Here is a 57,237-nt window from a genome sequence, read left to right on the forward strand (position 1 = left end):
CAGCCCGTAAACGTGGTCGCGCAGGCTTTTCAGAAAAACCGGCGCCACTGGCAGAAGCGCGTTGTCGCTTCCCATCCGCGTCCTCCACCTTAATTCCTTTCGCCGATCTAGCAGCTGAAATTTGATATATCAATTTAAAACGAGCGTGTTTAAGTTGGCGTCGGGCGGGAGGAGCTCCGTCCCTGGGATCGCAATAGAATCGATCCCGGAACGATGGCAGGATTTCTGGAAGAGCAAGCATGACTAAGGAAGCAGCCGATCTCCGTAGCGCCCGTTGGTTCGCGCCGGATGATCTCCGTTCGTCGGGACACCGCTCCCGCATGATGCAGATGGGTTATGACGAGAAGGATTGGGGCAAGAGGCCGATCATCGCCATCCTCAATACCTGGTCCGACCTCAACGCCTGCCACGCCCATTTTAAGGATCGCGTCGAACACGTGAAGCGCGGCGTGCTTCAGGCCGGTGGCTTCCCGGTCGAACTGCCGGTCCAGTCGCTATCCGAAAGCGCGCTGAAACCGACATCGATGCTCTATCGCAACTTCCTCGCCATGGAGGCCGAGGAACTCTTGCGCGCCCACCCGGTCGACGGGGCAGTGCTGATGGGTGGCTGCGACAAGACCACGCCTGCCCTCGTCATGGGCGCCATCAGCGCCGGTTTCCCGATGATCTTCCTGCCCGCCGGCCCGATGCTGCGCGGCAACTACAAGGGCGAATGGCTGGGCTCCGGCTCGGATGCCTGGAAATACTGGGACGAGCGCCGCGCCGGCACGATTTCCGAAGAACAATGGACCGGCGTCGAGGAAGGCATTGCCCGCTCCTACGGCCATTGCATGACTTTCGGCACCGCAAGCACCATGACCGCCATCGCCGAAGCGCTCGGCCTCACCCTCCCCGGTGCCAGTTCCATTCCCGCAGCCGACGTCAACCACATACGGATGAGCACGCGCTGCGGCCGGCGGATCGTCGAAATGGTCTGGGACGAGTTGACGCCTGACAAGATCATCACCCCGGATGCTGTCCACAATGCGACGACTGTCGCCATGGCGACCGGCTGTTCCACCAACGCGGTCGTGCATCTGCTGTCGATAGCCCGCCGCGCCGGTGTGCCGCTGACGCTGGACGACCTCGACAAGGCGGGACGCACGACGCCTGTTGTCGCCAACATCCGTCCATCCGGCGACAAATATCTGATGGAAGACTTCTATTACGCCGGGGGCCTGCGCGCCCTGATGTCGGAGATCAAGGATCTCCTGAAGCTCGACGCCATGACCGTCAGCGGTTTCCCGCTTGGCGAGACGCTGAAAGGCGCCGAAGTCTACAACAGCGACGTCATCCGCCCCTTGTCGAACCCGATCTATCATGAGGGTTCGCTGGCGGTCCTCAAGGGCAACCTCGCGCCGGACGGCTGCGTCATGAAGCCTTCCGCCTGCGAGCCGCGGCTGCGGGTCCACGAAGGCCCCGCCCTCGTCTTCGACAGTTATCCGGAAATGAAGGCGATGATCGACCGCGAGGACCTCGACGTCACCGCCGACCACGTGCTCATTCTGCGCAACGCCGGCCCCAAAGGCGGTCCCGGCATGCCGGAATGGGGCATGCTGCCGATCCCGAAGAAGATCCTGAAACAAGGTTTTCGCGACATGCTGCGCATTTCCGATGCCCGCATGTCCGGCACGAGCTACGGCGCCTGTATCCTGCACGTGGCGCCTGAAGCCCATATCGGCGGCCCGCTGTCGCTGGTGCGCACCGGCGACATCATCCGCGTCGACCTGCCGAACCGCTCGATCGACATGCTGGTGGACGAAGCCACGCTCGCCAGGCGCCGCGCCGAATGGGTGGCGCCTGCCGACAAGTACGGACGCGGCTACGGCTGGATGTTTACCAAGCACATCAAGCAGGCCAACGAAGGCTGCGATTTCGACTTCCTCGAACGGGAATTCGGCGCCACCGCCGGCGAGCCCGAGATCTTCTGACCCGACATTTCTTTGAGTGGAGCACCATGACCGACTACGTTCTTTCCGACGCCACACGCCAGAAATACGAGGGCGTCAGCTGCGCGACGATCTGCACTGCGCTCTTCAAGCGTGGCCTGCGCAACCAGTTCATCCAGGATGTCCGGCCGCTTTCCCAAAAGCCTAAAAACATGGTCGGCCAGGCCTTCACGTTGCGCTACATCCCGGCGCGCGAAGACCTGAACCCGCTCTCTGTGTTTCAGAACCCGGAGCATCCGCAGCGCGCCGCCGTCGAGCAGTGCCCACCCGGCCATGTCATGGTCATGGACAGCCGCAAGGATCCCCGCGCGGCCTCCGCCGGCTCTATCCTCGTATCGCGCCTGATGGTGCGCGGTGTCGCCGGCGTCGTCACCGATGGCGGTTTTCGCGATAGTCCGGAGATCGCCGAACTCGGCATCCGTGCCTACCACAACCGCCCCTCCGCCCCGACCAATCTCACTCTACACCAGGCACTCGACATCAACGTGCCCATCGGCTGCGGCGACGTCGCCGTCTGGCCGGGCGACGTGGTGGTCGGCGACAACGAGGGAGTGGTCATCATCCCGGCGCATATCGCCGACGAAATCGCCGATGAGGTGATCGAAATGACTGCGTTTGAGGATTTCGTGACCGAGGAAGTCCTGAACGGCCGCTCGATCATCGGCCTCTACCCGGCGACGAAGGAAGAGAGCAAAGCCGACTTCGCCCGCTGGCGTCAGGCCAAGGGCCGCTGAGGCGACGCCTGGCCGATATCCAACCGCTTATGAACCTGCCGCCGTTTCGCGCAGGTCTTTGAAAAGCACGTTCTGGTCGGACAGGTACTTGGCAAAGATCGGCAGGCTGGCCCCGCCGATCGCCCGCGCCTGGGAGCCGACCATTCCCTCGATGATATCGGGAATGATGACGCCCTGAAGGTCGAGCCGCGTCACCGCTTCGATGGTGGAGGCGACGATCCGCTGCCTGACCCAGGCCGGAAAACCGCCGTCGATCACGGCCGCGCCGAAATCGATGATCGAGGCTGCCGCGACGATCGCCTGGGCAAGCGCATCCGCGGTTTGCCGGATCCACAGATCGAGCGGCTCTCCGAAATCGATCCAGTCGTCGGCGGAATACCAGAGCGGCTGTGGATCGACGTTCCGCTCCTTCAAGAGGTTCTCCAGAACGAAGATCGAGGCGATGTCGAGCAACTGGCGTGTCTCGCCATCGCCGCTTCGCACGGGAAGCGGCCCGACAGCGCCCGCGGTCCCGGTCCGTCCGGAAAAGATCGCAGAATTCAGAACGATCCCGCCGCCGATGAACGATCCGATGAAGAAATATACGAAATCCGGATAGGAGGGGCCAACGCCGAACACCAGTTCTGCACCGCAGGCGCTTGTCGCGTCGTTCTGCAGGTAGACCGCGTGCGGGACCTTGGCTGCGATTTCCGCCTGCAGATCGAACCCGCGCCAGACCTCCATCGCCCCTTGCGGCGCGCCCACCTCCTCGGCCCAGTTCCAGAGTTCGAATGGCGCAGCGATGCCGATCCCGGCGATGCGGCCGCGCTGCACCTCGTTCAGCTGGCCTTCGAGCCGCGCAATGCCGGATGTGATGATCTCGATGATCTTTCCGGGAAGCGGATAGGCGTAGGATTCGTGATATTGCAGCCGAATGCGGCCGACGAAATCCATCAGCACCAAGTCGGCGCTACGCCGGCCGATCTTCACGCCGAACGAATAGACCGCATCCGGATTGAGGCGCATCGGCACCGAAGGCTGCCCCACCCGGCCACGCACCGGTTCACCGCGCAACAGAAGGCCGTCCTTTTCGAGCGCCCGCATGATGACCGAGACGGTCTGGGCCGAAAGCCCGCTGCGCCGGGTGATGTCCGCCTTCGACATGGAGCCGTTCAGCCGCACCAGCGAAAGCACGAGCCGCTCGTTATAAGCCCTCACCCGCACCTGATTTGAGCCGCCGGTGAAATTGCCCAGCAGCGCATGGCCTTGCGCCACGCTATCTGAAACTGACATGGCTCTTCCTCCCAGAAGCGTGGAATCGACGGAAGCACCTCATTCGGAAATGAAGGGTATCCCCTTGATATCCCGAGTTAAACCCCAAGGTACGCCGCACACAGATCGCCAGATTCTGAACCTCCACTTCGGCAAACTATGGCACGAGAAATAAATAATTCAATCGGAATTAATTATTGACAGGCTATTTCAACTCGTTCTTAATTAGGGTGTAAGGGCACAGGACGGCTTGGAGGAGACGCCTGTCGAACTCGGTGGCACCGGTGTCCGAACGTTGGTCCGCATGGCGGACAAGTCTTAACTCTGGGAGGAGACCATGAAGAAATCCGTATTGTCCGCCGCATTCGGCGCCCTTGTCCTGGGCGTTGCGTTTTCCGCTCCTGCGGAGGCCGCAGGCGTATCCGCCTGCCTGATCACCAAGACCGACACCAACCCCTTCTTCGTCAAGATGAAGGAAGGTGCGACGGCCAAGGCCAAGGAACTCGGCGTGACGCTGAAATCCTATGCCGGCAAGATCGACGGTGACAGCGAAAGCCAGGTTGCCGCTATCGAAAGCTGCGTCGCCGACGGCGCCAAGGGCATTCTGATCACCGCATCCGACACCAAGGGCATCGTGCCGACCGTCAAGAAGGCCCGCGACGCCGGCGTTCTGGTCATCGCGCTCGATACCCCGCTCGATCCGATCAGTGCCGCCGATGCCACGTTCGCGACCGACAACCTTCTCGCCGGCAAGCTGATCGGCCAGTGGGCAAAGGAAACCATGGGCGACAAGGCCAAGGATGCCAAGGTCGGCTTCCTTGACCTGACCCCGGATCAGCCGACGGTCGACGTGCTGCGCGACCAGGGCTTCATGATCGGCTTTGGCATCGATCCCAAGAACCCGGACAAGATCGGCGACGAAACCGACAAGCGCATCGTCGGCCACGACGTGACCAACGGCAACGAGGAAGGCGGCCGCAAGGCCATGGAAAACCTTCTCCAGAAGAATTCCGGCATCAACGTCATCCACACGATCAACGAGCCCTCCGCCGTCGGCGCCTATCAGGCCCTGAAGGCCGTCGGCATGGAAAAGAACGTGTTGATCGTCTCGGTGGACGGCGGTTGCCCGGGCGTCAAGTCGGTCAAGGAAGGCGTGATCGGCGCCACCTCGCAGCAATATCCGCTGCTGATGGCATCGCTCGGCATCGAGGCGATCAAGAAGTTCGCCGACACCAAGGAAAAGCCGAAGCCGACCGAAGGCAAGTCCTTCTTCGACACCGGCGTTGCGCTCGTCACCGACAAGCCGGTCCCCGGCGTCAAGTCGATCGACGTCAAGGAAGGTACGGCCAAGTGCTGGGGTTGATCCTCACCATTTAGCCCCATCCCGGCCGGGGTTGATATCCCCGGCCATTTTCGACCAGTGATACGCCGCTGGGAAGCAACCGGCGAAGACCGGTCAAACTCAACGGACGGTTCCTGCGCATTCGGCGCGCGGAGGAGGAAACCATGAGCGAAACCCAGGAATTCGAGCGTGTTCTCGACGGCAGCGACAAGAGCGTTGCCTCGTTCGAGAGCCAGGACGTCTCTCTCTTAAAACGCGCGCAGCATTTTCTGCACTCGACACCCGCTGCCGTGCCGCTGATCGTGCTGATCCTGTCCATCATCATCTTCGGCGTCGCCATCGGCGGGCGGTTCTTCTCGTCCTACACGCTGACGCTGATCCTCCAGCAGATCGCGGTGGTCGGCATTCTCGGCGCTGCCCAGACGCTGATCATCCTCACCGCCGGTATCGATCTCTCGATCGGGGTGGTGATGGTGATATCGGCTGTCATCATGGGCAATTTCGCCGTGACCTATGGCATGCCCACCGGCATCGCGATCCTCGTCGGTTTGATCACCGGCGGCGCCTGCGGCTTTTTCAACGGGTTCCTCGTTGCGGTCATGCGGCTGCCGCCGTTCATCGTGACGCTCGGCTCCTGGAACATCATCATGGCGACGAATTTCATCTATTCCGCCAACGAGACGATCCGCGACACCGACGTGGACGAAAAGGCCCCGCTCCTCCATCTCTTCGCGCTCAATTTCAGGATCGGCAGCGCCATCCTGACGCTTGGCGTCATCGCCATGGTCCTGCTCGTGGCGGTGCTCTGGTACATCCTCAACCATACGGCCTGGGGAAGGCATGTCTACGCCGTCGGTGACGACCCGGAAGCTGCAAAACTCTCGGGCATCCAGACCCGCAAGGTTCTGCTCAGCGTCTATACGATCGCGGGGGTCATCGCCGCCTTCGCCGCCTGGGTATCGATCGGCCGCAACGGCTCGATCTCGCCTTCCTCGGCAGTGACCGACTTCAACCTTCAAGCGATCACCGCGACGGTGATCGGCGGAATCTCGCTGTTCGGCGGCCGCGGTTCCATCCTCGGCACGCTGTTCGGCGCCATGCTCGTCGGCGTCATGTCGATGGGTCTCAACATGCTCGGCGCCGATCCCCAATGGAAAGTCATGCTGACCGGCTGGCTCATCATCGCCGCCGTCGCAATCGATCAGTGGATCAGAAAGGTCTCGGTGTAATCATGAGCGTCGAACCCATTCTCACAGCCCGCGGCCTGGTCAAGCGTTACGGACGCGTCACTGCTCTCGACAACGCTGACTTCGATCTCTACCCCGGCGAGATCCTCGCCGTCATCGGCGACAACGGCGCCGGCAAGTCCTCGCTGATCAAGGCGATCTCCGGCGCGGTACGGCCCGACGAGGGCGAAATCACGCTCGAAGGCCGGCCGGTGCATTTCAAGTCGCCGCTGGAAGCCCGCGACGCGGGCATCGAAACCGTCTACCAGAACCTCGCGCTCTCCCCCGCCCTGTCGATCGCCGACAACATGTTTCTCGGTCGCGAAATCCGCAAGCGAGGCGTGCTCGGACAGTGGTTCCGCATGCTCGACCGGCCGACGATGGAAAAGCAGGCGCGAGACAAGCTCACGGAACTCGGGCTGATGACGATCCAGAACATCAACCAGGCCGTCGAGACCCTTTCGGGCGGCCAGCGCCAGGGCGTCGCCGTGGCACGTGCCGCAGCGTTTGGCTCCAAGGTCATCATTCTCGATGAACCAACCGCCGCACTCGGCGTCAAGGAAAGCCGGAAAGTTCTGGAGCTCATCCTCGACGTGCGCTCGCGCGGCATCCCGATCGTGCTCATCTCGCACAACATGCCGCATGTGTTCGAAGTGGCCGACCGCATCCATATTCATCGGCTTGGACGACGGCTGACCGTGATCGATCCGAAGGAATACACGATGTCCGACGCGGTCGCCTTCATGACCGGCGCCAAGGCCCCCGCCCAGCCCGTCGCGGCGTAACGACCGCCCCGACCAAGCTGCTGTCGGAGCCGTCCTCCGGTCGCCTGGTCCAAGAGATACAGGCGATCGGGTATCTCACGATAATATCCCGTCGCCCTCTCCCACCGCGGCCCGCTCGCGGGAGAGGACGACTGCGTTGATGCTGCGGACCTTGAGAAGCAGCCGGTCCCCCCTGCCGGCTCGACTGCACTGGTCCGGGCATGGCTACGGCCATTCTCAACCACGACGTCTGCCACGAACACCATAGACGACCGTCCTGCCGGTAATATCCGAGCGGCCGCGCTTCCCCAACACAATCAACCGCCTGCCATTCTTGAATTATGATGCCGATCACCCAAACGATATCGGTCTTCCCGCCGATCGTTCGATCGGCGGTACTTGTGACCAAAATGATTACGATGGAAAATTCCTATCAGGAAAAACATAAAGAATTTTATATTCCATTCCGCTACGCGGCATTGCCGTCGCAAGATGACCGACCCACCCGCAAATCAGGCGTATTTCTAAGGCCTTATCGCCTGTAGCTCATTACATCCCGCACCAATGCCCATAGTAGATCCGCCATCGAAATGAAGTGAAGGCGGCACCAGCCTGTTGAAAACATTCGATACGAATAAAAAATTCCATACTTAATTGACAGGACGGAATTATCTAATAGGTTGTTAACACTTAAGGGATGGGGAGTGGTGCTGGGACCGGCTTATGAAGAAACGCGAAAAACTCTTCATTTTTGATATTGGCGGAGTATTCGTGAAGCTCGATCCGGCTTCCCGCGACCGCGCGGTATCGAAGGCCGGCGGTGCAGGCCCGTCCCTGCGGTACGGCGACGTTCCGGAAGCGATCTTCCGCGATTTCCGCCTCGGGCGGTCCACGGAAAGCGACTACGTCCAGGCGCTGACTAGGGTATTCGATGTGCCGCACGAAAGCATCTACGAAGCCGAACATGCCTATGTCGCCGAAGGTTTTCATGAGTTCATCGAGTTTGTCCGCAGGCTCCGGGAAAACCATCGCGTCGTTTGCCTCAGCAACAATCAGGCGATCCATTGGCGCCATATCAGCGAGAACCTTCTGGGCGCCGGTTATTTCGACCGCGAATACCTTTCCCATGAAATGGGCCTTGAGAAACCTGACCGCGTGATTTTTGAGGCAGTATCGCAGGCGGAGGGATGTTCGGAAAAGGACGTCTTCTTCATCGACGACATAGAAGAAAATGTTCTGTCGGCCCGCGAAGTCGGATGGCAGCATTGCATCGTCCATCGCGATTCGGTTGAAACGGCTAAATTGCTCACGGCGCTTGCCGTCGAGCAGACTTTGAATTGACGAGTACGGAGTTTCGGCATGGCTCGAATGACCCTCAGCGGCATCAAGAAAAGCTTCAAATCCGTCGACGTGCTGCACGGGATCGACCTCGAGATTTCCGACAGGGAGTTCGTCGTCTTCGTCGGCCCGTCGGGATGCGGAAAATCCACGCTGCTGCGATTGATCGCCGGCCTCGACACGATCAGCTCGGGTGAGTTTCACGTCGACGACCGCCGGATGAACGACGTCGCCCCCTCACGCCGCGGCATCGCCATGGTCTTCCAGTCCTATGCGCTCTATCCGCATATGGATGTCTACGAGAACATGGCTTTTGGCGCACGACTGATGGGCCTCGAAAAAGACGAGGTCGAAAAGCGCATCGACGAAGCCTCCAAGATGCTGCGGCTCGACCCGCTGTTGAAGCGCAAGCCGCGAGAGCTTTCCGGCGGCCAGCGCCAGCGCGTCGCGATCGGCCGCGCGCTGGTCAGAAAGCCTAAAGTCCTGCTTCTCGACGAGCCGCTTTCCAACCTGGATGCAGCGCTTCGTTCCGACGTGCGCCTGGAAATCGCAAGGCTTCACCGGGAAATCGGCGGCACCACCATCTACGTCACCCACGACCAGGTCGAAGCCATGACGCTTGCCGACCGCATCGTCGTCATGAACAATGGCAACGTGGAGCAGTTCGGCAGCCCGCGAGAACTCTACGAGAGGCCGGCGAACACGTTCGTCGCGACCTTCATCGGCTCGCCGCGCATGTCGCTTCTCGATGTCGAGCGAAACGGCAATCATCTCGCGCTCGCCGGATCAGGTGCGGTCGTCGCCTCCCGCCTCCCCCATTCCGACGAGCGGGATCTGGTCATCGGCGTCCGGCCGGATGCGATGACGATCTCCACGGACGTGAATACCGAGGGCTTCAAGGGCAGCGTCGTCTACACCGAATATCTGGGCGAGAACACGTATGTATATGTCCGCCTCGGCGACGGCACGCTGGTCGGCGTCCGGTCCTTGGCCTCGGTCGACCTGCCTCCGGACACGCCGGTCGTCATCACGGTCGCTTCCGAGCAAATCCACTATTTCAGCCGCGCAACGAGGGAGAGGTTGGCGGCCTGAGAGCACTTTTCGTCTCCTATAAATACCAAGAGGATGGAACCAGATGAAAAAGCTAGTTAGCAGCACGATAATAGCCCTGGGGGCCCTGGCGACGGCTTTGCCGGCAATGGCGCAGGAATTGACCTTCTGGAGCTGGCGCCAGGAAGATAAGGCTCAGTACCAGAAATTTATCTCCGCTTTCGAGACGAAGAACCCGGGCATCACCGTCAAGTTCGAGACGTTCGAAGCGACGAACTACAACACCATCCTGTCGACCGCCCTTGCCGGCGGTTCGGGACCGGACCTGATGTTTGCCCGTGCCTATGGCGGCCTGGAAAACGTCGCGAACGCCGGCTATCTGCTGCCGCTCGATAAGACCAACGTTCCCGCGCTCGAGAAATTCGCACCGGCCGCCGTCGCCGCTGAAACCGCCCGCTCGAGCAAGATCACCTACGCGGTGCCCTTCGCCAGCCAGACGATGCTAGTGATCTATAACAAGGACATCTTCGACAAGAACGGTCTGAAGGAGCCGGAAACCTTTGACGAACTCGTCAAGGCTTCCGAAAAGCTGAAGGCGGCCGGCATTATGCCGTTCGGCAACGGCACGGCGACGGCCTGGCAGAACGAGGTCATGGTCGGCGGCATCGCCTCCACCGTGATGGGCCGGGGCTTCTATGACGACCTGATGGCCGGCAAAGCCGATTTCACAGACAAGCGTTACATCGAGGCGCTGACCAAGCTCAAGGAAATCACCAAATATTTCCCTGACGGCTTTATCGGTCTCGACTACGCTTCGTCGCAGCAGCTCTTCGCATCCGGCATGGCCGGCATGTTCGTCGGTGGCTCCTACGAGCTTTCGAACTTCAAGAAGCAGAACCCCGCGATCAAAATGGGCATCTTTGCGATGCCGGGCCTGAAGGCCGGTGACGAAAAGCTGGTCGCCCAATATTTCGATGGTGGTTATGCGGTCAACGCCAAGACCACCAAGAAGGAAGCGGCGCTGAAGTTCGTCAACTTCCTCGCCAGCCAGGAGTTCGGCCAGATGTTCGCCGACGACCTGAACAATATCTCGGCTGTGCCGGGCGTAAACTTCAAGGAACCGCTGCTGGGTGAAGTCGCCGAACTCAACAAGCACTCCATCCCCTACATCATGCTGGTGCATTTCCGGTACGGTGAACCGTCCGGTTCCGTCCTGCTGCAGGGCGAAATCCAGAAGCTGTTCGGCGGTAAGGCGACCCCGGAAGAGGTCGGCAAGAACCTGACGACCGGCCTCGCCGCCTGGTACGCACCGTTCAAGAAATAATCGAAAGGGGGAGCGGCCGGACAGCGGCCGTTCCCCATATTTTCCAACCAAAGAGAATTGTGATGCCCGGATCGCCTCTCGTGGCGCGACGTCTATGGATCACGGCGCTGATCGTGCCGCCGCTCGCCTTCGTCGCCCTGTTCGTCGTCTATCCCATCATCTCCGCATTTGCTTATGCCTTCTTCCAATGGCACGGGTTGGCGCGGGGCGAGTTCGTCGGCTTCGCAAATTTCTACAGGGTCCTGTTTACGCAGCCCTATGCGGACTGGACGTTGAATGCATTCACGCACAACGTGCTGGTTTTCTTCGCGCTGATGGTGTTGCAGAACGGCGTCGGTTTCGTGCTCGCCTACTGCCTGTGGCGCGAACTCCCGGGCGCCGCCTTCCATCGGATCGCAGTTTTCCTTCCGGTCGTACTGTCGACCATCATCGTCGGCTTCCTCTGGAAACTCTTTCTCCACCCGCTTTTCGGGGTCGTGAACATCTCGCTGCGCGGCACCGGCCTCGGTGGACTTGCCCAGCCCTGGCTCGGCCAGGGTGCGACGGCGCTCTGGGCACTGATCATCGCCAATGCCTGGCACATGGTCGGCTTCCCGACCCTCGTTTTCCTCGCCGGAATGCAGCGAATCCCCAGCGAAATCCTGGATGCGGTGCGCATGGAGACCGAGAGCGAATGGGTGAAGATCCGCAAGGTCGTCTGGCCGCTGGTGGCGCCCAGCGCAACCGTCGTCTTCACGCTGCTTTTCGTCGGCTCGTTCAACTGGTTCGAACTGCCTTATATCATGGTCGGTGTCGACGGCTCGCCACATAAGGCGACGGACGTCCTCGGCCTCTATTTCTATCGCACCGCCTTCGGTGACCAATCCGGCTCGGGCCAGGATTTCGGCGCCGGCAGCGCGCTTGCCGTACTGATCTTCGTCTTCATCGCCCTTGTCGCCGGCGTCATCACCTTCAAGCTGCGAGCCAGGGAAATTCAGTTATGAGCACCGCTTCGCAAAGCTACTACGATCGGCGCGGCATGCTCGCCACACTCGGCAAGGATGGGCTGATCCAGATCATCCTGATCCTGAACACGGTGGTGATGCTCGCTCCCATCGTCATCATGCTGTTTGCGGCGTTCAAGACGAATGCGCAGATCTTCCAGTCGCCGTTCTCAATCCCGGATTTTTCCAACTTCGCCAACATCACCAAGATCTGGAGCCAGACCAACTTCCTGCGCTATCTCCTGAATTCGGTGATCGTCACCGGTGCGTCGATGGTCGTAATCCTGACGCTCGGGACGATGGCGGCCTATGCCGTCGGTCGCTACAAGTTCCGGGGCTCGAGCTTCGTGCTGATGTTCTTCCTGGCCGGGCTGACACTTCCCCTGAAGCTCGCGATCATCCCGCTCTTCATCCTGATGCGCGATCTCGGCATCCTCAATACCCAGCTGTCGCTGATCGTCATCTATGTGGCGATGGGCCTGCCGACCACCGTCTTCATCATGACCGGCTTCATCGCCACGCTTCCGAACGAACTCGAGGACGCGGCCCGCATGGACGGTGCCAGCGAACCGCGGATCATGTGGTCTATCATGCTGCCGCTGGTCAGGCCCGCCATGGTGATCGCCGGCATCCAGAACGTCGTGCCGATCTGGAACGATTTCTTCTTCCCGCTGATCTTCATCCAGAAGGACAACCTGAAGACCCTGCCGCAGGGCCTGACGACCTTCATGGGCGAATATACGACGGATTGGGGCGTGCTGTTTGCGGGACTCCTGCTGTCCTCAGCTCCGATCATTATCGTCTACATCATCCTGTCGCGCCAGTTCATCAACGGCATGACGGCGGGCGCGGTGAAGTAGGCCGACAAAGGACCGCGCCGGAATGGCCTGTGAACGAAAGGATTGCCGAGAGTATGGTAAGTTGATGCGGATCGACGTGCTGTTATGCCCGTCTCGGACGCTGATCGCACCCGCAACACCACAAAACAATCGCCACCCCATAGCGGTTCAGGACGTTCAGCGGTAAAAGCAGATCCATGAACGACAACATCATCAAATTCCGACGCCCGGAACCACCGCCGCGAGAACCGAACCCGCTGTTGCGCAAGTTGGCGGTCGTTGCAGCCGTGATCGTGTGCCTTGTTCTCGCCTGGGCGTATTTCCAATTCCTTGGAAACCCGACGTAATACCGGTTTCCTGGCTGAACCGGCGCCTGCATCCTGGACACCCTGTTTGCGGTATTGCTTTCGGCTCACCGCCTTCAACCGGAAGAGGGAAAACAGGAACGCGATTCGACCATGGCGATAAAAGCCGCTTTGACGAAGCTCGCGATAGCTGTATCCTACTGGTCCAACAGTCTCAAGAAATGCATGTACATATAGTTCCCTTAACGATACACATTTCTGACAACAACTCGTAGTTCCGAACAACAACATAATGCTCGAAAATACGACGCTCAAAATCCGGTTGCTCGGTCGCCCCTCGCTTGAGTTGGACGGCGCGAGCATCGCGTTGCCGGAAAAAGCGTATTTTCTCTTTGCCGTCGTTGCGATGGCGCCCAGATTGACGGTCGACCGCGAAACGATACGGCGGCTTCTCTGGCCTTCCCACGACGCGGAGAAGCGCGCAAACAGCCTGCGTCAGCTTTTGGCACGCATCGCCAAGGCTGTCGGTCCCGATGCCCCGGCCATCCTTGTCACCGACGAAGAAGCGCTGAGGCTTGATTGCGATCGGTCCAACATCGATCTCCTCGCCCTGATGGAGCCCGGCCCCCTAAGGGAAGAGGACTGGGACCTTGTTCGAGGCGAACTGCTCGAAGCCGTGGAGGCTCCGACCGGCGGCGCGGAAGACTGGTTGTTGGACGCACGGCGCAAGGTCGGTGACTGGCGATCGAGCCACATCGAAAGCCTGCTGGCGATATCGTCCCATCAGCAGTCCCCGTCATTGCCCCTGCTTGCCAACCGCCTGATCGAACTGGATGCCTCCCATGAGGGCGCCGCGCGAGCATTGATGAAGTATCACGTCGGCCATGGTGACTTCGCCGCCGCACGCCAGGCCTATAGCCGATGCCGGGACCAGCTCAGGGCCGATTACGGTACGCCCCCCACACCCGAGACGGTTGGACTTGCCCACGAGCTCGGCATCCTCAGCCGGCCCGGCTCGGACCGCACGCCCGAACCGGAGGAACGCCCAAAGGGTGTCATGCCGGCACAGCCGCGCGTGGTGATCCTTCCGCCCGAGACGATCGTCCAGGATGCGCTGGTCCAGCGCCTCGGCAGGGCTCTTTTGGAAGACGTCACGATCGGCCTCAGCCACCAGCGTGTCTTCAAGATCATCGCCGCCCATACGAGCTTTGAACTGCTCAATCGATCCGCCAATCCAAATCAGGGCCAATCGGCCCTCAGTGATCTTCAGTTCGACTATTCCGTGTTCGTGACGATCCAGGGCGAAGGCGACGAGATTTTTGCGACCTGCAGGCTGACGAGGGTCGGCACCGGCGAGGTGCTCTGGGCTATCAACCTGCCGCTCGACGTCCAGCAGATGAGAGCGTCGTTCAGCCAGCTGGCGCGGCGTATTTCGATGTCGCTGACCGATGTCATCGAACGGCATGAAATCGCCAGGTCCCTCGATGACGTCGACCCCTCCGCCTACCGCCTTTATCTCGAGGGAAAGCGCTATCTGTCCGGCACCGACCTGCAGCATCTGCGCCAGGCGCGCAAATGGTTCAAATCGGCGGTCAAGCGGTGTGACAGTTTTTCGCCGGCGCATGCCGGAATTTCACGGTCGCTCGGCATGGAATGGCTGGTTCGCGGCATGAAGGACAATGAGCTGCTGGATGTGGCCAATCAATCCGCCCGCGCATCCCGCGATCTCGATCCCGGCAGCGGCCGCGCCTTCCGCGAACTGGGCTTCATCTCGCTTTATCGTCGGCGTTTCGATGAAAGCCTGGATCTTTTTCAGGAGGCTCAGAACCTCAATCCGAGCGATGCGGACGTGTTGGTCGATTATTCGGACGCGCTGTCGCATGCGGGCGACCTGGACAAGGCTCTCGATCTCGGGCTCGCGGCTTTCAAGCTGAACCCGCTGCCGCCGGATCATTACTACTGGATCCTCGGCTCCACCTATTACGTGCGTCAGGAATACTCGAAGGCGATCGACACAATCGACCCGGTCCGCAGCAAGCACGCCACCGCGCGGCTGCTTGCCGCCAGTCACGCGATGGCTGGAGACATGCCCGCCGCGCGTAAATATGCCGCGATCGTCAGGGAAAATTTTCCGGACTTCCGCAGCGAGGACATCCGTTACTTCGTGCCGGACCGCAACCCGGCCCATGCCGAGCTTCTCATTCATGGCCTCCGGCTCGCCGGGCTGCCGTAAACAGGCGTGAAAATGCCTGTCACGCTGGAATAACACCCGATGTGGTCCTTTCTCGATGCACGCAGCACACGCTGCCTATTAGCGGAGAGAAAGCATGGAAACGAAGTTCAAGAACTCCAAGCCGGTTGAAACCACTGCCTCTGCCCCGACGCTGCGGTTTTCCGCCGCTGCCGAAGCCGTACTCGGCGGCCGGACCGAAATTGCGCCGAACGCGCTCTCTCAGGTCACGCATGCCATGAGATATCAGTAATGAGCCTGGAAGCCCAAGGGGCCGACGGCTGCCTTGGGCTTGACCACCAGCCGCCAAGCAAAAGATCGTTCAAGTAGCCACGCAAGCCCCCTAAACAAGCCTGTCACGCCCAAGTCACGGTGCCTTTGGTTTCTTCTGCACTAGAGACCCTTGGAGAGGACGATTCGACAGGATGAGTTCGGCACCGCAACCGCTTTTGCAGACCCGGCAGTCGCCCGCCCAATCTCGCTCGAGGTCAGGGTCCTTCGAAATTCGGCCGCCGGAAATGATGATGCAGATCCAGTCATCGACACAGACGATCCAGACATTCGCAGCCTCCCTGACGCGGCGGGAGCAGGGTTTCAGCACGTATCATGACCGGCGCGTTTCGCCGGCAGAAACCTTCGACGCGATCAGCCCGTTTTTCCGGGATCTCGGGATTACCCGAGTCGGCTTCCTGACCGGCCTCGACCGGGTCGGCATTCCCGTCGCCTTCGCGACGCGGCCGAACAGCCACACTCTTTCCGTCTTCCAGGGCAAAGGTGTCGATGCCGATGCCGCGCGCACCTCGGCCGCCATGGAGGCTTTGGAGACGCGGGTCGCGGAAATCGAACCGGCATCGCTCACCTGGGCGACCGTCAACGACGTTGCAGGCTCCGCAGCGGGGATGATCGATCTTCATTCGACCGCACGATGCGTGCCCTCCGAAATCGGCGATGGCCAGATACCCTGGGTCACCGGTCTCGACATCCTCTCCGGCAATCAGGTCATGGTGCCCTGGTGGCTCGCCGGGATGGACCACCGGGGCGAGCGGCCAACCGGGTTCGAGCAGTCCAGCGATGGCCTTGCTTCCGGAAACACCCATGCCGAGGCGCTCCTGCACGGGCTGTGCGAACTCGTCGAGCGAGACGCCTGGACCCTTGTCCAGCTCAAATCCGAACAGGAATTGAATGCCTGCCTCGTCGATCCGGCCACGGTCGAGGATGCCTTGATCGACTTGATGGTCGGTCGCCTCCGCGATGCAGGCATGCAGCTCCTCCTCCTAGACATGACGACGGATCTCCAGGTTCCGGCATTCTTGGCCGTGCTCATCCCGGATTCGACATCCAAGCGATCAGACCCGCGCTGGAGCCAGATTTGCGGCGGCTGTGGCTGCCACCCAGATCCGGTACGCGCAATGCTGCGCGCCATCACCGAGGCCGCTCAGAGCCGCCTGACTGCGATTGCCGGCAGCCGCGACGACTTTTCGCCACGGATCTATCAGCATATGCGGGGGGACAACGCTCTCAGCCGTCTGGTTGCCCTGTCGTCGCTGGACAGGCGCCCGGTCCAGTATCGCGAGCTTGACGCAACCCGCCACTCCATCAACGGCACGATCGATCACATACTCGCCCGTCTCAGGCTGGCCGGCATCAGGCAGGTCGTTGCGGTTCCCATGCAGGATGCCGGGCTCCCTGTTTCGGTCGTCCGCGTCGTCGTTCCCGGCTTGGAAGTTGAACTTTCAGGCCAATATTTGCAGCTCGGTATCCGCGCTGCAAACGCCATAAGGAGGTCACGGCATTGAAAGTCGTTTTTGTCGGACCAAGCCTCGGGTCTTCGACCCGCCAGATGAAGCAACGATTTCCCTCGTTGACCTTCCGCGGGCCTGCGGCGCGCGGCGACATTCTGAAGGCGGTCGAGGACGGCGCCAAGGCGATCGCGCTGATCGACGGTTATTTCGGCGAGTCCGCCTCCGTATGGCACAAGGAGATTCTCTATGCGCTGAGCTGCGACGTCTCCGTTGGCGGCGGCTCGAGCATGGGAGCGTTGCGCGCTGCCGAATGCGAGGCATTCGGAATGGTCGGCATCGGCAGGATATATTCCGATTATGCCGCCGGCCGGTTGATCGACGACGAAGCTGTCGCACTGATCCATGGCCCCGAGGAGCTCGGCTGGATGCCTCTCTCGGTGCCGCGCGTCGACTACGAGGCGACGATCCGCAAGCTTGGGCGGATGGGGCTCATCTCAGCTGCCGAGCGGGAGAGATTTTTCCTCGCCGCCAATTTCATGCACTACACCGAGCGGACCTATCAGGCCATTCTTGAACGATGCGATTTCAACGATCCTCAGCGCAGTGCAGTGATCCTTCACGACATCAAACGCCACCAGGTGGAATTGAAGCGTGAGGATGCGAGAGCCGTCCTCGTCTGGCTAAACGGCATCAGCAGTACCAACAAACACTCCAAATGGACGTTCGCACAGACCGCCCATTGGGAAAAACTGCGCGACGAGGTCGACTCGGCGCAAGGATCCATGAAATGATTGATCTCGCAAACGACGTCGCCAGCGACGAATACGCCCGCCTGTTCCGCATGCTTTCTGCGGTCAACAGGGAAGCGGAATCCCTTCAGCTCTCCACGGTCGTCCACCTGACGAACATGGCACTCCTTCAACTCTCGCTCGATTGGGAGGGCGTCAGCCCCGAAAACGAGAGGAGCGTGAAACTGAATGCGATATTCCGCCACAAGACCAAGCTGGCCCTCGACGACGATGGTCCCAGGCCTTAAACCGTCAGGGACCGATCACTGGGCCGGTTGTCTTTCGATCTCGGCGAAAAGCGCTTCCGCCTCGAATTCCTTCGTGGCAACCGCTTGAACCAGTTCCAGGATGCGTTTGCGCAGAACTGGCTTCGTAATGCTCATGAATGCCATGCTCATCAGCAGCGCTTCATGCGTGAAATCGAATTGCGGGTCTTCGAGCTGGTTGTCGTTCGACGGTTCGACTGTCGGGATGCGGTCGAAGAACGCCACCATCTCGACCTTCAGCGCAGTTGCGATCTCCACCAGCTTGCCAACTGCAATCCGGTTGATGCCGTTTTCATATTTCTGAAGCTGCTGAGACGTGATGCCCACGTGGTGGGCGAGTTGCGGCTGGGTAAGCTTTTTCTCTCGCCTGTAGAGGCGGATCCGCTTTCCAACCTCTCTGTCGGCGGCATTCGGTGCTTTGCTCACTGCAGGACCATCTCTCCGGCGCTAGGATACATAGGTGTTATTTGTATCCTATCATCGATAGGTTGCCGAGTACCTTTCAAGAATTTTCTATCTTGAGTGGATAATTAAATAAACTTCCGCCAGGAATCAGGCCTTCGCGAAGTCTTCGGCCCTATATCGAGGCTTCGGCTCGGGCGATATACTTGACGATTGCCAATTCGATGGAATCGCCACGAGTCTGGCGTTGCCTTTTCGGCAACCAAATATGCGAATTATTGTTCTTTATTAGAACGCCACATTGCGCCATCCTCTCCACAATCCGGCAGCTGAGACCGGCGACGTCAAGCGAAAATGTATCAGGCCAAAAGGCCAACAGGGGAACGCTATGTCTCATTTCACACTGAATCGCCGCCGCTTTATCTCCAATGCCGCGGCCTTGGGCGGCCTTGCCGCCACCTCCAGCTTCCTCGGCATTCGGGCCGGCAACGCCAAGGACGTGGCCAAAGTGCGCATGCAGCTCGGCTGGCTTGCCTCGAACGGCGTGCTCGGCGAAGTCGCCGCCATGAAGAAGGGTTTTTTCCAGGAACAGGGCATCGAGCTTGAAATCGTCCCCGGCGGACCGAGCGTCGACGGCGTCGCGGGCGTCGCATCGGGCCAGTCCGCGACCGGCCAGATTTCCTCCAGCCCATCCGTCATGCTGGCGCGTTCGGCAGGCCTGCCGGTCAAGGCCTTCCTGTCCGGCTACCAGAAGCACCCGTTCACCTATTTCTCGCTGAAGAACAAGGCGATCAAGACCCCGAAGGACATGATCGGCAAGACGATCGCCACCCAGCCGACCGCCTTCATCCTGCTGCGCGCGCTGCTCGCCCAGAACGGCATCGCCGAGGACCAGGTGAAGATGGTCAATATGGGTTCGGACATGAACCAGCTGATCACCGGCCAGGCCGATGCGGTCACCGGCTGGCTCACCAATGTCAACGCTCTCGATGTGCTCGGCGACAACCGCGTCGACATGATGCTCTGGGATAGCGGCCTGCAGCTTTATGCCAACGTCTACTACACGACCGACGACCAGATCGCCAAACATTCGGATGTTCTCGAACGTTTCACCCGCGCCGCCGCCAAGGGCTGGGGTTATGTTCGCAACAACCAGAAAGAAGCGGTCGAGATGCTCTGCGAGGCCTATCCGATCCTCGACAAGGCAAGCGAAATGAAGGCCGTGGTCCCGTGCGTCGACTTCTCCTTCGGCGCCACCACCAAGGCATCGGGTTGGGGTACCATGTCGCGTGAAAACTGGGCAGCGCAGATCAAGGCCTATGCCGATCTCAAGCAGTTCAAGGGCACCGTTCCGACGGTCGACGACGTCGCGAACTTCTCCATCCTCGAAGCCACCAGCGACATCCGCAAACAGGTGGGGTGATAGTCATGTTAGGAACGGCGAAGTTGATGCCGAACGTTCCCCTGACAGAACCGGCAGCCACGGCGGTTTCGATCCGAAACCTCTCCGTCCGGTTCGGCGACAGGAACAACGAATTCACGGCCCTTTCCGATGTTTCCGTGGACATACCGGAAGGTGCCTTCGTCACCATGCTTGGGCCCTCGGGCTGCGGAAAATCGACCCTGCTCAGATGTGTGGCGGATCTCGTCCACATCAGCGACGGTTCGATTTCCGTGTTCGGCCGCAGCCCTCAGGAGGCTCGCCAGAGCCGCGACTTCGCCTTCGTTTTCCAGGATGCGACGCTGCTTCCCTGGCGGAACGTAATCGACAATGTTCGCCTGCCGCTGGAAGTCGGAAAACACGCCCAAACCGGCGACCATGCGGACCCGCATGAGCTGCTGGCCATGGTCGGGCTGAAGGGGCGCGAAAATTCGCTCCCTCACGAGCTTTCGGGCGGCATGCGCCAGCGCGTGGCGATCGCCCGGGCGCTGATCACGCGGCCGCGCATCCTGCTGATGGACGAGCCTTTCGGGGCGCTCGACGAAATCACCCGCGACCGGCTGAACGAGGAATTGCTGCGCGTCTGGCAGGAAACCGGAACGACGATCCTGTTCGTCACCCATTCCATCCCGGAAGCAGCCTTCCTCGGCCAGAACGTGCTGATGCTTCAGGCCCATCCGGGTCGCGTCAAGGAATTCATGAAGGTCGATCTCCCCTTCCCGCGTTCGCTTGCCGTGCGCGACACGGTCGAATTCATCGGCGTCACCGCGCATCTGCGCCGCCTTCTGGAGGAATGCCTGTGAGCCACGTCGTTTCCTCCACCACCAAGACCGGCGCCGCCCCCGATCGCAAGCTCGCACTCCTCGATGCGACGGCCGGCGTGCTCGTCAAACATATGCCGGCGATCGCAGCCGCTGTCGGGCTCGTGGTCCTCTGGCAGTTCGTTGTCTGGTTCTTCAAGATACCGACCTTCATGGCCCCGAGCCCGGTCGATGTCGCCTATGCCTTCCGCGACAACGCCGGGATCCTCTGGACCAACATGCTGCCGACGATCCTCGAGGCATTCCTCGGCTTCGTCTTCGGCAACCTCGTCGCCATCCTTCTGGCGATCTGGTTCGTCCACAGTTCGACGGCGGAAAAGGCTTTCTATCCGATCGCCGTCTTCATCAAGGCGATCCCGATCATTGCGCTCGCCCCGATCCTCGTCCTGATCTTTGGCAACGGGCTTGCACCAAAGATCATCATCGCCGGGCTGATCTGCTTCTTCCCGACTTTGGTCAACATGGTCCAGGGCCTCAAATCCGCGAGCCCCGCCATGCTCGACCTGATGCGGGTGCTGTCTGCCAGCAACACGGAAATCCTCTGGAAGGTAAGGCTGCCGAGTTCGATGCCGTTCCTGTTTGCGGCACTGAAGATTGCCGCGACCAGCAGCGTTATGGGCGCCATCGTCGCCGAATGGATCGGCTCGAGCTTCGGCCTCGGCGCTCTGATCATCGAGGCGACCTACAATTTCCGCTCGCCGCTGCTCTACGCAACCGTCGTGATCGCTGCGGTCCTTGCCGTCGTCCTCTTCTTCATCGTCTCGGTGATCGAAGCCCGGATGATCCGCTGGAAGCCGGCCGGATCGCATTGAGCTCAACGCATCGAACCAACTGTCCTCAGCCCAACTTTTTGGGAGTTTGAACCAATGCAACAGACAATTCTTCAGGCGGCGCGCAACGTCGCAGTGGTCGACCGTTCCGATGTGGTCGTCGTCGGCGGGGGGCCGGCGGGCATTTCCGCCGCCGTGTCCGCAGCCCGCAATGGCGCCAAGGTAACCCTCCTCGAACGTTACCCCTATGTCGGCGGTCTCGCCGCCGGCGGCATGGTGCTGGTGCTCGACGACATGATCAACAACCTCGAAATCACCGTGCAGGGCATCTGCATGGAGATGATCGAGCGCATGAAGAAGTGGGACCTCTGCGTCACGCCCACCGGCCGCGACCGCGAACTCGACATCCGCGAGACGCCCGACGCCTGGCGGCGCTGGGCGCGATGGGGCCTGTTCGATTTCCACACCCAGTCCATGCCGCACCCGATCTGCTTTTCCGCCGCCTTCGATCCGGACGGTTTCAAGCGCGCCTCCTACGACGTGCTGACCGAAGCGGGCGTGAAGCTCCGGACCCACAGCTGGTTCTCCTCCGCGATCATGGAAGGCAAGACCATCAAGGGCGTCATCTGCCAGACCAAGTCCGGCATGGAAGCGATCCTCGGCGATATCGTCATCGACACCACCGGTGACCTCGACGTCGCGGCCTCTGCCGGCGCCTCGCATGTGGAATCCAACTTCATTCTGACCACCGTCTCCCGCTGGGGCGGCGTCGATACGGATGCTGCCGAGCGCTTCGAATTCGAGGAGCCGGAAGCCTTCAAGAAGATCGACCATGAGGCGAAACGCCTGATCGGCGGCTGCTGGTCCTTCTGGTGGCTGAAGACCCCGCTGCCGGGCGTCGTCTGGCTTAATTGCCCGCATATGCCGAACCTCTCCGGTCTCAAGACCGAGGACCTGACCAAGGCCGAGCTCGAAGGCCGCAACCGTATCGCCCGCCTGCTCGATTTCACCCGCGAAAAGATGCCCGGCTTCGAGAAGGCCTATGTGGTCGATTTCGCGCCCCAGACCGGTGTGCGCCAGACGCGGCTGCTCGAAGGCGAATACGTCGTCACCAAGGACGACGTAATGAACCGTATCCACTTCTCCGACACCGTCTGCCGCGGCCGCGATTATTACACGCCCTACCGCTCGATGCTGCCGCGCGAAGTCGACCAGCTGATCGTCGCCGGACGTCACTACTCGGCGACACCGCAGGCGCAGAAGTCGAGCCGCGAAATCCCGCCCTGCATGGCGATGGGCGAGGCCGCGGGCGTTGCCGCCGTCGTGGCGCTCAACGCCGGAACCACCGTTCGGAAAGCCGATGTCGGCAAGATCCAGAAACAGATGCGGGCCCAGGGTGCCGATCCCGGTGATGTGCCCTCCGACAATGCAACATTCCTGGAGGCTGCGGAATGAATTCTCTACCCCTCGACGGCATCCGCGTGATCGATTTCACGCAGGTCATGCTCGGCCCCTGCTGCACCCAGACACTCGCCGATTACGGCGCCGATGTGATCAAGATCGAGAAGGCCAAGATCGGCGACCTGTCGCGCTGGTCGCTCGGCTCCGATCCGGACGGCCTCAACAACCCGGTCTTCTGCTCGCTGAACCGCAACAAGAAGAGCCTGGCGCTCGACCTGAAGCTTAGCGAAGCCCGCGACGCCGTGCTGGCGCTGATCGCCGGCGCAGACGTGGTGGTCAACAACTTCCGCCCCGGCGTGATGGAGCGCATGGGCTTCGGTTATGAGGACCTGAAAAAGATCAACAAGCGGCTGATCTACGCCGTCGGCACCGGCTTCGGCCTCACCGGCCCCTACCAGCACAAGGGCGGCCAGGATATTCTCGCCCAGGCGCTTTCCGGCGTCATGCGCCGCAAGTCCGACAGCGCCCACCCGACCTCGATCTACGCCACCCCGCTTGCCGACTATTCCGCCGGCATGCACCTCGTCCAGGGCATTCTGCTGGCGCTCCTGCACCGGGAAAAGACCGGCGAAGGCCAGCAGGTCGCCGTCAGCCTCTACAATTCCATGCTTGCCATGCAGATGCAGGAAGGTGCAGCGCACATGATGCGCGAGAAGGATTTGAACTGGGGCGCCTTCCCGCTGACCGGGGTTTTCGACACGACCGACGGCGCGATCGTCATGGTCGGCGCCTTCAAGCAGAACCCGCTGCAGGACATCTGCAACGCGCTCGAAATCGAAGACCTCTCGGCCCAGCCGCGCTACAAGGACTTCGATTCCCAGATGGCTCACCGCCCGGAACTGCAGGAGATTTTTCGCGCGAACTTTGCCAGGAACAGCAATGCCCATTGGCTGAAGCGCCTGGAGGAGGTCGATATCCTCTGCGCGCCGGTGCGCAACCTCGCCGAAGCGCTGCAGGACCCGCAGACGGTCATCAACAAGATGATCCTCGAAGCGGGTGAAACGGCTGCCGGTCCTATTCGCCTCATCGGATCTCCCATCGACATGTCCGCGGCACCGGTGTCGGTGCGCATCGCGCCGCCTAGCCTCGGCCAGCACAATGACGAAATCCTCGCCTCGCTGGAGGCCCAGTCTTTGCAAGCGGCACGCGGAGACGCGGCATGACCGTCGGATTCTCCGTCGAGAACCGGGTCGCACGGGTCACGCTCGACCGCCCGGACCGCATGAACGCCGTCGACGCCGCGACCGAAAAGGAACTTGACGCGATCTGGTCCGAGATCGAGGCCCGCGACGATATTTCCTGCGTGGTCCTGACCGGCAGCGGCCAGAAAGCCTTCTGCACCGGTGCCGACCTCAAGGGCGGCGCCACCAAGTCAGGCCTCGAATACTGGGCGGAAAGCCGCACCAACGGGTTCGGTGGCCTCGCCTTCCGCAAATCGCTGGACGTGCCGGTGATCGCCCGCGTCAACGGCTACGCACTCGGCGGCGGCTTCGAGATGGTGCTCGGCTGCGACATCGTGATCGCCGCCGACACCGCGAGGTTCGGCCTGCCGGAAGCCCGCGTGGGCCGCATGCCGCTCGACGGCGGCATGGTGCTCCTGCAGCGGAAAATCCCGCACAACCTTGCCATGGCCGTGATGCTGACCGGCCGGCAGTTTACCGCCGCCGAAATGCAGGGCTTCGGCATCGTCAACGAGATCGTGCCCTTTGACGCATTGGATGCCGCCGTCGACAAATGGGTGGGCGATATCGTCGCCTGCGCCCCGCTGTCGCTGAAGGCGATCAAGCAGACGGTCAACCGCACCGGTCATCTCAGCCCCGCGGAAGCTCAAGGATTGCGCACCCCCGCGCTGATCCGGGCGCTGCAGAGCGAAGACGCCGTCGAAGGTGTGACGGCCTTCCGCGAAAAGCGTGCTCCGGTTTGGCAGGGCCGGTAGGTATGGTATGAATTTCAGGATCTTGGGGGATGAATATGCACGCCAGTATCCTGAAATATTTCGTCGAAGTCGCGCGCGCCGGCTCGATACGAAAGGCCTCCGAAGAGCTGCATGTGGCGACCTCCGCCGTCAGCCGCCAAATCCGCAAGCTTGAGGACGAGCTCGGCACGCCGCTGTTCGAACGGTTCTCCGATGGCCTGCGCCTCACCTCCGCCGGCAAGGTGGTGCTGAAGCACGCCAAGGAGACTATTCATCACTACGAGATCATGAAATCGGATCTCGGCGACCTGCAGGGCAAGCGCACCGGCCGCGTCCACATCGCCTGCCTGGACAGCCTGGCCGTGCAGTTCATGCCGGAATTCGTGATGGGATTTCACCACAAGAATCCGGCCGTCGACTTCCGCATCCGCGCCGACAATTTCAACAACATCTTCCATTTCGTTGCCGACGGCGACTGCGACATCGGCATCACCTTCGATCTCGCCCGGCCGCACGACATCAAGCTGGTCCACGGCGTGCGCATGCCGCTGATGGTGATGGTCGCCAAACACCATCCGCTGGCCCGCCAGAAAAGCGCCACCCTGCAGGAATGCGCCCAGTTCAAGCTGCTGCTGCAGCTCGACAACGAGGTGATGAGCTCGATGATCGCCGTCGAACTCGCCTCGCTCGATCGCGTCGGCCGCACGCTTGTCGCGACCAATAACCAGATGATGCTGAAGCCGCTGATCCTGTCGGGCGAAGGCGTCGCCTTCTTCACGCCGCTCGGCCTCCTGAAAGAGCTGAAGGCCGGCGACGTGGTTGCCCTGCCGATCGCCGGCTCCCGCCTGCAGAACATGGAGGTCGGCATCGTCGCGCCCCATAACCGGCAGCTCACCCACGCGACGGAGGCAGTCATCGAGGCCCTCAGCGTCGATCTCGAAAAGTTCAGCAACCAGATTGCGGAGGTCATCAAGCGGTGACATCGAACAAAGACAAGCGTTTCCTGCAGCGTCCGGGCCACGAAAAGGCCCTGCGCGGCGAGGCAGTGCGAGTCGCCCTTCCCATGCTCGCCTCCGCCATTCCGCTTACCCCCGGCGATCTCATCCTGCCTATGCCGGTCAACGCCCATGACCACGGTTACGGCATCCGCACGCTCGATTTCGGCAGCCTCGACGATGCGCTGGAAACCTGGATCCCGACCATGCGGCTCCGCCCCCGCACCGACGCCTATCTCGAAGCTCTCGTCGCCTTCGGACGCCTCGCAAAGACCGGTGTCGCCGCCACCATCCATTGCCACAATTCCCTGAATGCGGCCCGCATGGTCGACGAAGCCCTGGAGGTGATCCGCGCAGCGGGGGACGTCGGTATCCGGCTTGGTCTCTCCTGCCCGCTTCTCGACCATGACGCCTGGGCCTATGACGGAGGTCCGGAAAGGTTGAAGCCCTTCCTCAGCCCAGCGGAATGGGAGGCTTTGTCTCCCCTCGCCCCACGCTATGCCCCGTTCCGCGATCAGCTCGCCGCCGCCGATGCCGTCGCCGCCGCGAATTCCAATCCTCTGGTCGATGTCCAATACGGCCCAATCGGCCCGCAATGGTGCTCGAACGCACTGCTCGAAGCTATTGCCGAGGCATCCGCCACCAACAATCGCCGCATCCACATGCACCTGCTCGAAAGCCCACGGCAGCGAGCATGGCTGGACAGACGCTTCCCGCAAGGCATCGTGCGCTATCTTGATGAGATCGGCTTCCTCTCGCCGCGTCTGGCGGTCGCCCACGGCGTGCAGCTCCGGCCGGACGAATACGAATTGCTGGCCGAACGCGGCGTCCAGCTCGTCTCCAATCCCTCCGCCAACCTGCGCCTGCGCTCCGGCACCGCGCCGCTCGCAGATGCCGTCAAGCGCGGCCTCCGCTTCGGCATCGGGCTGGACGGCAGCGCCTTCGACGACGACCAGGATCTCTGGCGCGAAATGCGGCTTCTCTATTTCCTGCATGGCGGGCGCGGGCTTGAGAGAGATTTCACCGCTGCCAACATTTTCGACGCCGCCATTCGCACTGGCGCGACCGTCGTCAACGCCCCGCTCGGAGAGGATTTTACGGTCGTCGACTATGAGGCCCTGATCGCCGACAGCGTCTTCGACGATCTCGACGAGGCGGAAGTATTGCTGAACCGCATGTCCGCCGCCCACGCCAAGGCCGTCTATGTCGCCGGCCGGCCGGTCATGCGGGACGGCAGGCTCGTGAATGTCGATTTCGATGCGGCTCGCAAGGAACTGCTGGCCCAGGCCAGGGCCGACCTGCCGCGCCTGACCATCGAGCGGGAAAGATGCGGCAAGCTGATTACGGCCACCCGCGCCTATTACGGAAGTTGGACCAACGCTTAGTGAGCCGCCTCGCGCGCAGGCGCCGATGTCACCACCGGGTGATCGACATTCCGCGTCCGGCTTTTGTCCCAGCCGCCGGGCGATCCCAGCCCGGTGACCTCGGCTCCGAAATAATCCCGGTTCACCGGAACGAAGGCCATCTGCGCCTCGGTCGCCTCCTCGTCGTAGGCGATGGCATCGACCGGACAGATCGAAAGACAGAGGCCGCAATTGATGCATTCGTCCGGATGGATATAGAACATCCGCCCGCCCTCGTAGATGCAGTCGACGGGACATGCCGCGGTGCAGGCGCCGTCCTTCACGTCGATACAAGGTTCGGTGATGATATAGGCCATCGGATCGTTTGCCTTTCATTGCCTTGAGTACACTATCCCAAACCTGAGCGTTGCTGGAAAGCAGCATATTTCGTCGCAAGAGTTCGAATTTCGGCAACGCTCCAATTGTGTTCCCTTCCTAATGGCGCTTCCTTGCCATGCCGGCGTTCCCTACAATCTTGCCTGTCCCTCCCAGTGTCCTCGAAATGAGATTTTCATGAGCACCCTCACCCGCTTCTCCGTCCCACCGCTTTCGACCATGACCCGCCGTCTCGCCGATGTGGCTTCCGCCCGTCGCGATCCCGATCTGGTCATCCAGGGTGCCCGTGTGCTGTCCACCTATTCGGAGCGCATTCTCGACGGTCGCGAAGTCTGGGTTTCGGGTGGTCGCATCGCAGCCGTCAAACCGGCCGGCAGCTACCGGCACGGCTCGGCAAAGCTCTACGATGCCAAGGGCGGCATCATCGCCCCGGGCCTCGTCGATCCGCATATCCACATCGAATCCTCGATGGTGACCGCCTGCGCCTATGCCGAGGCAGCACTCCTCAACGGCACCACGACGATCTTCTGCGACAGCCACGAGATCGGCAATGTCATGGACGTCGCGGGCGTCGAGGCGATGCTGGAAGATGCGCGCCTGGCACCACTATCGATCTTCCTGACCGTGCCGAGCACCGTGCCTGCGACGTCTCCGGAACTCGAAACCGCCGGCGGCGACCTGACACCCGCCAAAATCGCCGCACTGTTCGACAAATGGCCTGAGGCGGTGGCGCTCGGCGAAAAGATGGATTTCGTCCCGGTCGCTATGGGCGACGAGCGCAGCCATGCGATCCTCGCCGCGGCACTCCAGCGCGGCCGGCCGGTCTCGGGCCATGTCTACGGCCGGGAATTCGTCGCCGCCTATGCAGCTTCCGGCGTCACCGATACCCATGAGGCGATCGACCGCGACATCGCCGACGACCTGCTCGAAGCCGGCGTCTGGCTCTTCCTGCGCGGCGGCCCGCCGACGACGCCGTGGCATTCCCTGCCGCATGCGATCAGGACGATCACCGAACTCGGCGCCTCGCATAAACGCGTCGCCGTCTGCACCGATGATCGCGACGCCGAGGACCTGCTCGCCTTCGGGCTCGACTGGGTGACGCGCGAAGCGGTCAAGGCCGGCATGACGCCGGAACAGGCCTGGGCGATGGGCTCGCTGCACGGCGCGACCCGTTTCGGCATGGAAGGCGAGATCGGTGGACTTGGCGGCGGACGGAGGGCGGACCTCGTACTTCTGACCGACGACCTGAAACCGGTCAGCACCTGGTACGGCGGCGAACTGGTGGTCGACAACCGCAAGATCACGCCAATCCTGGATGAAGCGCTTTCAAAACCCTATCGTTATCCGGAAGCCGCCTATCACACAGTCAAACTGCCGAAGAACCTGAAACTGGCACCCGGCCTTCCCGTTGATACCGTCGTTGCCCATACGATCCGCACCGAGCTTCCCGGCATCACGCTCGGCCATGTGCCGGTGACGCTCGAACCTGCCGACCACTGGCAGGCACATTTCGACCGCCACGACCTCTGCTTCGTCACCGTCGTCGAGCGGCACGGCAAATCATCCGGCAATGTCGCACACGGGCTGCTGAACGGTTTCGGCCTGAAAAAGGGCGCCGTCGCCTCCTCGGTCGGCCATGACAGCCACAACATCATCGTCGCCGGCACGAATGAGACCGACATGCAGCTGGCACTGGATGCGATCGAGGAAAAACAGGGCGGCGTCTGCGTCGTGATGGACGGAAAGGTCACCGCAATGGTGCCGCTGCCGATCGCCGGCCTGCTCTCCGACAAACGCGTCCACGAGGTCGCCGACGAGGTGAAGGCCCTCAAGCTCGAATGGGAAAAGGCAGGCTGCACCATCGCCTATATGGGCTTCAACCTCATCCCGCTGTCGGTCATCCCGGAAATCCGCATCACCGACAAGGGACTTGTGCTCGTGCCGGAAATGATGATCTCGCCGCTCTTCGAAAAGGCCTGAGCGGCGGCAGGATCAGTCGGCAAGCTCGGCGAGAATGCGGACCCAGGAGCGGATGCCCTTGTGGAAGCTCGACAGGTCGTATTTCTCGTTCGGGCTGTGAACGCGGTTGTCGAAGCGGGCAAAGCCGACCAGCAACGCGTCGCAGCCGAGCCGGCGCTTGAACTCACCGATGATCGGGATTGAGCCGCCGGTTCCGGCGAGCGCCGCCTCGCATTCCCATTCGGTCGAAAGCGCTGCGAGCGTCTTCGTCAGAAACGGGCTTTCGATCGGCATCACGGTCGCCGGCGCCAGGCCGAAATCCTTGAACGTCACCGAGCAGTCGGCCGGAATACGCGCAGCGACATGCGCCTTGAAGGCATCTCGGATCGTTTCCGGAACCTGTCCGTCGACCAGCCGGAACGATATCTTGGCGGTCGCCTTGGCCGGGATGACCGTCTTGAACCCTTCGCCCGTATAACCGCCGCTCATGCCGTTGATCTCGCAGCTTGGCCGCGCCCAGACCTGTTCGAGGATGGACCGGTCCGCCTCGCCCGCCGGGATCGCGAGCCCGATATCGGCGAGAAAACCCTTCTCGTCGAACGGCAACCGTTGCCACTGCGCCTTGATGGCTTCCGGCAGTTCCTTGACGCCATCGTAAAAACCCTCGACCGCCACGCCGCCGTCCGGCGTCCTGAGGCTCGCGACGACATCCGATAGAACCTGCAGCGCGTTGCGGGCGGCATTGCCGAACATGCCGGAATGCAGGTCCCGGTCCGCGCAGGTAATCTCGACCTCGGTACTGTAGAGCCCGCGCAGCATGGTGGTGACGGCCGGCGTCTCGCGGTCCCACATGTCGGTGTCGCAGACATAGACCATGTCGGCCTTTAGTTCCTCGGCGGTGGCATCGAGGAACGGCGCAAGGCTTGGGCTGCCCGCCTCCTCCTCGCCTTCGAAAAGGATGCTGACCTGCACCGGCAGCCTGCCGGTCACCGCCTTCCAGGCACGGCAGGCTTCGACGAAGGTCATCATCTGCCCCTTGTCGTCCGAGGCGCCGCGCGCGACGATCGCGGTATCGCCGTTCGGCAACGGCTCCAGCCGCGGCTCGAACGGATCGCTCGTCCAGAGCGCCAGCGGATCGACCGGCTGGACGTCGTAATGCCCGTAGAACAGCAGATGCGGCCCGGCCGCATCCTTCTGGTGCGCGACAACCATGGGATGGCCCGTGGTCGGCCGGACGGAGGCCTCGAAGCCGATCGATCCGAGATCGCGGCTCAGCCACTCGGCCGCCGCCTTGCACTGGTCGCGATAGCCGGGGTCGGTCGAGATGCTCGGAATACGGATCAGATCAAAGAGGCGCGCGAGGCTCTCGTCGATTTCGGCATCGACAAGAGCGAGCACGGCGTCGATCTGTTCTTCGGGTATTCTCGGCATCTTGTACTCCTTGCCCGTCCGGTGTTGCGGATCAAGGATGTACCATTGTTTTCAACGGCACCGGAAGCCTCTGGCGCCGTCGGTCAGCTAATTTGCAGAGCGAAAATCGAGCCCGATATCCAGCGTCGGCGCGCTGTGGGTGATCCAGCCGACGGAGAGCAGATCGACGCCCGAAGCCGCCACGGCGGCGGCAGTCGCCGGCGTGATCCCGCCTGACGCCTCGGTGATCGCCCGGCCGGCGACGATGCCGACCGCCTCGCGAAGCTGCTCCGGGGTCATGTTGTCGAGCAACACCGCATCGACACCGACCTCCATGGCTTCGTGAAGCTGGTCGAGCGTATCCACCTCCACCTCGATCTTGACCATATGCCCGACGCCTGCCTTGGCGCGGCGGATGGCTTCGGTTATGCCGCCGGCAATCGCCACGTGATTGTCCTTGATCAGCACCGCATCATAGAGAGCAAAGCGATGGTTCATGCCGCCGCCGGCGCGTACCGCGTATTTTTCCAGCGCCCGAAGCCCCGGTGTCGTCTTGCGGGTGCAGACGACCGAAGCCTTGGTGCCTTCGATCGCCGCGACAATGCCGGCCGTGACGCTGGCGATGCCGGAGAGATGGCCGAGGAAATTCAGTGCCGTCCGTTCGCCGGTCAGAAGGCCGCGCGACGGACCTTCGATCGTGGCGATCACGTCACCCGGCTTAACCGCCCTGCCGTCCTCGATATGGCGGGTCATGACGATCTTCGGATCGACGAGCTGGAAAGCGAGCTCGGCCGCGTCGAGTCCGGCGATGACACCCGGTTTGCGGGCCGCCATGACGACCGTCGAGCGATGACCGGCCGGAATGACCGCCGTCGACGTGACGTCGCCGGCAAGGCCGAGATCTTCCAGAAGTGCTAGGCGCACAGGCGGTTCGACGAGAAGTCGCGGAAGGGTTGCAAGGATCATGTCAGGCACTCCGGGCAAGGGGATGGGAAGCGGTCGCGCGGGCAATTTCCAGCGCATCGGCAAGACGCATCTGCCGCCGCTCCGCATAGCCAAGCTTCAACGGGAAATCGGTGCGCGCATGCGCCCCGCGGGATTCCTTTCGCAGCGATGCGAAGACGGCGATCAGCAGCGCGACGATCGCCGGATCGGCGGCTGGTCCTTCGCTCTCGACAAGCGGCAACAGACCGGCGATCGCACCATGGATAGCGCCGGCATTTCTGAGGACGCCGAGATGCCGCGATACGATCGGCCGTACGGGAGAAATATCCGCCGGCACCGGCAATTCGGCATCGGTGATCTGATAAACCGTTCCGGCAGAGATCGCCGAGAGGTCCCGCGCTGCCCGCATGCCCATCACGGCCGCTTCCAGAAGCGAGTTGCTGGCGAGCCGGTTGGCGCCGTGGAGACCGGTCGAAGCCGCCTCGCCCACCACCCAGAGACCGGACAACGAGCTGCGGCCATTCGCGTCCGTCGACACCCCGCCCATGTGGTAATGAACGGCGGGACGAACCGGAATGAGGTCGGAATTGGGATCGACGCTCGCCTCCCGGCAGAGCGCGTCGATCGCCGGAAACCGCCCGGAGAACCGGCTTCCAAGCGCCGGCCGGGCATCGAGAAAGACGCGCCCGCCGCGGGCGATCTCGGCGCTGATCGCACGGGCCACGATATCCCGCGGCGCCAGTTCGGCACCGGGTTCGCGGGCGAGAAAACGCTCGCCCCTTTCGTTGACCAGCACCGCGCCCTCGCCACGCACCGCCTCGCTCACCAGCGCCAGCGGTCGCCGCTGCGAATCGAGCGCCGTCGGGTGGAACTGCACGAATTCCATATCCGCAAGCAGCGCGCCCGCCCGTGCCGCAAGCATCACACCCTGGCCGAAATTGCCGGTCGGATTGGTGGTCGCGTCATAAAGTCCACCGAGACCGCCGGTCGCCAGAACCACCCGCGAGGTCGGAACAACTACTGCGCCCGACCCCGCCGCGCAGAGCAGGCCGGACACTGCGCCGCCATCCGTCAAAAGCCGACGAGCCTCGACACCATCGAGCACCGTGATCGACGGTGTCCTGGAAACGGCTTCGACCAAAGCCCGGACGATCGCCGCACCCGAGCCGTCGCCCGCCACATGCACGATACGGCGGCGCGAATGGGCTGCCTCCAGGCCGAGCGAAAGCGAACCATCGGCCGCCCGGTCGAAGCGGACGCCGAATTTTTCGAGGATGGCAATGGCGTTCGGGGCTTGCCTCAGGATGGAAGCCGCCACAGTCGGATCACAAAGTCCGTCGCCGGCTGCGAGCGTATCGGCCAGATGCAGGTCCGCGCTGTCGTCGGGCCCGAGGCTGGCAGCTATGCCGCCCTGCGCCCAGGCGCTCGACGTTTCCGCACCCAAGGCGGCGCGGGTGATCAGCACGACGGGCTGCGGCGCCAAGGTCAACGCCGTCACCAGCCCCGCCAGGCCGCTGCCGACGATCGCGACGCGGCCGGCGAGATGGTCGAGGATTTCGGTCATATGGCGAGCATCCTCTCGACTGCGCGGCGGGCGGCAACCGCGATCGACGGATCGACGGTCACCTCGTGCCGGTTTTCCTCCAGCGCCTTGCGGATGTTTGCGAGCGTGATGCGCTTCATGTGCGGGCAGAGATTGCAGGGCCGCACGAACTCCACATCCGGGTGATGCACGGCAACGTTGTCGCTCATCGAGCACTCCGTCAGAAGCACGACGCGGGCCGGCTTCTTCTGGCCGACATAATCGGACATGACGGCGGTAGAACCGGCAAAGTCGGCCTCGGCCACCACTTCCGGCGGGCATTCCGGATGCGCCAGAACCACCACGCCCGGATGCGCCTCGCGCAGATCGCGGACATCCTGCGCGTTGAACAGCTCGTGCACTTCGCAATGGCCATGCCAGGCGATGATCTCGACATCCGTTTCCCGCGCCACGTTCTGCGCCAGGTATTCGTCCGGGATCATCAGTACTTTCGGAACGCCGAGCGATTCCACCACCTGCTTGGCATTGCCGGAGGTGCAGCAGATATCAGATGCCGCCTTCACCGCCGCCGAAGTGTTCACATAGGTGATGATCGGCACGCCGGGATGCGCCTGCCGCAGCAGCGCGATGTCCGCGGGCGTGATCGAATCCGCCAGCGAACAGCCCGCCTCCATGTCAGGGATCAGCACGGTCTTTCCGGGGTTCAGCAGCTTTGCCGTCTCTGCCATGAAATGCACGCCGGCGAGCACGATGACATCCGCATCCACGTCGATCGCCTTGCGGGCGAGCGCCAGGCTGTCACCGACGATATCCGCGACGCCATGGAAGATTTCCGGCGTCTGATAGTTGTGAGCGAGGATGACGGCGTTGCGGGTGCGCTTCAACTCAAGGATCGCTGCGACATCCGCCTCGTAGCTCATCCACTCGGCCTTGGGGATGACACGGCTAACACGATCGTAAAGCTGGGAAACCGAAAGCGGAGAATTCATCAGCAGCTCCTTTTATACTCGAAGTGAGTATATCCGGCGCAGAGACATATTCTCGATTCGAGTTTATGTCAATTACGTGAAAGCGGAAGTTTCGAACCGGAAAGCGCACGCTCTTCGAGGACCGCATGACGGTAGCGGAAAAGCTTGGCCGGCCTCCCGCCGGTTTCGCTGGTCGCCTCGCCGGTTTCCTCGATCAGCTCCTGCTGGTCGATCAGCCGGCGGAAATTCGGCTTGTGCAGCGTCAAGCCAGCCAGTGCCTCGACGGTGCGCTGCAATTGCGACAGCGTAAAACTTTCAGGCATCAATTCGAAGACCACCGGGCGGTATTTGATCTTGGCGCGCAGCCGCGCGATCCCGGTCGCCAGGATGCGGCGGTGGTCGGCAAACATCGAACGCCCGAAACTTTTGGTCGGCGGACAACCGGCCTCGGTCACCAGCCCTGCCTCATACATCAGTTCGTAACGCTGCAGGCCGAGATCCTCGTTCCATGCGGCGCCGTCGAGGCCGAAGGCAAAATCGACACGGCGCCGGCGGTGTTCGCGGCGCGCCGTTTCCGAAGCGACCCAATCCTGCAGGCGGTCGGTGATGGCCGCCTGTATCTCCGGCCTGCCCCCGCGATGGTCTTCCCAGGGGAAATATTCGTACCAGCCGTGCCAACCGGGTTTTCCGGCACCGGGTGCGGCCTGCTCGCGGACCAGGCCGAGATAGCTGATCGAGATCGTCCGCCCCTCGGCATCCTCATGGGTCCGGTCGCGGTCGGCGAAGGTATAGAGCTGTTCGAGATAACCGAGCGGATGGCCGGTCTGGTCCCCCACCCATTCGCGAAGCCCGGCCTGCAGGCTCCTGTGCCCAAGCTCGAAAGGCCCGGATGGCAGCGCATCGCCGGAGCGAACCGTCATCACGCGCGGCTCGTCGCCGGTCACGGCGGACAGAACCGCGATCAGTTCCGCATGGGCAAGTCCGATGGTCAAGCAAACTCCGAAGTGCGTAACGTGAAAAGCCTGTCTGGCATGAAAATCACGTTACGCGAACCCCGGCGTTCAAATCAAACAATATCAGCAGCTTGGCTTACTTGATTTCGACCGCGAGATCCCCGATCGGCGGCACGGTCTTGATCAGTCCCATTTCCTGCATGAAGGCGGCGAAGCGCTGATAGCGGCCTTGGTCGAGTGCGGCCGGACGCTTGGCAAAGCGCGGCAGCGTGTCGAAGAACGCGGTGCGGTTCAGTTCGTCATCGAGGTTGGGATAGGCCTTGACGAAAAGCTGCCAAGCCTCCTGCGGATGGTTGGTGATGTAGATCGAAGCCTGCTCGACGGCATGCAGGAAACGCGGCAGCCGGTTATCGGCGGCAGAATCGCGGCGGGTGACGAAGATCAGCTCGTCATAGGCCGGAACGCCGTGCTCTTCCGGGAAGAAGGCGCGACCCGGATGGCCCTCGATCTTCATCTGGGTCAGCTCGAAATTGCGGAAACCGCCGAGCGTCGCATCCACCTTGCCGCCGATCAGCGACGGTGACAGCGAAAAATTGACGTTGATCAGTTCCACATCGCCGTTCGAAAGCCCTTCGGAGGCCAGCATGCGCTTCAGCATCGCATCCTCGAAACCGGTGACGGAAAAGCCGACCTTCTTGCCCTTCAGGTCCTTGAGGCTCTTGATCGGACCGTCCGCCAGCACCGTGACGGTGTTCAAGGGCGTCTCGACCAGCGTGCCGAACCGCACCAGCGGCAGCCCTGCCTCATGGTCGAGATAGAGATTGGGCTGGTAGTGGATGCCGATATCCGCCTGGCCGGCCGAAACCAGCCGCGGCACCGCGGAGGCGTCTGACGGCGGGATGAGCTCGACGTCGAGATTGGCATCGGCAAACAGCCCGCGCTGCTTGGCGATGGCCATCGGCGCGTGGTCCGGATTGACGAACCATTCGAGCAGCACGCTGAGCTTGTCGGCGGCCTGCGCAGAAACGGGCGCAGCCAGACTGGCCAGCGCAATGAAGGACGCGGTGAGGATACGGATCATGATCGGACGGAACTCCCTGATGCGGATGAAGATGAAGGGTCGGCTTCGCTGGCCCACGGGGCGAGCCCGGCGGTCAGCCGGTCGATAAGAAGCCGTAGAATGAGGGTAAGGATTGCCAATATGGTCATCGCCGCGAACACCGTGTCGGTCTGCATGCGGGCATTGGCCTGGATCATCACGAAGCCGAGCCCGCCGGACGCGCCGACCCATTCCCCGACGACCGCACCAAGCGGCGCAAGCGGGGCAGCGACCCGAAGACCGGAGACGAGGCTCGGGATCGCCAGCGGCACGCGCATCGACACCAGCGTCTGCCAGTGGTTCGCGCCCTCCAGCGAGACGGCGTCGAGGATTTCCTGGTCGGTGCGACGAAGACCATCGGCAAAGGCCGACGCGACCGGAAAGAAGATGATGATCGTCGTCATCGCCACTTTCGAGGCCAGCCCGAAACCCAGCCAGAGAACCAGGATCGGCGCCAGCACGAAGACGGGAAAGGCCTGCAGGATCAGCACCATCGGCCAGACGAGACGACCAAGCCGCGGCAACGCGGCGACGCCGAAGGCCGTGGCGATGCCGAGGCCTGCGCCGATCGCCAAACCGAACACGATTTCCGTCAGCGTCACGAGGCCGTTCTGCAGCAGGAAACCCGGCTGCCGCCCGAAGGCGGAAGCAACGGCAATCGGAGACGGCAGAATGTAACGGGGCGGAGCAAACAGCCAGACGCCCGCTTGCCAGAGGGCGACAAGCAGGACGAGGCCGATGACCGCATGGGACGCGCGCATGATGCTACGCGCCGAACCTGCACGCCGGGACCGGATATCCTCGCGGAACCACGGGAAGAATGGATGTCATCGGTCGATCTCCAGATCAGTCAATCACGGAGATCCAGGTGAAGCGGAGAAGAGAAAGTATCGTCGAATGACGCTTATTTCCGTTCCTACGCCGGCATGACCCGGATCAGGTTCAAGGGTCCGGCTCACCGCCATCTCAGCATCGTCAAGATGCCCCCCTCGGAATAAGACGATAACTGTCGGTTTTCAGTATGCCTGTCAAGCGGACCGGCCTACCCGCCCGCAATCCTCTCCAGTTTACCGCGCGTAGAGACGGTCGAGGCGGACCACCCTGCCCAGCAAAGCCAGCGCGATGACCGTGAAGAGGATCAGGACGGCCGAGATGGCATGCGCGGTCGGCTCCAGGCTGAAGGTCGATTCCGCGTAGATGCGGACCGGCAGAGTCGTCAGGCGGGCGGTGGTGAGAAAGCTCGTCACCGTCACCTCGCCGAAGCTCAGCAGGAAGCCGACGATACCGGCCGCAAACAGTCCCGGCGCCAGACCCGGCATGATGATCAGGAAAAACCGCCGCACCGGGCTTGCCCCGAGGCTCGCCGCCGCCTCCTCCTGCGCCCGGTCGAGCCCCATGACCGAGGTGGTCAGAAGCGTGATCGCAAACGGCAGGATGACGATCACATGGATCGCCACGAGGCCGAGGAAGGGCGGAATGATCAGGTAGATCTGCAAGAGCCGCAGCATTCCGACCCCGATCGCCACGTGGGGCAGCGACATCGGCAGCAGCCAGAAAGCCAGGAGCGCGGAGCGACCCTTGAACGGATAACGGGCGAGCGCGAAGGCCGCCGGCAGCGAAAGCGAAAGCGCCACCAGCATCGAGGTGACGGCAAGCCGCACCGACACCCAGAAGGCATCCGCATAGGTTCCGGCAAAAAACACCGCCTCGTACCATTTGAGGGTGAAACCGCGGAAGCCGGAAGCGGTCGCCTGCGGCACGTCGTTGAAACTCTGGATGCAGACCAGCACCAGCGGCAGCAGCAGGAGCAGCAGCGAGATGGCGAGCAGCAGTTTTGAAACGATCGGCCCGAGGATGTTGATGATCGGCACCAGCCAGCGGGGAATGCTCCAGGGATTGCTGGGCTTGCCCTTCAGCCACGGCATCAGGCGGTTGAGCGAGTAGGCGCAGAGCGCCGCAAACGCGAGACCGGTGACGGTCATGATGATCGCAAGTGCCGCGGCAAGCGGCGCATTGAGGTTCTTGATCGCCTCCTGCAGCACCAGCATGCCGGTGGTCCAGACCTTTTTGCCGCCAAGCAGGGAGGCGGAAACGTAAGCCGTGGTCGCCATCAGGAAAACGATCACAGTGCCGGAGCGCAGGCCGGGCAGCGAAAGCGGCAGGTCGACGGTGAGGAACCGGACCGCAGGAGAGGCGCCGAGGCTCTGGGCCGCTTCATGCACGCGCGGCGAGGTGTTCTGCAGATTGTCGTAGAGCGCCAGCACCATGAAGGGCAGGAAGACCTGCGCCAGCGCGACCGCGACCGCGCCGTGCGTGAACAGCATGTACCGGGCCGGCGGGATGCCGATCAGCCCGGTGACCGAATTGATCAGCCCTTCCGGTGCCAGCAGCAGAATGATGCCGAGCGAACGCACCACGACATTGGTCAGCAGCGGAATGAGGATGACGGCGAACGCGGCTGCGCGGTATTTCACCGGCATCCGTGCCAGAAAGTGGGCGAGCGGGTAACCGAGAAGCGCGGTGATCACGGTCACGCCGAGGCCGAGCAGGATGGTTTCGGAGACGACGCCGAAATAGAAGCCGTCCGAGACGATATCCCGGAACTGCGCGATCGACGGCGTTATGAACAGCGGGCCGAAAGGATCGGGATACTCGTGCAGGGAGAGCACGAGTACCACGAACATCGGCGCCGCGAAGGACAGAAGCAGCCAAAGGGTGACCGGCGCTGCAAGCGCCGGCCCGATCCAACGGTTCATCCCGCGATCTCCCGATCGTATTTCGCCTGCCACTTGGCGCGGCTGGCATTGATCACGTCCCAATCGAAATCAACAAGCTTGGCGACATCAGCATCGCCGAGCACAAGCTTCGACTTGATGTCGTCTGGGACCGTGATGTTGCTGACAGTCGGCGAATAGTAGATCTGGCGCGCGTAGGCGAGCATGCAGGGTTCGGAGAGGTGCAGGTTGATCCATTCCTCGGCGAGCTTCTGGTTCTTGGTGCCTTCGGTGATGCAGGCGACGTTCATCGAAAGCGCCTGCCCCTCGACCGGCTTGGCGATCGCTATATTGGGATTGCGCGTTTCGACATAGGACTGCGTGAAGCTGCCGAACTCGACCGAAAGATCGGCGAGCTTCTGGTCGAACATTTCGAAGAGCTGGGCCTGGCTGCCCTGGATCGCTGCGAACGGCTTCAGCTCCTTGACCTTTTCGAAGGCGATGTCGGCGTTCTTCTCGTCTCCACCCCAGACGCGGGCGGCCATCATCAGCGCGGAAATGCCTTCGGCACCCAGACCATCCGGCCAGGCGATACGGCCCTTCCATTCCGGGTTCCACATGTCCTTCCACGAGGTGATCGGCTTCGACGCCTTGGTTTTGTCATAGACGATCGTGCAGGGGTTGAAAGCGACGCCGTAACCGCCCTTTCGCGCACTCGGATAGAGCGCCTCGAAGTTCTTGACGGCCGGCGTCGGCGCCTGGGTCACGCCGTCCTTCACGGCCTGGCGGCTTTCGAAGATATTGAGGTAGAGGACGTCGAAGCTCGGGCGGCCGCGCTCGGCATAGGCGCGGGCACGGCGGTCGCCGGTACCGCCGAGAACATAGCTGATCTTGCAGCCGTATTTCTCGACGAGCGGCTTCTCGACATGTTCCCTGACGATCTTTTCCTGCGCGCCGCCCCAGATGCCGACGACGAGTTCGTCGCCCTTCTTGGGCTCCTGCGCGGAGGCAGGACGGATAATGTGGAACGGTGCGGCGAGACCGGCACCGGCGATGAGCTTGTTGAATGTACGACGCGAGACGTTCATGTCTTGGTTCCCCTTTTTCGGTCAGATGAATGTGGCGCCACCCGGCTGGGTCTGGATGCTGCACGGCGTCCCGAGGGGCGGAGGCGGCATATCCGAAGGCACGATCAGGCGGATCGTGCCGCATGCGGATTGGATATCGGCTTCGTAGGTGTCGCCGAGGAAGGCTGCATTGACGAGCGTGCCGGAGACATTGAGCGGCCCTGGCCCGTCCGAGAGCCTGAGCCGCGACGCACGCAGAACGAGGCGGGTGGCGCCGGAAGGCGCCCCCTCGCAGGTGAGCCCCGGCGCAACGAACAGGCCGTTCTCGGTCCTCCCCTCGATCACCGTGCGGGCGCCGAGGAAGGAGGCGGTGAACGGCGAATGCGGCCGGTCGCAGAGCCCGACCGGCGTGCCGATCTCGGCGAGCAACCCCTTGTTCATCACCGCGACGCGATCCGACATGGCGAGCGCTTCCTGCTGGTCGTGGGTGACGAACACCGTGGTGATGCCGAGCCGCTGCTGCAACGTGCGGATTTCGGTGCGCATGTCGGCACGAAGATGGGCGTCGAGATTGGAAAGTGGCTCGTCGAGGAGCAGCACGTCCGGCTCGATCACCAGCGCGCGGGCAAGCGCCACGCGCTGCTGCTGGCCGCCGGAAAGCTGGCCAGGATACCGGTCGTAATAGGCGCCGAGACCGACCGTATCGAGTGCGGCGGCGGCACGGGCGCGGCATTCCGCCTTGCCGACATGGCGCATGCGCAACCCAAAACCGACATTGTCGAGCGCCGTCAGGTGCGGGAACAGCGCATAGGACTGGAAGACGACGCCGATGTTGCGGGTATGGACGGGCCGCTTGCTGATGTCCTCGCCGTTGAGGATGACGCGGCCTTCCGACGGCTGCACGAAGCCGGCGATCATCCGGAGCGTCGTCGTCTTGCCGCAGCCGGACGGCCCGAGCAGCGACAGAAGCTCGCCCTTGGCGACCTCGATCGTGAGGCCGCTGACGGCGACGGAATCGCCGTAGGTGGCCGTGATGTTGTCGAGCGTCAGGTAGTGCTTATGCGACATGGTCGAGAGCCTCGGGCATGATCAGGCGGGAACGGGTCGTCCCGCCATGGCAGATGGAAATGGTGATCGGTCGCCGCGCCATTTCGGGCACGGACGCGAACGGCCCGTTGCCTGGATGAACTTCGAAGACCGGCACGCCGGCGCCCTGCAGCGAAAGCCGCAAGGCGAAACCTTGCAGGACGGTGACACAGATCGGGCGAAGGCTGATGCGCGCCAAAATCCGCCGGCCGCCGTTGAGGCGGGCATAAGCGGTACTGAGCACCTTCGCCTCTCCAGACGGGGCGACGAGCGACAGCGTCGCGCAGAGATCAAAACCTTCGGACTGCGTCTCGACCTCGATCTCGGCAAAGGCTTCCCCAATATAGGACCTCGCCGCGTCGAAGGGCGCGCTTGTGTAGACGGCAACGTCGGCGCGGTTGTCGTGGCCGCTGCGGTCGGCAAAACCGGCCGGCGTCCCGAGATGACCGCCGACAAGCGCTGTCGGGCGCGTGGGATCGTGGACGAATGTATCGCGGGCCTCAGCACCGCTCCCCCTCGACAGCCTGCCATCGCTGACCATGGCCGCGCCAAGGCCTGAGGATGAGAGGAAAAATTCGGCTTCGGAGCTGACGGGACGATCTGCGAAATCGCCCCAACGGCGCCGCCCCATGTCGAAGAGCCTCACCGGCTGCGGTCGTTCGCCAAGCCCCTTGAGATAGAAATCGAAGAAGGCCAGTTGGGCGCGATCGACCGAGAATTCCGCCTCCTGCCCCATGTCGGTGGCACCGCATGACCGGTTCCACGGCGCATGCGCCCAAGGGCCGATCACCAGATGTGAACTCTCCGGATGTTTCCGCCGAAAGGCTGCATCGGCGGCCCAGGTTCCCTGAAGCAGGAAATCGGTCCAGCCCCCTGTATGAAGAACCGGTATGTCCAGCGGATCGTCGGCCAGCAGTACGCCGGGCGAAACCGCGTCCCAATAGTCGCTCTCGTCCGCCACCCATTTGGCGAGATGCGATATGTTGGACCGGGAGACGAGCAGGTCGCGAAGGGCCGCATCATCCGCCGCGCCGTCGAGGGCAGAAAAGGTTGCGGCATCCTCCCGCCGCGCCGCGGTCAGCCGGGCCATCTGCGCCGCCCAGCCGACATTAAGCCCGAGCCGGAAGGCATTGCCCTCATAGGCCCAGTCGTCGCGTGGCATCCAGGAGCCCATCGCAGGCGCAATCGCATCCGGGCGCACACTCCCCTTTCCGGCAATGGCGAAATACTGTGTCACCGCCTGGTAACTGAAGCCGTAGAGGCCGAGCTTGCCGTTGCTTCCAGGCAATACGGCCGCCCATTCCAGAGTGCGCGCGCCATCCGCGATCTCGCTGACGAAGGCCTCGAAGACACCGCCGGAATCGCCGCAGCCGCGCACATCCTGAATGACCGCGATATAGCCATGCGCGGCGTACCAGGAAGGGTGCGCGAGCACCAAAGTCGAGGCGATGGCACGCCCGTAGGGCTGGCGCATCAGCAGCACCGGGAACCTGCCCTCCCCCTGAGGACGATAGATATCCGACACCAGCACGACGCCGTCATCCAGCAGAAGCTCGCCCCTTTCGGGGCCGGCAACGCCATATGGTGCGCGTCGAGTCGTCAAGTCATCAGCCCTTGTACATGGTTTTGGAGGTGATCCGGTCGAGCGGGAAATCCAGCACTTCCTTGATCAGCTTCAGGAGGTTGGCGGCGCTGCGCTCGACATAGAGCCGGCCGCGTTCGGCATCGCCGGCAGCCGCATTGCCGCAGGCGCCGGAGGGCTGCACGTCCTGGGTCTGCCAACCGTAACCGATCCGGCCTTCCGGCATCAGCAACCCGCCAGCCGCTTCGAGCTCGACGGAGACCGGCACGAAGTCCTCGGCATACTGCATGTCGATCAGCTCGCGATGCAGATGCAGCATCACGCTGGTCTCCGCTTCGCCGCCGTGAATGCCGTGCTTCATCTCATGGGCACTGAACAGGTCGGAGAAATCGGCGCCGGCACTCGCCCAGGCGCTGACGGCGAACATGTCGAGCTTGATGCGCAGCTCGCGGCAGACGATGTCCATCACCTGCGGCTGGCCGCCATGCGAATTGACGAAGATGATCTTGCGGCAGCCGGCGCGATTGACGCTCTCTCCGAGCTCGAACCACATCTTGGCAAGCGTGTCGTAGTTGAAGGTCAGCGTCCCCGGATAGGCAGTATGCTCGACCGACTTGCCGACAGGCATCATCGGCAGCACCAGAACCGGCAGGTCGTCTTCCATCAGTTCGACCGTGCGGGCGACGACGCCGGCATTGATCGCGGCATCGACGCGGACCGGAAGGTGTGGCCCGTGCTGTTCGACTGCGGCGATCGGCAGGATTGCGACGAACTTCTCCATCTCGAACTCGGAGAAGTCCCTTGCCGTGTGGTCCCACCACCAATGCGATTTCAGTTTCATGGTTATGTCCTCGATTGTCGCTCAGGCCGCCGCGGCGCGTGCCGCCAGCTCCGCCTTGGCGATCTTGCCGGTGGGGGTCATGGGCAGCTCTGCAAGCGAGATCACCGTCATGACGGAAAGATCGTAGGGAAGCGTCGCTGCGATCTGCGCCTTGGCGGCCTCGCCATCGACGGGCGCGGCGGCCTGCACGAAGGCGACCGGCCGCGTCTTCATGGTCGGATCCGGGACGCCGATCACCGCCGCCTGCTCGATGCCGGCCACCGTCGACAGCGCCTCTTCCACATCGCGCGGATACCAGGTCTCGCCGCCGACCTCGAGAAGCTCCGAGCGACGTCCCATCATGGTGACAAAGCCGTGCCGGTCGATCGTGCCGATATCGCCGGTCCACAGCCAGCCGTCGCGCAGCGTCTCGGCAGTCTTTTCGGGCTTGCCCCAGTAACCCCACATGAAACCGCCGCGAAGCGCGATCTCGCCGACCGAACCACAGGGAAGTTCGGAACCGTCGGAATTGAGGATGCGGACTTCCTTGTCCGGCAGCGGCATGCCAGCACGACGGGTCTCGATGTCGGCGCTGTCGAGTTTCGGGAAACCGAGTGCCACGAAACCGCCGAGCTCCGACTGGCCATAGCTTTCGACCAGCGGCAGCTTCAGCTTTTCCAGCCAGCCGGCCTTGAGCACCGGCGGAACCGGCCCGCCGCCCGACATGCTCATGCGCAGCTTCGCCGGTGCATGGCCGCGGATCGCGGCCTCGTTGAGGAGATCGGTCAGGATCGGAGGATTGGCGATCAGCATGGTCGCCCCGCGAGCTTCGAGTGCATCGAAACCGGTCTCCTGCGTCCAGCGGCCCATCACGTTGATCGCCGCGCCGCGCGACAGCTGCGGCAAAAGATTTCCGACCAGCTGATAGGAGCTCGACAGGGCGCTCGGGCCGAACGAAACGTCGTCCGCCGTGATCTGCAGCCGCTCGGCGATGCAGCGGGTCGCCCTCACCGTCGGCTCATGCTTGAGGCAGGCGCCCTTCGGCTTGCCGGTGGTCCCGGACGTATAGGAAAGATGGGCAATCGCATCTTCGTTGCCCGGATCGGCAGGCACCGGCAGGGCAGCCGCCATCAACTCCGGCAGAGAGTGAGCGCCCGGTTGCGGCCCGTCCATGCAGATCAATGCCCGGATCGTCGGCACGCCGGCGGCTGCAGCGCTCACCTGTTCATGTTTGTCATGGGTATAAACGACCGCAGTCGGCTGGTGATCGCCGAAATAATAGGCAAGTTCGTCGACGAATTTGACGTTTACGAGAGCTGAAATCGCCCCGAGCCGCCAGCAGCCCAGCATCGTCGTCAGATAGTCCATGCCATTGTGGGCAAAGATCGTCACCCGGTCGCCGGGCCTGACCCCGAGACTATGCAATGCGCCCGCCGCGCGCTCCATCGCTTCGACGGCCCCGGCATAGGTCAGGCTCCTGTCGCGATCGACCCAGTGGAAACAGGCGTGGTCGGGATCGCGATTGGCGCCATCCACGAGAAGGGTGTGCATCAGCATTCGAAATTCCCGGCGCTAAATCTACCTGCTCAATTCTTTGGCAGATGTAAATCCTGCCTTCAACATGGGCAAATTTTGTCCGCGGGTGAATGCCACGACCGTCGATAGCGGGTATATCCGTTTGCTTATACTCGATTGGTCTCAGGACACCGCCCGCAGCGGCATTTCGGACGGAACCGGATGAAGCGTCTGGTCGAAGCGCCGCGCGACAGTGCGGATGACATTGCGCAGCCACCGGTTGGCGCCGCTGTTATGGGCCCGTTCGTGCCATAGAAGGTAGAGGTTCATCTGGTCGAATTCCCGCGGTGCCCCGACGAGTTGCAGGTGGTTGGCCGGAGCATTCGCGACGATATATTCGGCATAGGGTCGCGCCGTCGTGAAGATCAGGTCGGTTTCGGCAAGGATTGCCGGGATCAGCGCGTATTCGGGAACCGACATGGCAATGCGACGCCGCATCCCGAGCTGCGCCAGCCGCCCATCGATCGGGCTGTAGACCGCATTCGAGCCCGGCGTCGGCGAGACGTGGTCAGCATCGAGATAGTCGTCGAGAAGAAGGCGGCCGCGCTTCGCCAGGGGGTTCGACTTCTGGACCACACAGGCAATCTCGCAATGCAGGAGTGTGCTCGACTTCAGGCTCTGCTGCGGCGCCGGCCAGTTGCCGATCACCATGTCCACCCGGCCGGACCCCAGATCCTCGATGAGATCGCTCTGTTCGGAGGGCGCAAAAAAATCGACCGATATGCCGGGCGCTTCACGCCGGATGCTGGTGGCGATCGGCGGGATGAGGAAGGTGCCGAAACAATTGACCGCGGCGATCCGCATCCGGCTGTGGACCATGCCGGGATCGAACTGGCTGCTGCGGTTTAGCGTGTCCAGCAGGCCTTCGAGCATTGCCGCGATCGAGGTCATCACCTCTTCGCCGCGCTCGGTGAGCACCAGTTTCTGGCCGCTGCGCACCAGAAGCGGATCGGAGAAGATTTCCCGTGCCTTCTTGAGGCAAGCGCTGACCGCCGGCTGGCTGTGTCCGAGCAGCACCGCGACTTTGGAGACATTGCGCTCCCTCAGCAGCAGATAGGTGGTGCGCAGCAACCTGACGTCGATGGAGGGATTTATGTTCGCGTACACGGCCGTTTCCTTTTGCAGGGGCAACCGTTTTACGAAGCAAGCGACGTGCCAGGCACGCTGCCTTCGTTCGCGCAAGCAGGCGCGAAACACGAAACGCGGACAACCGGATTGTCCGCGTTTCGAAACTCATGACCCTGCTGAGTCTGCCGGCTCAGGCAGCCTGGCTGACGGCACCCAACGGGATCTCGACGTCGATCTCGAGGATCGTGACGTTCTCGTCGCGATCCATCTTGACCTGCACCTTGTCGCTGTCGACCTGCACGTGTTTGGCAATTACCGCAAGAATCTCCTCGCGAAGCAAGGATACGAGGTCCGAGCCGTTCGACGAGCGTTCGTGGGCGAGAAGCACCTGCAGGCGTTCGCGGGCCGTGGGTGCGGAGCGCTGTTTGCGGAAAAGGTTGAATATAGTCATGCGGCCCTCCGTGCGAAGATCTTGCCGAATATCCCCCGCTTTTCCCCGGGGATCGTGATCGGCAGAACTTCTCCTGCAAGCCGGCGTGCGGCATCGAAATAGGCCATGGCCGGTGCGCTGCGTGCGTCCGCCAGGGTGACCGGCGCGCCGATGTTCGATGCGCGCAGGACATCCATGCTTTCCGGGATGATGCCGATGAGCGGGATGGAGAGGATCTCTAGCACGTCCTCGACCTTCAGCATGTCGCCCCGCTCCGCGCGGTTGGCGTCGTAGCGCGTCAGCAGCAGGTGCTTTTCCATGCGCTCGCCGCGCTCAGCCTTCATCGTCTTCGAGTCGAGCAAGCCGATGATGCGGTCCGAGTCGCGAACCGACGAGACTTCCGGATTGGTGACCACCACCGCCATGTCGGCGTGGCGCATGGCGAGCGTGGCGCCGCTTTCGATCCCGGCCGGGCTGTCGCAGATGACCCAGTCGAAGACCCGCTTCAGCTCGGTAATGACCCGCTCCACACCCTCGGGTGTCAGGTTGTCCTTGTCGCGCGTCTGCGAGGCCGGCAGCAGGAACAGCGTCTCCAGCCGCTTGTCACGGATCAGTGCCTGCGAAAGCTTGGCTTCGCCCTGAATGACGTTGATCAGGTCGTAAACGACCCGGCGCTCGGCGCCCATCACCAGGTCGAGGTTGCGCAGCCCGACGTCAAAATCGACGACGACAACCCGTTCGTTTCGCTGCGCCAGAGCCGCTCCCAATGCGGCAGTCGAGGTCGTCTTGCCAACCCCGCCCTTGCCTGAAGTGACTACGATGACTTTCCCCATCTTGCTCTCCTGTTTGCTGGCCGGCTTCGGCTCAAATAAGTTTCTCTGCAATGATCGAATCCCCTTCGAGCCAAAGCTGGACTGGCTGTCCGCGAAGGCCCGGGGCCATGTCTTCCGCCATCTTGTAGATGCCGTCGATTGCCACCAGCTCGGCTTCGAGCTTGCGGCAGAAGATGCGCGCCGAGGCGTTTCCAAGCGATCCTGCCATGGCCCGGCCACGCAGCGTCCCGTAGATATGCACCGATCCGCCGGCGATGATTTCGGCGCCTGAAGCGACCGAGCCGATGATCGTCACGTCGCCTTCCGGAAAGATGACCGACTGGCCGGAGCGGACCGGCTCACGGATGACGATCGACTGCAATGCGGACCGAACCTCCGGCGCGACCGGCTTCGGCTCGCCGTTGCGCAGCTCGATGATCGGCTCCTTGGCGACGGCCTCGTCGGAGACCGGCCGGCCACCTTTAAGCGCCGGAGGCATGCCGGGACCGAGGATCGAAGGGCGGCCGCCCTCGATGCCCATGATATTGACGTTGCGTCCGGCCAGCTCAGTGATGAGATCCTTCAGCTGGGCGCGGTCGATCGGCAGATCGGTCACGTCGAGCACGACAGGCCGGCCCAGAAAGAAACCCGCGGAACGTGCCGCAAGGTCATCCAGCCGGATGAGCCAGTCGTCGAAGGGAAGATCAGGGGCAAGGACAACCGCCAGAAAAGAGCGGCCCTTGATGCGGATAGAGCGAGCGTCTGTTAGCATTTTGGTCATCTGCGTAAAGAAATCGTTGACTGATTTCTAGCGCTGACATGGTTAACAAACGGTAAACGGGAGCCTCGCAGAGAGCCTGATTTTAACCGATCGTTACGATCTTCCTCTCTATCAAGCTCGCCCCGCCGGACGTTGGCTTCGCGATGAAGAAAATGCCGGGCGCGAGGAGAAAAAAGGCGCGCCAGAACGACCGCGCGCAGCATACGAACCACCTCTTCTGGCGGTTCAGTGACGGCTGCGATTCTGGGCCGCTACAGGGGATTCGGTCTCGCCATAAGGATCCGCAGGCGGCTCCCGGCAACTCGAAGGACGTTTCCGGCAGGCGCCGCCGCTTTCCCAGGCGGAGAATCGCCTCCCTGCCCCACCCGACTTTCAGGCGCGGATAAAGATCGCCCGTTACCACATCGGGCGGACACGGCCAAAGACGCGCAATTTGAATTTTGGAAAACCCTCAGCCCCAAAACGAAAAAGCCTGCCGCGGGAGGAGGTGCGGCAGGCTTTCCGAAAAGAACCGAACAGCGGCTGGGAGGAGGAGTGCCGCCATTCCTACAGACGTCCCTGGGAGGAGGAGTGGGCCGTCTGATAACACGAAGCTCTGCGGGAGGAGGTGCATCGCTTCGATAAGTATGACTATACACCCGCCCGGCTCGATTGATACCCATTATGTTGCAGTGCAGCTATACGAAAAACGCATACCGGAACACGGAGCTCGAAGGAGGTCCGGACCAGAGCAGGTGCTCGACGCAAAAACGCCCGCGACAATGGCGGGCGTCATGCAAATTCCGGCAGAGATATTGCGGTCAGCGAGCGCTGGCTGCGCGGGCGACGTTGCGGATGTCGGCGCGGTCGATGCCGAGGTCCTGCAGTTCGCGGCTGGTCATGCGGCCGAGTTCGGAGACGGTCTGGCGATACTTGCGCCAGTTGTTGAAAGAGCGTGCTACGTTCATGATCGGGTCCCTTTCCTGAGACTGTCTGACGTCAGCATCCGTTCTTGGCTCCGGCGTCGTTCGATGACGATGATATAGGCGCTCGAAACTGCCTGGAAAAGCAACAATACCTCAGGTCACCCATGCGTAATGCGCATCGATCCTGAGACTAAGCCTCGGCCGATGCCGCAGCGCACACCATGATCATCTCGACCTTGAGGGCGGGATTGGCAAGCCGCGCCTCGAAACAGGCCCGGGCGGGCGGAGCCATGCCCGAAACCCAGGCGTCCCAGACCTCGTTCATTTCGGCATAACCGTCCATGTCGGCGAGCATGATGGCGCAGAAGATCAGACCCTGCTTGGCGCTGCCGATTTCGGCAAGCCGCGCTTCTGCCTTGGCCAACAATTGCCGGGTCTGTTCGGCAACGCTCAGATCCCCGTCATAGGGCGACTGGGGCGTCACCGCGAAATAGCCGGTGCCCTGATGCACGACAGCCGAACTTCCACGGCTGCCGACACCGAAACGCTGGATGATGGAAGAGAAGTCCTGGATCATGACAAGCCTGTACTGGTTTTGAACGATGATAGAAGAGGATCAGGATATGAAGCGTGTCCTCCCCCGTTGTCTTCGAATGGCGGGAAATGAGATTTCGGAGCGAAATAGACGTCGCCCGGTTCGATCGTCAAGGTCTCGACCGGCATCGGAATCCAGCACTGGTCGGGTAGCCCCCTGCTCGGCGATTGCTATTTCGCCGCGCTTGCTGATAGTTCGAGACGGGAGCCGCGTCTGCAGGCAGAAACAACTGCGGCGGACCCCTTCCCTTTCTACGGAGATGATCATGACACGTCCCCCGCGCCGGCCCGTCAATCCGCTCGAGGCCGCAGAGGCTCTGTTTGCGCCGGCCAAGAAGACCACTCCGGCTCCCGCGGTCGAGCGGCGCGCGCCGCCGAACGTCAAGGAACTTGTGTCCCTGAAGCTCGACAGCGACGTGCTCGCCTATTTTCAGGAGGATGGCCCCGGCTGGCAGGATCGCATCAACGATGCGCTCCGTGAAGCGATGAACGACAAGGGGTGAATGAAGGGAGCTGCTATGGCATGCATGGCGTGCGTTGCCTGAAAAGGATATGATCTCCCCCAAGGAGCCAACAATGCCAGCTTTGCCAAACCTGAACATCGTGCCGTTCATCAGCGTCGAGAACATGATGGATCTCGTCCTGAACGTCGGCGTGGAAAATTTCCTCACGGAGCTTTCGGCCTATATCGAGGCGGATTTCCGCCGTTGGGAGGCGTTCGACAAGGTGCCGCGTATCGCCTCCCACTCGCAGGAAGGCGTGATCGAACTGATGCCGACCAGCGACGGCACGCTCTATGGCTTCAAATACGTCAACGGTCACCCCAAGAACACCCGCACAGGCCGCCAGACCGTGACGGCCTTCGGGGTGCTCTCCGATGTCGACAGCGGCTATCCGCTCCTCATTTCCGAGATGACCATCCTGACGGCACTGCGCACCGCGGCGACCTCTGCCGTGGCAGCCAAATATCTGGCGCCGGAAGGTGCCGGTTGCATGGCGATCATCGGCAATGGCGCGCAGAGCGAGTTCCAGGCGATCGCCTTCAAGGCACTGGTCGGCATCAAGAAACTGCGGCTCTACGATATCGACCCGCATGCCACCGAACGATGCGCCAAAAATCTTTCCGGGATGGGCTTCGAGATCATCCGATGCCAGTCCTCCCAGGAGGCCGTCGAGGGCGCCCATGTGATCACCACCGCGACGGCAGACAAGCAGAACGCCACTATCCTCACCGACAACATGGTCGGGCCGGGTGTCCACATCAATGCCGTCGGAGGCGACTGCCCCGGCAAGACCGAGCTTCACAAGGATATCCTGCTGCGCTCGGACATCTTCGTCGAATATCCGCCACAGACCCGTGTCGAAGGCGAAATCCAGCAAACGCCGGCGGACTATCCTGTCACCGAACTCTGGCAGGTGATTTCCGGTCTAACGACAGGCAGGACGGGCAGCGCTCAGGTGACGTTGTTCGACAGCGTCGGTTTTGCGACCGAGGATTTTTCGGCGCTTCGTTATATCCGCGACAAGCTCGCCGGCACCGGGCTTTACGAAAATCTCGACCTCCTGGCAGATCCCGACGAGCCGCGCGACCTCTTCGGCATGCTGCTCCGGCGCGAAGTCTCGCGGAAAGCCACGATGCGGAACTCGATCCCGAACGGATAACCGTGCGACGTGGGCGCACCGGATTTCATGCCCGGTCACGCCCTTGCAGACTTATTGGAGCATTCCCGCCTCGAGTGCGGCAGATAGAAACGTCTCACGTGCAGCCGCTGCGTCGATCTGCCTGCGCAGCGCGGCGGAACAGACCTCGGTCGCCGCTCTGTAGCGTTCGTTGCGCGCCGCGGGCCATCTGTTGGTGAGATAGATCAAGGCCTCTGCGGGCGTTCGAATAATCTCCGGAGACCGCCGCCCGACCGCTACGACCACCGGCTCCGGCCAGTTCGGATCGCTTTTCACCCGTTTTTTCATACATTTCCTCCGCCTGCAGGCAAAACCTTGCAGATCGGAGTGTGGCACGGCTTCCGCCGCCTATCTATTTGACCTGACTTACCTCATTGGGAGTAGAACGTCACTGCTTGTGACCACCGACAGGCGCTACAGCATCTTCCTTTTGCGCTATGATGCACTAGTTCCCTTTTCAAAATCCAACAGCCACGCAGTGAATGACCCGCCCTGAGGACAGCTCCAAGAACCCGGATGAACATGCCCCCAGCGAGCCTGCGCGCGTGACTGACAGAGAGGCGGTACCGGAAGGCGCGCCGGAAACGGGCGACCGTCCCGACGAACGCGCGCATTCGGGCAAACCGCCAGACGAGCTGAAAGCGGCCGACAATTCCGCTCCGGCTTTCGGGCAAAGCGGACGGGCCATCCGTGAATTGCTGGCCGCGCTCCGCCATGATCTCGGAACGTCGTGGCAATCAGGCTCCCTCTGGATAAGCAACGCCGCTGCCGCTCTTCGGGAGAAATACGCAAGGCCGAAAGAGCGAGAACCCAATCCGCCATCCGGAGCGGCGGAGCGCTTTTCGGCCTTCCGCAGTAAAGTTCTTTTCCAGATAAAGGCCTGGCGGCATCGGCAGCGCTCTTCACCGCAGGACCGGCCCTTCAGGCGGTGGTCCTGGATAACCGTTGTCGCACTCGCGTCATTCGCCTGCGTCCTTGTCCTGGCGGGCGTTCTGACATGGGCATTGAAGGACGTGCCATGGCGGGAGATTGCCGCCGGCACGCTGAAGCCGGTCATCGTTCTGGAAACGGCGGATGGCGCCCCGCTTGTCCGGCAGGGTCCCTATCAGGGACCGTATGCCGCTTACGACCAGTTTCCGCCGTCTCTCATCGAGGCCGTCCTGTCGATCGAGGACAGGCGGTTCATGAGCCACTACGGTATCGATCCGAAGGGTATCGGCCGTGCGCTGGTCCGGAATTTCCAGGCAGGCTCGGTCGCCCAGGGCGGAAGCACGATCACCCAGCAACTGATCAAGGTGCAGTATCTGGAAAGCGACCGAACGCTGAAGCGGAAGATCCAGGAGGTGGTCATTGCGTTCTGGCTCGAATGGAAGCTCGGCAAGCAGGAAATCCTGACCCGGTATCTGAACGCAGCTTACCTCGGCTCCGGTGCTACCGGAATGCCGGCCGCCGCACGGATCTACTTCAACAAGGACATCGGAGACCTCGACGTCTCGGAGTCTGCCATGCTCGCCGGTCTCCTGAAGGCGCCGAGCCAGCTGAACCCCATCGCCAATTTCGAAGGCGCCCGCCAGCGAACCGCAACGGTGCTCACCGCAATGGTCGCCAATGGCAAGCTGACGCCCGACGAAGCCGCGGCCGCCAAGGCGAAGTTCGGCAAACTTCGCCCGACCACACCGACGCCCCGCTCGGGAAGCTGGTTCGCCGATTGGATATCGCCGCAGGCAAGCGAGATCGCCGGCACCTCGCCGGGATCGACGACGGTCCGCACGACGCTCGTGCCCCGCCTGCAGCGCATTGCCGAAAGGGTTGTTGCACAGGCTCTGGACGAGGACGGAAAGACGCTCGGCGCAAGCCAGGCGGCGCTGGTGGCGATGACACCCGAAGGCGCGGTCGTCGCGATGGTCGGCGGGCACGACTACAAGACGAGCCAGTTCAACCGCGCCGTTACGGCGATGCGGCAACCGGGCTCCACCTTCAAGCTGTTCGTCTATTACGCGGCCTTGAAAAAGGGACTGACCCTTTCCGACCGCGTCCTCGACGCCCCGATCGAGATAGACGGCTGGTCGCCCGAAAATTCCGGCGGCGGTTACCGGGGTTGGGTCACATTGGCGGAAGCTTTCGCCCGTTCGTTGAATGCCGCAACCGCCGCCCTCGCGCAGGAAGTCGGGCTCGACAACGTCATCGCGGCTGCCAAGGAACTCGGCATCGACACACCGCTCGCGCAGACGCCATCCCTCGCGCTCGGAACTTCGGAGACCAATCTGCTCGATCTCACCAGCGCCTATGCATCGGTTCGCCTCGGGAAAGCACCGGTCGAACCTTGGGGGATTATCGATTTCCAGGCGGCGGGCCAATCGCAGGCCTTCAGGGTGGGCGAAAAGACCGCGCCTTCGATCGATCTGTCGCCCTACCAGTCCGACCTCCTTGGCCTGCTGCAGCTCGTCGTCGAACGCGGCACCGGCCGCGACGCGGGTCCCGGCACCTTCGCCGCCGGCAAGACAGGCACCAGCCAGAACAATCGCGATGCCTGGTTTGTCGGTTTCACCGAGCCGCTGGTCGTCGGCGTCTGGGTCGGGAATGACGACGACACGCCGATGAAAGGCGTGACGGGCGGCTCGCTACCGGCTCGGATCTGGCGGGACTTCATCCGCGCCGCGATGGCCGAGCCCGCTCCCGATTTCGATCTGGACAAGGGGCTGGCGACAGGCGAGCCGGGGACCGCGCCCTCCTGCAACATCACCGCCTGCTCCCGCAGCTACCGATCTTTCCGAGCCTCCGACTGCACTTATCAACCTTTTCGCGGGGAGCGCAGGCTTTGCGAAAGGTGAACCGGCGCTCGGAGGCGCGCAGCGGCGGCCCACGCCCCGGAGTAAATTTCCGAAGCCGAATGAAAGTATGAGATTTAACAAAAAACTACCGCTCTGTGATTGCTCGGCGAATGAAGCTTTGCTAGAGCAACTCGCATTCCCTGAGCGGCACCATCGCCGCCATCATGGTGGGGCGTCGCCAAGCGGTAAGGCAACGGTTTTTGGTACCGTCATCCCTGGTTCGAATCCAGGCGCCCCAGCCAATTAATTGTGGGTCCGTTCTATCATTCATCGGTGCCAGAACCGGTAGATCGCAACTCCGCGAGCCACGCGTTTACCGCAACCAGATAACACGTCTCCGATCTCGTTTACGCCGCGTGATGATTTGCGGCTGTATCCATTTCCCCGACCGTTCCGTTACACCCGGCCAAGTCAGAACTGGCTGCGCACCTCGTTGTTCTGATGAGAACCGCAATCCTCTGGGTAACCAGGAGAACGGGGCGTAGCCCTCGGCCTACCGCTAATTGACTATCCCATCGCCCATCTGATGAGCCGCATCCGAATTGCGCTCAGAATATCAGTATGGCTTTATAACTTAACAGCCGGAATTTCAGGATCGTGAGGGATTTGTGCGCTTCGAGAGTACGATCATTGAAGATGTACTTCTTTTAGCATCGAAGAAATTCGGCGATCCTCGAGGCTATTTCATGGAAATGTTTCGGAAGAGCCTTTTTGAATCGGAAGTCGGTTCTTTCACGTTTGTTCAGGACAACCGGTCTTACTCGGCAAAGGCGGGAACTGTTCGTGGTCTGCACTTTCAGATCCATCCTCATTCACAGGGTAAACTCGTGTCGTGTTCGAGCGGCGCGCTCCTGGATGTGGCGGTTGACATCCGTATCGGGTCGCCGACCTACGGAAAGTTCGTCGCGGTGGAACTGTCGGCGGAAAATGCCCTCCAGCTTTGGCTGCCGCCGGGTTTCGCCCATGGGTTTTGCACGCTGACGGCGGATACGGTCATTACCTACAAGGTGACTGACTATTACAGCGCCGAACACGAACGCGGCCTGCTTTGGAACGATCCGGAGCTTGGGATCGAATGGCCCGTCGCCGCAGACAAGGCAATCCTGTCGGAGAAGGATCGGGGGCAGCCTAGGCTCTCCGAGCTTCAATCCAACTTTATTTATGCCGTCAACGACGAATTCGGCAGACGCAGTCGGAGCCTGTGACGGGAATTTTTGGGGGTAGTCGAAAGCATGCGCGTGCTTGTAACGGGTGGGGCAGGTTTCATCGGATCGGCGGTCATCCGCCACCTCGTGCTCGAAAAAGGATACGAGGTCCTCAACATCGACAAACTGACCTATGCCGGCACGTTGAGCTCGCTGACGTCGGTTGAGGGCAAGCCGTCCTACCGGTTTCTCAAGATCGACATATGCGATGCCGCCGCGATTGCTTCCGCGATCTCGACGTTCAGACCGGACCGGGTCATGCATCTGGCTGCCGAAAGCCATGTCGACCGCTCCATCCTCGGCGCACGGCAATTCGTTGAAACCAACATACTCGGCTCTTTCACCATGCTCGAATGCGCACGAGCATATTGGCAGGCACTTCTTCCCCAAGACCGAAGCCGCTTCCGGTTCCTGCATGTCTCGACCGACGAGGTCTACGGCTCCCTCGGAGCGGAGGGTGCGTTCTCGGAAACAACGCCCTACGATCCGAGCTCGCCCTATTCCGCATCGAAGGCAGCATCGGACCACCTCGCCAAGGCATGGGCCCGAACCTACGGCATGCCGGTCATCGTCTCCAACTGCTCGAACAACTACGGGCCTTACCACTTCCCCGAAAAACTCATTCCGCTGACGATCCTGAACGCGCTGGAGGGCAAGCCCCTGCCGGTTTATGGAAACGGGACCAACATCCGCGACTGGCTTTATGTGGAGGATCACGCTCGGGCCCTGGATCTCATCGCCGAGCGAGGCGGGGTTGGAGAAACCTACAATGTCGGAGGCCGGAACGAGCGCAGCAACATCGATGTCGTGAGGCGGATCTGCGCGATCCTCGACGATCTGCAGGCAATCGGACGCCCCCACGAAAACCTGATCGAGTTCGTCGCCGACCGGCCCGGGCATGATGTGCGTTATGCGATCGACGCGACCAAGCTGGAAACGGAACTCGGCTGGAGAGCAAAGGAAAGCTTCGAGACAGGCATCGAGAAGACGGTGCGCTGGTATCTGGACAGCGAATGGTGGTGGGCGCCGCTTCGAAAAGGGTACGACGGCAGCCGCCTCGGGCTCCTCAAGGCCGGGGCCGGATGATGCGCGAACCCAGGCGATACGTGGTAACCGGGCTTAAGGGACAGGTCGTCCAATCCCTCATCGAAAACGCGATCAGGCAAAGCGAGGTCGAGATCATTCCGCTCGGCCGCCCTGAACTCGATCTGGCCATGCCGGAGACCATCGCGGCGACGGTCGAGGCCGCCCGTCCCGACCTGATCGTCTCCGCGGCTGCCTTCACAGGTGTCGATCAGGCCGAAATCGACAGGGCAACGGCTTTTGCCGTCAACGCTGCAGGCCCGGCGGAACTGGCGCGGGTCGCGAAAACGCTGCAGGTCCCGATCGTTCATCTGTCCACAGACTATGTCTTCGACGGCAGCAAGCCCTCCCCTTATGTCGAATCCGATCCGGTCGCGCCGCTTGGCGTCTATGGCCGCGACAAATTGGTGGGC

At 62.1% G+C, this 57,237-nt stretch carries 55 protein-coding genes, 1 tRNA gene and 1 riboswitch (2 of these 57 running past the window's edge); of the genes, 32 read left to right on the plus strand and 24 right to left on the minus strand.

Annotated features, from left to right (window positions below):
* Positions 1–75, minus strand: the 5' portion of a protein-coding gene (locus C5J22_RS12290; RefSeq protein ID WP_105438436.1) for a GntR family transcriptional regulator. 603 nt of this gene lie to the left of the window's left edge; only the first 75 of its 678 coding nucleotides appear in the window; it begins with the start codon at positions 73–75; its stop codon lies beyond the left edge, outside the window.
* 164 nt (positions 76–239) lie between these two features.
* Between C5J22_RS12290 and araD the strand changes: the two genes are divergently transcribed.
* Complete coding sequence (araD, locus tag C5J22_RS12295) at positions 240–1,970, plus strand: L-arabinonate dehydratase (RefSeq protein ID WP_105438437.1); 1,731 nt, start codon at positions 240–242, stop codon at positions 1,968–1,970.
* A 26-nt stretch (positions 1,971–1,996) separates the two neighbouring features.
* Complete coding sequence (locus tag C5J22_RS12300; protein WP_105400616.1) at positions 1,997–2,722, plus strand: ribonuclease activity regulator RraA; 726 nt, start codon at positions 1,997–1,999, stop codon at positions 2,720–2,722.
* 27 nt (positions 2,723–2,749) lie between these two features.
* On the opposite strand, the gene C5J22_RS12305 is transcribed toward C5J22_RS12300, so the two are convergent.
* Positions 2,750–3,994 (minus strand): ROK family transcriptional regulator, encoded by a 1,245-nt coding sequence (locus C5J22_RS12305; protein ID WP_105438438.1) that lies wholly within the window; start codon positions 3,992–3,994, stop codon positions 2,750–2,752.
* A gap of 316 nt (positions 3,995–4,310) precedes the next feature.
* On the opposite strand from C5J22_RS12305, the gene C5J22_RS12310 reads away from it, so the two are divergent.
* The 14 genes from C5J22_RS12310 to C5J22_RS12365 all read left to right on the plus strand — a co-directional run bounded on the left by C5J22_RS12310 (position 4,311) and on the right by C5J22_RS12365 (position 18,152).
* A complete protein-coding gene (locus tag C5J22_RS12310) occupies positions 4,311–5,336 on the plus strand; it encodes a sugar ABC transporter substrate-binding protein (protein WP_046603982.1) in 1,026 nt (341 codons plus the stop codon).
* A gap of 143 nt (positions 5,337–5,479) precedes the next feature.
* Positions 5,480–6,544, plus strand: coding sequence for an ABC transporter permease (locus C5J22_RS12315; RefSeq protein ID WP_046668591.1), 1,065 nt, complete (start codon positions 5,480–5,482; stop codon positions 6,542–6,544).
* Between the two features lie 2 nt (positions 6,545–6,546).
* Positions 6,547–7,326 (plus strand): ATP-binding cassette domain-containing protein, encoded by a 780-nt coding sequence (locus C5J22_RS12320; RefSeq protein WP_046633225.1) that lies wholly within the window; start codon positions 6,547–6,549, stop codon positions 7,324–7,326.
* A 702-nt stretch (positions 7,327–8,028) separates the two neighbouring features.
* On the plus strand, positions 8,029–8,646 hold the full coding sequence (locus C5J22_RS12325; RefSeq protein WP_105438439.1) for an HAD family hydrolase: 618 nt from the start codon (positions 8,029–8,031) through the stop codon (positions 8,644–8,646).
* 18 nt (positions 8,647–8,664) lie between these two features.
* Positions 8,665–9,735, plus strand: a complete 1,071-nt coding sequence (locus tag C5J22_RS12330) for an ABC transporter ATP-binding protein (RefSeq protein WP_105438440.1) — start codon at positions 8,665–8,667, stop codon at positions 9,733–9,735.
* A 43-nt stretch (positions 9,736–9,778) separates the two neighbouring features.
* Complete coding sequence (locus C5J22_RS12335) at positions 9,779–11,017, plus strand: extracellular solute-binding protein (RefSeq protein WP_105400612.1); 1,239 nt, start codon at positions 9,779–9,781, stop codon at positions 11,015–11,017.
* A gap of 62 nt (positions 11,018–11,079) precedes the next feature.
* Positions 11,080–12,000, plus strand: a complete 921-nt coding sequence (locus tag C5J22_RS12340) for a carbohydrate ABC transporter permease (protein WP_105415338.1) — start codon at positions 11,080–11,082, stop codon at positions 11,998–12,000.
* Entirely contained in the window at positions 11,997–12,860 is an 864-nt protein-coding gene (locus C5J22_RS12345) for a carbohydrate ABC transporter permease (RefSeq protein ID WP_105415336.1), read from the plus strand. Before C5J22_RS12340 ends, C5J22_RS12345 begins: the two co-directional genes overlap by 4 nt.
* Positions 12,861–13,036: 176 nt before the next feature.
* A complete protein-coding gene (locus C5J22_RS31145; protein WP_172723826.1) occupies positions 13,037–13,186 on the plus strand; it encodes a hypothetical protein in 150 nt (49 codons plus the stop codon).
* A 250-nt stretch (positions 13,187–13,436) separates the two neighbouring features.
* Positions 13,437–15,377, plus strand: coding sequence for a BTAD domain-containing putative transcriptional regulator (locus tag C5J22_RS12350; protein WP_105438441.1), 1,941 nt, complete (start codon positions 13,437–13,439; stop codon positions 15,375–15,377).
* A 94-nt stretch (positions 15,378–15,471) separates the two neighbouring features.
* A complete protein-coding gene (locus C5J22_RS31150; RefSeq protein WP_172723825.1) occupies positions 15,472–15,627 on the plus strand; it encodes a hypothetical protein in 156 nt (51 codons plus the stop codon).
* Between the two features lie 271 nt (positions 15,628–15,898).
* Complete coding sequence (locus C5J22_RS12355; RefSeq protein WP_245440355.1) at positions 15,899–17,170, plus strand: YcaO-like family protein; 1,272 nt, start codon at positions 15,899–15,901, stop codon at positions 17,168–17,170.
* Entirely contained in the window at positions 17,167–17,907 is a 741-nt protein-coding gene (locus C5J22_RS12360) for a TfuA-like protein (RefSeq protein WP_105438442.1), read from the plus strand. The genes C5J22_RS12355 and C5J22_RS12360 overlap by 4 nt, the downstream gene beginning before the upstream one ends.
* Complete coding sequence (locus C5J22_RS12365) at positions 17,904–18,152, plus strand: hypothetical protein (RefSeq protein WP_105438443.1); 249 nt, start codon at positions 17,904–17,906, stop codon at positions 18,150–18,152. Before C5J22_RS12360 ends, C5J22_RS12365 begins: the two co-directional genes overlap by 4 nt.
* Before the next feature lie 15 nt (positions 18,153–18,167).
* Here the strand turns inward: C5J22_RS12365 and C5J22_RS12370 are convergent, their stop codons facing one another.
* A complete protein-coding gene (locus C5J22_RS12370; RefSeq protein WP_046633205.1) occupies positions 18,168–18,596 on the minus strand; it encodes a helix-turn-helix domain-containing protein in 429 nt (142 codons plus the stop codon).
* A gap of 364 nt (positions 18,597–18,960) precedes the next feature.
* Between C5J22_RS12370 and C5J22_RS12375 the strand changes: the two genes are divergently transcribed.
* The 8 genes from C5J22_RS12375 to C5J22_RS12410 are packed head-to-tail and all read left to right on the plus strand — an operon-like array spanning position 18,961 to position 27,360.
* A complete protein-coding gene (locus C5J22_RS12375; RefSeq protein ID WP_046603970.1) occupies positions 18,961–19,995 on the plus strand; it encodes an ABC transporter substrate-binding protein in 1,035 nt (344 codons plus the stop codon).
* Between the two features lie 26 nt (positions 19,996–20,021).
* Entirely contained in the window at positions 20,022–20,816 is a 795-nt protein-coding gene (locus C5J22_RS12380) for an ABC transporter ATP-binding protein (protein ID WP_245440356.1), read from the plus strand.
* Positions 20,813–21,646 (plus strand): ABC transporter permease, encoded by an 834-nt coding sequence (locus C5J22_RS12385; protein WP_205837174.1) that lies wholly within the window; start codon positions 20,813–20,815, stop codon positions 21,644–21,646. Before C5J22_RS12380 ends, C5J22_RS12385 begins: the two co-directional genes overlap by 4 nt.
* A gap of 54 nt (positions 21,647–21,700) precedes the next feature.
* Complete coding sequence (locus tag C5J22_RS12390; protein ID WP_105438446.1) at positions 21,701–23,059, plus strand: FAD-dependent oxidoreductase; 1,359 nt, start codon at positions 21,701–21,703, stop codon at positions 23,057–23,059.
* Entirely contained in the window at positions 23,056–24,228 is a 1,173-nt protein-coding gene (locus C5J22_RS12395; RefSeq protein ID WP_105438447.1) for a CaiB/BaiF CoA-transferase family protein, read from the plus strand. Before C5J22_RS12390 ends, C5J22_RS12395 begins: the two co-directional genes overlap by 4 nt.
* A complete protein-coding gene (locus C5J22_RS12400) occupies positions 24,225–25,001 on the plus strand; it encodes an enoyl-CoA hydratase-related protein (protein WP_105438448.1) in 777 nt (258 codons plus the stop codon). The genes C5J22_RS12395 and C5J22_RS12400 overlap by 4 nt, the downstream gene beginning before the upstream one ends.
* A gap of 35 nt (positions 25,002–25,036) precedes the next feature.
* Positions 25,037–25,960 carry a LysR family transcriptional regulator gene (locus tag C5J22_RS12405; protein ID WP_038549375.1) on the plus strand — a complete coding sequence of 308 codons (924 nt, stop codon included), beginning with the start codon at positions 25,037–25,039 and terminating at the stop codon, positions 25,958–25,960.
* Entirely contained in the window at positions 25,957–27,360 is a 1,404-nt protein-coding gene (locus tag C5J22_RS12410) for an amidohydrolase family protein (protein WP_245440357.1), read from the plus strand. The genes C5J22_RS12405 and C5J22_RS12410 overlap by 4 nt, the downstream gene beginning before the upstream one ends.
* Here C5J22_RS12410 and fdxA read toward each other — a convergent pair.
* Positions 27,357–27,695 carry a ferredoxin gene (gene fdxA, locus C5J22_RS12415; protein ID WP_105438449.1) on the minus strand — a complete coding sequence of 113 codons (339 nt, stop codon included), beginning with the start codon at positions 27,693–27,695 and terminating at the stop codon, positions 27,357–27,359. The two genes, C5J22_RS12410 and fdxA, sit on opposite strands and share 4 nt — an antisense overlap.
* Before the next feature lie 196 nt (positions 27,696–27,891).
* Between fdxA and C5J22_RS12420 the strand changes: the two genes are divergently transcribed.
* Entirely contained in the window at positions 27,892–29,694 is a 1,803-nt protein-coding gene (locus C5J22_RS12420) for an adenine deaminase (protein WP_105438450.1), read from the plus strand.
* A 12-nt stretch (positions 29,695–29,706) separates the two neighbouring features.
* Here the strand turns inward: C5J22_RS12420 and C5J22_RS12425 are convergent, their stop codons facing one another.
* The 19 genes from C5J22_RS12425 to C5J22_RS12515 form a co-directional block, all read right to left on the minus strand.
* On the minus strand, positions 29,707–31,104 hold the full coding sequence (locus C5J22_RS12425) for a M20/M25/M40 family metallo-hydrolase (protein WP_105438451.1): 1,398 nt from the start codon (positions 31,102–31,104) through the stop codon (positions 29,707–29,709).
* An 87-nt stretch (positions 31,105–31,191) separates the two neighbouring features.
* A complete protein-coding gene (gene nadC, locus C5J22_RS12430; RefSeq protein WP_105438452.1) occupies positions 31,192–32,049 on the minus strand; it encodes a carboxylating nicotinate-nucleotide diphosphorylase in 858 nt (285 codons plus the stop codon).
* Position 32,050: 1 nt separating this feature from the next.
* Complete coding sequence (locus C5J22_RS12435; RefSeq protein WP_105438453.1) at positions 32,051–33,592, minus strand: L-aspartate oxidase; 1,542 nt, start codon at positions 33,590–33,592, stop codon at positions 32,051–32,053.
* On the minus strand, positions 33,589–34,560 hold the full coding sequence (nadA, locus tag C5J22_RS12440) for a quinolinate synthase NadA (RefSeq protein ID WP_105438454.1): 972 nt from the start codon (positions 34,558–34,560) through the stop codon (positions 33,589–33,591). Before nadA ends, C5J22_RS12435 begins: the two co-directional genes overlap by 4 nt.
* A 68-nt stretch (positions 34,561–34,628) precedes the next feature.
* On the minus strand, positions 34,629–35,531 hold the full coding sequence (locus C5J22_RS12445; protein WP_105438455.1) for a hypothetical protein: 903 nt from the start codon (positions 35,529–35,531) through the stop codon (positions 34,629–34,631).
* A 97-nt stretch (positions 35,532–35,628) separates the two neighbouring features.
* A complete protein-coding gene (locus C5J22_RS12450) occupies positions 35,629–36,573 on the minus strand; it encodes an ABC transporter substrate-binding protein (protein WP_105438456.1) in 945 nt (314 codons plus the stop codon).
* On the minus strand, positions 36,570–37,352 hold the full coding sequence (locus C5J22_RS12455) for an ABC transporter permease (protein ID WP_105438457.1): 783 nt from the start codon (positions 37,350–37,352) through the stop codon (positions 36,570–36,572). Before C5J22_RS12455 ends, C5J22_RS12450 begins: the two co-directional genes overlap by 4 nt.
* Positions 37,353–37,487: 135 nt before the next feature.
* Positions 37,488–37,591, minus strand: a riboswitch (TPP riboswitch).
* 67 nt (positions 37,592–37,658) lie between these two features.
* The gene (locus C5J22_RS12460) at positions 37,659–39,347 is read right to left on the minus strand and encodes an ABC transporter permease subunit (RefSeq protein ID WP_105438458.1); all 1,689 of its coding nucleotides are present in this window, start codon (positions 39,345–39,347) and stop codon (positions 37,659–37,661) included.
* A complete protein-coding gene (locus C5J22_RS12465) occupies positions 39,344–40,393 on the minus strand; it encodes a PotD/PotF family extracellular solute-binding protein (protein WP_046603953.1) in 1,050 nt (349 codons plus the stop codon). The genes C5J22_RS12460 and C5J22_RS12465 overlap by 4 nt, the downstream gene beginning before the upstream one ends.
* Before the next feature lie 21 nt (positions 40,394–40,414).
* Positions 40,415–41,440 carry an ABC transporter ATP-binding protein gene (locus C5J22_RS12470; protein WP_105438459.1) on the minus strand — a complete coding sequence of 342 codons (1,026 nt, stop codon included), beginning with the start codon at positions 41,438–41,440 and terminating at the stop codon, positions 40,415–40,417.
* On the minus strand, positions 41,430–43,061 hold the full coding sequence (locus C5J22_RS12475; RefSeq protein ID WP_105438460.1) for a CocE/NonD family hydrolase: 1,632 nt from the start codon (positions 43,059–43,061) through the stop codon (positions 41,430–41,432). The genes C5J22_RS12470 and C5J22_RS12475 overlap by 11 nt, the downstream gene beginning before the upstream one ends.
* 4 nt (positions 43,062–43,065) lie before the next feature.
* Positions 43,066–43,881, minus strand: a complete 816-nt coding sequence (locus C5J22_RS12480) for a creatininase family protein (RefSeq protein ID WP_046626075.1) — start codon at positions 43,879–43,881, stop codon at positions 43,066–43,068.
* 21 nt (positions 43,882–43,902) lie between these two features.
* Positions 43,903–45,417, minus strand: a complete 1,515-nt coding sequence (locus C5J22_RS12485; RefSeq protein WP_105438461.1) for a class I adenylate-forming enzyme family protein — start codon at positions 45,415–45,417, stop codon at positions 43,903–43,905.
* A 141-nt stretch (positions 45,418–45,558) separates the two neighbouring features.
* Positions 45,559–46,542, minus strand: coding sequence for a LysR family transcriptional regulator (locus tag C5J22_RS12490; RefSeq protein ID WP_172746604.1), 984 nt, complete (start codon positions 46,540–46,542; stop codon positions 45,559–45,561).
* Positions 46,543–46,693: 151 nt separating this feature from the next.
* Positions 46,694–46,954 carry a cell division topological specificity factor MinE gene (minE, locus tag C5J22_RS12495; protein WP_007759331.1) on the minus strand — a complete coding sequence of 87 codons (261 nt, stop codon included), beginning with the start codon at positions 46,952–46,954 and terminating at the stop codon, positions 46,694–46,696.
* Complete coding sequence (gene minD / locus C5J22_RS12500) at positions 46,951–47,766, minus strand: septum site-determining protein MinD (RefSeq protein ID WP_038543948.1); 816 nt, start codon at positions 47,764–47,766, stop codon at positions 46,951–46,953. Before minD ends, minE begins: the two co-directional genes overlap by 4 nt.
* A gap of 31 nt (positions 47,767–47,797) precedes the next feature.
* On the minus strand, positions 47,798–48,526 hold the full coding sequence (gene minC / locus C5J22_RS12505) for a septum site-determining protein MinC (RefSeq protein WP_105438463.1): 729 nt from the start codon (positions 48,524–48,526) through the stop codon (positions 47,798–47,800).
* Positions 48,527–49,326: 800 nt separating this feature from the next.
* A complete protein-coding gene (locus C5J22_RS12510) occupies positions 49,327–49,473 on the minus strand; it encodes a DUF1127 domain-containing protein (RefSeq protein WP_080951260.1) in 147 nt (48 codons plus the stop codon).
* 148 nt (positions 49,474–49,621) lie between these two features.
* Positions 49,622–50,008 (minus strand): RidA family protein, encoded by a 387-nt coding sequence (locus tag C5J22_RS12515; protein WP_105438464.1) that lies wholly within the window; start codon positions 50,006–50,008, stop codon positions 49,622–49,624.
* Positions 50,009–50,291: 283 nt separating this feature from the next.
* On the opposite strand from C5J22_RS12515, the gene C5J22_RS12520 reads away from it, so the two are divergent.
* Together C5J22_RS12520 and C5J22_RS12525 are read left to right on the plus strand one after the other, a co-directional pair.
* On the plus strand, positions 50,292–50,528 hold the full coding sequence (locus tag C5J22_RS12520; RefSeq protein ID WP_105400587.1) for a BrnA antitoxin family protein: 237 nt from the start codon (positions 50,292–50,294) through the stop codon (positions 50,526–50,528).
* 73 nt (positions 50,529–50,601) lie between these two features.
* Positions 50,602–51,687, plus strand: a complete 1,086-nt coding sequence (locus C5J22_RS12525; RefSeq protein ID WP_105438534.1) for an ornithine cyclodeaminase — start codon at positions 50,602–50,604, stop codon at positions 51,685–51,687.
* 51 nt (positions 51,688–51,738) lie between these two features.
* Here the strand turns inward: C5J22_RS12525 and C5J22_RS12530 are convergent, their stop codons facing one another.
* The gene (locus C5J22_RS12530) at positions 51,739–51,993 is read right to left on the minus strand and encodes a DUF982 domain-containing protein (RefSeq protein ID WP_105438465.1); all 255 of its coding nucleotides are present in this window, start codon (positions 51,991–51,993) and stop codon (positions 51,739–51,741) included.
* Between the two features lie 257 nt (positions 51,994–52,250).
* On the opposite strand from C5J22_RS12530, the gene C5J22_RS12535 reads away from it, so the two are divergent.
* The 5 genes from C5J22_RS12535 to rfbD form a co-directional block, all read left to right on the plus strand.
* The gene (locus tag C5J22_RS12535) at positions 52,251–54,536 is read left to right on the plus strand and encodes a PBP1A family penicillin-binding protein (protein WP_371412606.1); all 2,286 of its coding nucleotides are present in this window, start codon (positions 52,251–52,253) and stop codon (positions 54,534–54,536) included.
* Between the two features lie 168 nt (positions 54,537–54,704).
* Positions 54,705–54,778 (plus strand) — tRNA-Gln (locus C5J22_RS12540).
* 366 nt (positions 54,779–55,144) lie between these two features.
* Entirely contained in the window at positions 55,145–55,741 is a 597-nt protein-coding gene (gene rfbC / locus C5J22_RS12545; protein ID WP_105438466.1) for a dTDP-4-dehydrorhamnose 3,5-epimerase, read from the plus strand.
* Positions 55,742–55,768: 27 nt separating this feature from the next.
* Positions 55,769–56,827 (plus strand): dTDP-glucose 4,6-dehydratase, encoded by a 1,059-nt coding sequence (gene rfbB, locus C5J22_RS12550; RefSeq protein WP_105438467.1) that lies wholly within the window; start codon positions 55,769–55,771, stop codon positions 56,825–56,827.
* On the plus strand, positions 56,824–57,237 hold the start of the coding sequence (rfbD, locus tag C5J22_RS12555; protein ID WP_105438468.1) for a dTDP-4-dehydrorhamnose reductase. Its footprint extends 516 nt past the window's final position; the window shows 414 of its 930 coding nt (coding positions 1–414); its start codon is at positions 56,824–56,826; its stop codon lies beyond the right edge, outside the window. Before rfbB ends, rfbD begins: the two co-directional genes overlap by 4 nt.

The sequence above is a fragment of the Neorhizobium sp. T25_13 genome (assembly GCF_002968675.1).
GTDB classification, from domain to species: domain Bacteria; phylum Pseudomonadota; class Alphaproteobacteria; order Rhizobiales; family Rhizobiaceae; genus Neorhizobium; species Neorhizobium tomejilense.

Excerpts from the sequence above, each read along its gene's own strand:
- araD (WP_105438437.1), top strand. The coding sequence starts at position 240 with ATGACTAAGGAAGCAGCCGATCTCCGTAGCGCCCGTTGGTTCGCGCCG.
- C5J22_RS12300 (WP_105400616.1), top strand. The coding sequence starts at position 1,997 with ATGACCGACTACGTTCTTTCCGACGCCACACGCCAGAAATACGAGGGC.
- C5J22_RS12305 (WP_105438438.1), bottom strand. The coding sequence starts at position 3,994 with ATGTCAGTTTCAGATAGCGTGGCGCAAGGCCATGCGCTGCTGGGCAAT.
- C5J22_RS12310 (WP_046603982.1), top strand. The coding sequence starts at position 4,311 with ATGAAGAAATCCGTATTGTCCGCCGCATTCGGCGCCCTTGTCCTGGGC.
- C5J22_RS12315 (WP_046668591.1), top strand. The coding sequence starts at position 5,480 with ATGAGCGAAACCCAGGAATTCGAGCGTGTTCTCGACGGCAGCGACAAG.
- C5J22_RS12320 (WP_046633225.1), top strand. The coding sequence starts at position 6,547 with ATGAGCGTCGAACCCATTCTCACAGCCCGCGGCCTGGTCAAGCGTTAC.
- C5J22_RS12325 (WP_105438439.1), top strand. The coding sequence starts at position 8,029 with ATGAAGAAACGCGAAAAACTCTTCATTTTTGATATTGGCGGAGTATTC.
- C5J22_RS12330 (WP_105438440.1), top strand. The coding sequence starts at position 8,665 with ATGGCTCGAATGACCCTCAGCGGCATCAAGAAAAGCTTCAAATCCGTC.
- C5J22_RS12335 (WP_105400612.1), top strand. The coding sequence starts at position 9,779 with ATGAAAAAGCTAGTTAGCAGCACGATAATAGCCCTGGGGGCCCTGGCG.
- C5J22_RS12340 (WP_105415338.1), top strand. The coding sequence starts at position 11,080 with ATGCCCGGATCGCCTCTCGTGGCGCGACGTCTATGGATCACGGCGCTG.
- C5J22_RS12345 (WP_105415336.1), top strand. The coding sequence starts at position 11,997 with ATGAGCACCGCTTCGCAAAGCTACTACGATCGGCGCGGCATGCTCGCC.
- C5J22_RS31145 (WP_172723826.1), top strand. The coding sequence starts at position 13,037 with ATGAACGACAACATCATCAAATTCCGACGCCCGGAACCACCGCCGCGA.
- C5J22_RS12350 (WP_105438441.1), top strand. The coding sequence starts at position 13,437 with ATGCTCGAAAATACGACGCTCAAAATCCGGTTGCTCGGTCGCCCCTCG.
- C5J22_RS31150 (WP_172723825.1), top strand. The coding sequence starts at position 15,472 with ATGGAAACGAAGTTCAAGAACTCCAAGCCGGTTGAAACCACTGCCTCT.
- C5J22_RS12355 (WP_245440355.1), top strand. The coding sequence starts at position 15,899 with ATGCAGATCCAGTCATCGACACAGACGATCCAGACATTCGCAGCCTCC.
- C5J22_RS12365 (WP_105438443.1), top strand. The coding sequence starts at position 17,904 with ATGATTGATCTCGCAAACGACGTCGCCAGCGACGAATACGCCCGCCTG.
- C5J22_RS12375 (WP_046603970.1), top strand. The coding sequence starts at position 18,961 with ATGTCTCATTTCACACTGAATCGCCGCCGCTTTATCTCCAATGCCGCG.
- C5J22_RS12380 (WP_245440356.1), top strand. The coding sequence starts at position 20,022 with ATGCCGAACGTTCCCCTGACAGAACCGGCAGCCACGGCGGTTTCGATC.
- C5J22_RS12390 (WP_105438446.1), top strand. The coding sequence starts at position 21,701 with ATGCAACAGACAATTCTTCAGGCGGCGCGCAACGTCGCAGTGGTCGAC.
- C5J22_RS12395 (WP_105438447.1), top strand. The coding sequence starts at position 23,056 with ATGAATTCTCTACCCCTCGACGGCATCCGCGTGATCGATTTCACGCAG.
- C5J22_RS12400 (WP_105438448.1), top strand. The coding sequence starts at position 24,225 with ATGACCGTCGGATTCTCCGTCGAGAACCGGGTCGCACGGGTCACGCTC.
- C5J22_RS12405 (WP_038549375.1), top strand. The coding sequence starts at position 25,037 with ATGCACGCCAGTATCCTGAAATATTTCGTCGAAGTCGCGCGCGCCGGC.
- fdxA (WP_105438449.1), bottom strand. The coding sequence starts at position 27,695 with ATGGCCTATATCATCACCGAACCTTGTATCGACGTGAAGGACGGCGCC.
- C5J22_RS12420 (WP_105438450.1), top strand. The coding sequence starts at position 27,892 with ATGAGCACCCTCACCCGCTTCTCCGTCCCACCGCTTTCGACCATGACC.
- C5J22_RS12425 (WP_105438451.1), bottom strand. The coding sequence starts at position 31,104 with ATGCCGAGAATACCCGAAGAACAGATCGACGCCGTGCTCGCTCTTGTC.
- nadC (WP_105438452.1), bottom strand. The coding sequence starts at position 32,049 with ATGATCCTTGCAACCCTTCCGCGACTTCTCGTCGAACCGCCTGTGCGC.
- C5J22_RS12435 (WP_105438453.1), bottom strand. The coding sequence starts at position 33,592 with ATGACCGAAATCCTCGACCATCTCGCCGGCCGCGTCGCGATCGTCGGC.
- nadA (WP_105438454.1), bottom strand. The coding sequence starts at position 34,560 with ATGAATTCTCCGCTTTCGGTTTCCCAGCTTTACGATCGTGTTAGCCGT.
- C5J22_RS12450 (WP_105438456.1), bottom strand. The coding sequence starts at position 36,573 with ATGATCCGTATCCTCACCGCGTCCTTCATTGCGCTGGCCAGTCTGGCT.
- C5J22_RS12455 (WP_105438457.1), bottom strand. The coding sequence starts at position 37,352 with ATGCGCGCGTCCCATGCGGTCATCGGCCTCGTCCTGCTTGTCGCCCTC.
- C5J22_RS12460 (WP_105438458.1), bottom strand. The coding sequence starts at position 39,347 with ATGAACCGTTGGATCGGGCCGGCGCTTGCAGCGCCGGTCACCCTTTGG.
- C5J22_RS12465 (WP_046603953.1), bottom strand. The coding sequence starts at position 40,393 with ATGAACGTCTCGCGTCGTACATTCAACAAGCTCATCGCCGGTGCCGGT.
- C5J22_RS12470 (WP_105438459.1), bottom strand. The coding sequence starts at position 41,440 with ATGTCGCATAAGCACTACCTGACGCTCGACAACATCACGGCCACCTAC.
- C5J22_RS12480 (WP_046626075.1), bottom strand. The coding sequence starts at position 43,881 with ATGAAACTGAAATCGCATTGGTGGTGGGACCACACGGCAAGGGACTTC.
- C5J22_RS12485 (WP_105438461.1), bottom strand. The coding sequence starts at position 45,417 with ATGCTGATGCACACCCTTCTCGTGGATGGCGCCAATCGCGATCCCGAC.
- minE (WP_007759331.1), bottom strand. The coding sequence starts at position 46,954 with ATGACTATATTCAACCTTTTCCGCAAACAGCGCTCCGCACCCACGGCC.
- minD (WP_038543948.1), bottom strand. The coding sequence starts at position 47,766 with ATGGGGAAAGTCATCGTAGTCACTTCAGGCAAGGGCGGGGTTGGCAAG.
- minC (WP_105438463.1), bottom strand. The coding sequence starts at position 48,526 with ATGACCAAAATGCTAACAGACGCTCGCTCTATCCGCATCAAGGGCCGC.
- C5J22_RS12510 (WP_080951260.1), bottom strand. The coding sequence starts at position 49,473 with ATGAACGTAGCACGCTCTTTCAACAACTGGCGCAAGTATCGCCAGACC.
- C5J22_RS12515 (WP_105438464.1), bottom strand. The coding sequence starts at position 50,008 with ATGATCCAGGACTTCTCTTCCATCATCCAGCGTTTCGGTGTCGGCAGC.
- C5J22_RS12520 (WP_105400587.1), top strand. The coding sequence starts at position 50,292 with ATGACACGTCCCCCGCGCCGGCCCGTCAATCCGCTCGAGGCCGCAGAG.
- C5J22_RS12525 (WP_105438534.1), top strand. The coding sequence starts at position 50,602 with ATGCCAGCTTTGCCAAACCTGAACATCGTGCCGTTCATCAGCGTCGAG.
- C5J22_RS12530 (WP_105438465.1), bottom strand. The coding sequence starts at position 51,993 with ATGAAAAAACGGGTGAAAAGCGATCCGAACTGGCCGGAGCCGGTGGTC.
- rfbB (WP_105438467.1), top strand. The coding sequence starts at position 55,769 with ATGCGCGTGCTTGTAACGGGTGGGGCAGGTTTCATCGGATCGGCGGTC.